Annotated in this window: 55 protein-coding genes (1 of these 55 running past the window's edge); 25 read left to right on the forward strand and 30 right to left on the reverse strand. The window is 71.8% G+C overall.

Annotation, left to right across the window (positions count from 1 at the left end; translation table 11 throughout):
• Positions 1-941: 941 nt before the first annotated feature.
• From ACBR40_RS42910 to ACBR40_RS42920, 3 genes are read right to left on the reverse strand one after another with little or no spacing between them, the layout of a single operon-like run.
• Positions 942-1,343 (reverse strand): ASCH domain-containing protein, encoded by a 402-nt coding sequence (locus ACBR40_RS42910; RefSeq protein ID WP_344205039.1) that lies wholly within the window; start codon positions 1,341-1,343, stop codon positions 942-944.
• 27 nt (positions 1,344-1,370) lie between these two features.
• Positions 1,371-2,393 (reverse strand): hypothetical protein, encoded by a 1,023-nt coding sequence (locus ACBR40_RS42915; RefSeq protein ID WP_344205040.1) that lies wholly within the window; start codon positions 2,391-2,393, stop codon positions 1,371-1,373.
• Between the two features lie 48 nt (positions 2,394-2,441).
• Positions 2,442-3,371, reverse strand: coding sequence for a DMT family transporter (locus tag ACBR40_RS42920; RefSeq protein ID WP_371252527.1), 930 nt, complete (start codon positions 3,369-3,371; stop codon positions 2,442-2,444).
• Between the two features lie 118 nt (positions 3,372-3,489).
• Here ACBR40_RS42920 and ACBR40_RS42925 point away from each other — a divergent pair, with 118 nt between their 5' ends.
• From ACBR40_RS42925 to ACBR40_RS42960, 8 genes are all read left to right on the forward strand, one after another.
• A complete protein-coding gene (locus tag ACBR40_RS42925) occupies positions 3,490-4,896 on the forward strand; it encodes a PLP-dependent aminotransferase family protein (protein ID WP_371252459.1) in 1,407 nt (468 codons plus the stop codon).
• A gap of 66 nt (positions 4,897-4,962) precedes the next feature.
• Positions 4,963-5,478: a CGNR zinc finger domain-containing protein gene (locus ACBR40_RS42930; RefSeq protein WP_091092310.1), complete on the forward strand. Its 516-nt coding sequence runs from the start codon at positions 4,963-4,965 to the stop codon at positions 5,476-5,478.
• A 164-nt stretch (positions 5,479-5,642) separates the two neighbouring features.
• Positions 5,643-6,131 (forward strand): GNAT family N-acetyltransferase, encoded by a 489-nt coding sequence (locus tag ACBR40_RS42935; RefSeq protein ID WP_020545748.1) that lies wholly within the window; start codon positions 5,643-5,645, stop codon positions 6,129-6,131.
• A gap of 36 nt (positions 6,132-6,167) precedes the next feature.
• On the forward strand, positions 6,168-7,043 hold the full coding sequence (locus ACBR40_RS42940) for a 1,4-dihydroxy-2-naphthoate polyprenyltransferase (RefSeq protein WP_344205046.1): 876 nt from the start codon (positions 6,168-6,170) through the stop codon (positions 7,041-7,043).
• A gap of 23 nt (positions 7,044-7,066) precedes the next feature.
• A complete protein-coding gene (locus tag ACBR40_RS42945; protein ID WP_364450607.1) occupies positions 7,067-8,077 on the forward strand; it encodes an adenosine deaminase in 1,011 nt (336 codons plus the stop codon).
• Between the two features lie 99 nt (positions 8,078-8,176).
• A complete protein-coding gene (locus ACBR40_RS42950) occupies positions 8,177-8,872 on the forward strand; it encodes a GAF and ANTAR domain-containing protein (protein WP_344205049.1) in 696 nt (231 codons plus the stop codon).
• 157 nt (positions 8,873-9,029) lie between these two features.
• Entirely contained in the window at positions 9,030-10,262 is a 1,233-nt protein-coding gene (locus ACBR40_RS42955; RefSeq protein ID WP_344205050.1) for an FxsB family cyclophane-forming radical SAM/SPASM peptide maturase, read from the forward strand.
• Positions 10,259-11,503, forward strand: a complete 1,245-nt coding sequence (locus ACBR40_RS42960; protein WP_371252460.1) for an HEXXH motif-containing putative peptide modification protein — start codon at positions 10,259-10,261, stop codon at positions 11,501-11,503. The genes ACBR40_RS42955 and ACBR40_RS42960 overlap by 4 nt, the downstream gene beginning before the upstream one ends.
• Before the next feature lie 6 nt (positions 11,504-11,509).
• On the opposite strand, the gene fxsT is transcribed toward ACBR40_RS42960, so the two are convergent.
• A complete protein-coding gene (fxsT, locus tag ACBR40_RS42965) occupies positions 11,510-14,023 on the reverse strand; it encodes an FxSxx-COOH system tetratricopeptide repeat protein (RefSeq protein ID WP_371252461.1) in 2,514 nt (837 codons plus the stop codon).
• A gap of 162 nt (positions 14,024-14,185) precedes the next feature.
• Here fxsT and fxsA point away from each other — a divergent pair, with 162 nt between their 5' ends.
• On the forward strand, positions 14,186-14,371 hold the full coding sequence (gene fxsA / locus ACBR40_RS42970) for an FxSxx-COOH cyclophane-containing RiPP peptide (protein ID WP_344205055.1): 186 nt from the start codon (positions 14,186-14,188) through the stop codon (positions 14,369-14,371).
• Between the two features lie 51 nt (positions 14,372-14,422).
• Here fxsA and ACBR40_RS42975 read toward each other — a convergent pair whose 3' ends face one another.
• Positions 14,423-15,706, reverse strand: coding sequence for an MFS transporter (locus ACBR40_RS42975; RefSeq protein WP_344205056.1), 1,284 nt, complete (start codon positions 15,704-15,706; stop codon positions 14,423-14,425).
• Between the two features lie 410 nt (positions 15,707-16,116).
• Here ACBR40_RS42975 and ACBR40_RS42980 point away from each other — a divergent pair, with 410 nt between their 5' ends.
• Complete coding sequence (locus tag ACBR40_RS42980; RefSeq protein WP_371252462.1) at positions 16,117-16,839, forward strand: aminoglycoside N(3)-acetyltransferase; 723 nt, start codon at positions 16,117-16,119, stop codon at positions 16,837-16,839.
• Positions 16,840-17,078: 239 nt separating this feature from the next.
• Here the strand turns inward: ACBR40_RS42980 and ACBR40_RS42985 are convergent, their stop codons facing one another.
• The 6 genes from ACBR40_RS42985 to ACBR40_RS43010 form a co-directional block, all read right to left on the reverse strand.
• Positions 17,079-17,561, reverse strand: a complete 483-nt coding sequence (locus tag ACBR40_RS42985; RefSeq protein WP_371252463.1) for a GNAT family N-acetyltransferase — start codon at positions 17,559-17,561, stop codon at positions 17,079-17,081.
• Positions 17,562-17,708: 147 nt separating this feature from the next.
• Complete coding sequence (dapB, locus tag ACBR40_RS42990; protein WP_371252464.1) at positions 17,709-18,446, reverse strand: 4-hydroxy-tetrahydrodipicolinate reductase; 738 nt, start codon at positions 18,444-18,446, stop codon at positions 17,709-17,711.
• Positions 18,447-18,534: 88 nt separating this feature from the next.
• Complete coding sequence (locus tag ACBR40_RS42995) at positions 18,535-19,845, reverse strand: pitrilysin family protein (protein WP_344205061.1); 1,311 nt, start codon at positions 19,843-19,845, stop codon at positions 18,535-18,537.
• On the reverse strand, positions 19,842-22,190 hold the full coding sequence (locus ACBR40_RS43000; protein ID WP_371252465.1) for a polyribonucleotide nucleotidyltransferase: 2,349 nt from the start codon (positions 22,188-22,190) through the stop codon (positions 19,842-19,844). The genes ACBR40_RS42995 and ACBR40_RS43000 overlap by 4 nt, the downstream gene beginning before the upstream one ends.
• A 292-nt stretch (positions 22,191-22,482) precedes the next feature.
• A complete protein-coding gene (rpsO, locus tag ACBR40_RS43005; protein ID WP_091092336.1) occupies positions 22,483-22,752 on the reverse strand; it encodes a 30S ribosomal protein S15 in 270 nt (89 codons plus the stop codon).
• 180 nt (positions 22,753-22,932) lie between these two features.
• The gene (locus ACBR40_RS43010; RefSeq protein WP_371252466.1) at positions 22,933-23,859 is read right to left on the reverse strand and encodes a bifunctional riboflavin kinase/FAD synthetase; all 927 of its coding nucleotides are present in this window, start codon (positions 23,857-23,859) and stop codon (positions 22,933-22,935) included.
• Positions 23,860-23,940: 81 nt separating this feature from the next.
• Between ACBR40_RS43010 and ACBR40_RS43015 the strand changes: the two genes are divergently transcribed.
• Positions 23,941-24,972 (forward strand): SAM-dependent methyltransferase, encoded by a 1,032-nt coding sequence (locus ACBR40_RS43015; RefSeq protein WP_344205066.1) that lies wholly within the window; start codon positions 23,941-23,943, stop codon positions 24,970-24,972.
• An 11-nt stretch (positions 24,973-24,983) separates the two neighbouring features.
• Here the strand turns inward: ACBR40_RS43015 and truB are convergent, their stop codons facing one another.
• The 8 genes from truB to rimP form a co-directional block, all read right to left on the reverse strand.
• On the reverse strand, positions 24,984-25,853 hold the full coding sequence (gene truB / locus ACBR40_RS43020; RefSeq protein WP_371252467.1) for a tRNA pseudouridine(55) synthase TruB: 870 nt from the start codon (positions 25,851-25,853) through the stop codon (positions 24,984-24,986).
• On the reverse strand, positions 25,854-26,885 hold the full coding sequence (locus ACBR40_RS43025) for a DHH family phosphoesterase (RefSeq protein WP_344205070.1): 1,032 nt from the start codon (positions 26,883-26,885) through the stop codon (positions 25,854-25,856).
• A complete protein-coding gene (gene rbfA, locus ACBR40_RS43030) occupies positions 26,882-27,367 on the reverse strand; it encodes a 30S ribosome-binding factor RbfA (RefSeq protein ID WP_344205071.1) in 486 nt (161 codons plus the stop codon). Before rbfA ends, ACBR40_RS43025 begins: the two co-directional genes overlap by 4 nt.
• Positions 27,368-27,407: 40 nt before the next feature.
• Entirely contained in the window at positions 27,408-27,704 is a 297-nt protein-coding gene (locus tag ACBR40_RS43035; protein WP_329583269.1) for a DUF503 domain-containing protein, read from the reverse strand.
• 120 nt (positions 27,705-27,824) lie between these two features.
• On the reverse strand, positions 27,825-30,956 hold the full coding sequence (gene infB, locus ACBR40_RS43040; RefSeq protein WP_344205073.1) for a translation initiation factor IF-2: 3,132 nt from the start codon (positions 30,954-30,956) through the stop codon (positions 27,825-27,827).
• A 112-nt stretch (positions 30,957-31,068) separates the two neighbouring features.
• Positions 31,069-31,377 (reverse strand): YlxR family protein, encoded by a 309-nt coding sequence (locus tag ACBR40_RS43045; protein ID WP_364450561.1) that lies wholly within the window; start codon positions 31,375-31,377, stop codon positions 31,069-31,071.
• A complete protein-coding gene (gene nusA / locus ACBR40_RS43050; RefSeq protein WP_091092351.1) occupies positions 31,361-32,365 on the reverse strand; it encodes a transcription termination factor NusA in 1,005 nt (334 codons plus the stop codon). Before nusA ends, ACBR40_RS43045 begins: the two co-directional genes overlap by 17 nt.
• Before the next feature lie 12 nt (positions 32,366-32,377).
• Positions 32,378-32,863 carry a ribosome maturation factor RimP gene (gene rimP / locus ACBR40_RS43055; protein WP_344205075.1) on the reverse strand — a complete coding sequence of 162 codons (486 nt, stop codon included), beginning with the start codon at positions 32,861-32,863 and terminating at the stop codon, positions 32,378-32,380.
• 222 nt (positions 32,864-33,085) lie between these two features.
• Between rimP and ACBR40_RS43060 the strand changes: the two genes are divergently transcribed.
• Both ACBR40_RS43060 and ACBR40_RS43065 read left to right on the forward strand, forming a co-directional pair.
• On the forward strand, positions 33,086-33,589 hold the full coding sequence (locus tag ACBR40_RS43060; protein ID WP_371252468.1) for a hypothetical protein: 504 nt from the start codon (positions 33,086-33,088) through the stop codon (positions 33,587-33,589).
• 41 nt (positions 33,590-33,630) lie between these two features.
• Positions 33,631-34,089: a ferritin-like domain-containing protein gene (locus ACBR40_RS43065; RefSeq protein WP_371252469.1), complete on the forward strand. Its 459-nt coding sequence runs from the start codon at positions 33,631-33,633 to the stop codon at positions 34,087-34,089.
• Between the two features lie 37 nt (positions 34,090-34,126).
• Here ACBR40_RS43065 and ACBR40_RS43070 read toward each other — a convergent pair whose 3' ends face one another.
• Together ACBR40_RS43070 and ACBR40_RS43075 are read right to left on the reverse strand one after the other, a co-directional pair.
• Complete coding sequence (locus ACBR40_RS43070; RefSeq protein ID WP_344205079.1) at positions 34,127-35,872, reverse strand: proline--tRNA ligase; 1,746 nt, start codon at positions 35,870-35,872, stop codon at positions 34,127-34,129.
• A gap of 86 nt (positions 35,873-35,958) precedes the next feature.
• On the reverse strand, positions 35,959-36,633 hold the full coding sequence (locus tag ACBR40_RS43075; RefSeq protein ID WP_371252470.1) for a hypothetical protein: 675 nt from the start codon (positions 36,631-36,633) through the stop codon (positions 35,959-35,961).
• Positions 36,634-36,768: 135 nt separating this feature from the next.
• Between ACBR40_RS43075 and ACBR40_RS43080 the strand changes: the two genes are divergently transcribed.
• Positions 36,769-37,707, forward strand: coding sequence for an acyl-CoA dehydrogenase family protein (locus ACBR40_RS43080; protein ID WP_371252471.1), 939 nt, complete (start codon positions 36,769-36,771; stop codon positions 37,705-37,707).
• Between the two features lie 8 nt (positions 37,708-37,715).
• On the opposite strand, the gene ACBR40_RS43085 is transcribed toward ACBR40_RS43080, so the two are convergent.
• Entirely contained in the window at positions 37,716-38,201 is a 486-nt protein-coding gene (locus tag ACBR40_RS43085) for a hypothetical protein (RefSeq protein WP_371252472.1), read from the reverse strand.
• Positions 38,202-38,295: 94 nt separating this feature from the next.
• On the opposite strand from ACBR40_RS43085, the gene ACBR40_RS43090 reads away from it, so the two are divergent.
• The 5 genes from ACBR40_RS43090 (at position 38,296) to ACBR40_RS43110 (ending at position 44,625) form a co-directional block, all read left to right on the forward strand.
• Positions 38,296-39,363: an LLM class flavin-dependent oxidoreductase gene (locus ACBR40_RS43090; protein WP_344205084.1), complete on the forward strand. Its 1,068-nt coding sequence runs from the start codon at positions 38,296-38,298 to the stop codon at positions 39,361-39,363.
• On the forward strand, positions 39,363-40,418 hold the full coding sequence (locus ACBR40_RS43095; protein WP_371252473.1) for a hypothetical protein: 1,056 nt from the start codon (positions 39,363-39,365) through the stop codon (positions 40,416-40,418). Before ACBR40_RS43090 ends, ACBR40_RS43095 begins: the two co-directional genes overlap by 1 nt.
• A gap of 74 nt (positions 40,419-40,492) precedes the next feature.
• Positions 40,493-41,995, forward strand: coding sequence for an AMP-binding protein (locus tag ACBR40_RS43100; protein ID WP_344205086.1), 1,503 nt, complete (start codon positions 40,493-40,495; stop codon positions 41,993-41,995).
• Positions 41,996-42,182: 187 nt separating this feature from the next.
• Positions 42,183-43,487 (forward strand): FAD-dependent oxidoreductase, encoded by a 1,305-nt coding sequence (locus ACBR40_RS43105; RefSeq protein ID WP_371252474.1) that lies wholly within the window; start codon positions 42,183-42,185, stop codon positions 43,485-43,487.
• Positions 43,471-44,625, forward strand: a complete 1,155-nt coding sequence (locus ACBR40_RS43110; protein WP_371252475.1) for an aldolase — start codon at positions 43,471-43,473, stop codon at positions 44,623-44,625. Before ACBR40_RS43105 ends, ACBR40_RS43110 begins: the two co-directional genes overlap by 17 nt.
• A 120-nt stretch (positions 44,626-44,745) precedes the next feature.
• Here the strand turns inward: ACBR40_RS43110 and ACBR40_RS43115 are convergent, their stop codons facing one another.
• The 5 genes from ACBR40_RS43115 to ACBR40_RS43135 all read right to left on the reverse strand — a co-directional run bounded on the left by ACBR40_RS43115 (position 44,746) and on the right by ACBR40_RS43135 (position 49,508).
• Positions 44,746-45,426 carry a copper homeostasis protein CutC gene (locus ACBR40_RS43115; protein WP_371252476.1) on the reverse strand — a complete coding sequence of 227 codons (681 nt, stop codon included), beginning with the start codon at positions 45,424-45,426 and terminating at the stop codon, positions 44,746-44,748.
• Between the two features lie 111 nt (positions 45,427-45,537).
• Entirely contained in the window at positions 45,538-46,143 is a 606-nt protein-coding gene (locus ACBR40_RS43120; RefSeq protein ID WP_344205091.1) for a GNAT family N-acetyltransferase, read from the reverse strand.
• Positions 46,144-46,351: 208 nt separating this feature from the next.
• On the reverse strand, positions 46,352-47,107 hold the full coding sequence (locus tag ACBR40_RS43125) for a GntR family transcriptional regulator (protein WP_344205093.1): 756 nt from the start codon (positions 47,105-47,107) through the stop codon (positions 46,352-46,354).
• Positions 47,108-47,949: 842 nt separating this feature from the next.
• Entirely contained in the window at positions 47,950-48,345 is a 396-nt protein-coding gene (locus ACBR40_RS43130) for a Zn-ribbon domain-containing OB-fold protein (RefSeq protein WP_371252477.1), read from the reverse strand.
• Positions 48,345-49,508 (reverse strand): acetyl-CoA acetyltransferase, encoded by a 1,164-nt coding sequence (locus ACBR40_RS43135; RefSeq protein WP_371252478.1) that lies wholly within the window; start codon positions 49,506-49,508, stop codon positions 48,345-48,347. The genes ACBR40_RS43130 and ACBR40_RS43135 overlap by 1 nt, the downstream gene beginning before the upstream one ends.
• A gap of 243 nt (positions 49,509-49,751) precedes the next feature.
• On the opposite strand from ACBR40_RS43135, the gene ACBR40_RS43140 reads away from it, so the two are divergent.
• From ACBR40_RS43140 to ACBR40_RS43160, 5 genes are read left to right on the forward strand one after another with little or no spacing between them, the layout of a single operon-like run.
• Positions 49,752-50,258: a flavin reductase family protein gene (locus ACBR40_RS43140; RefSeq protein WP_344205096.1), complete on the forward strand. Its 507-nt coding sequence runs from the start codon at positions 49,752-49,754 to the stop codon at positions 50,256-50,258.
• Complete coding sequence (locus ACBR40_RS43145; RefSeq protein ID WP_371252479.1) at positions 50,255-51,403, forward strand: acyl-CoA dehydrogenase family protein; 1,149 nt, start codon at positions 50,255-50,257, stop codon at positions 51,401-51,403. The genes ACBR40_RS43140 and ACBR40_RS43145 overlap by 4 nt, the downstream gene beginning before the upstream one ends.
• A gap of 11 nt (positions 51,404-51,414) precedes the next feature.
• Positions 51,415-52,188, forward strand: a complete 774-nt coding sequence (locus tag ACBR40_RS43150; protein ID WP_344205100.1) for an SDR family oxidoreductase — start codon at positions 51,415-51,417, stop codon at positions 52,186-52,188.
• Between the two features lie 45 nt (positions 52,189-52,233).
• Positions 52,234-53,541 carry a DUF2252 domain-containing protein gene (locus ACBR40_RS43155; protein ID WP_344205101.1) on the forward strand — a complete coding sequence of 436 codons (1,308 nt, stop codon included), beginning with the start codon at positions 52,234-52,236 and terminating at the stop codon, positions 53,539-53,541.
• Positions 53,542-53,572: 31 nt separating this feature from the next.
• Entirely contained in the window at positions 53,573-54,319 is a 747-nt protein-coding gene (locus ACBR40_RS43160) for an SDR family oxidoreductase (protein ID WP_344205102.1), read from the forward strand.
• Positions 54,320-54,358: 39 nt separating this feature from the next.
• On the opposite strand, the gene ACBR40_RS43165 is transcribed toward ACBR40_RS43160, so the two are convergent.
• The 3 genes from ACBR40_RS43165 to ACBR40_RS43175 form a co-directional block, all read right to left on the reverse strand.
• Complete coding sequence (locus ACBR40_RS43165; protein WP_371252480.1) at positions 54,359-55,159, reverse strand: RimK family alpha-L-glutamate ligase; 801 nt, start codon at positions 55,157-55,159, stop codon at positions 54,359-54,361.
• 70 nt (positions 55,160-55,229) lie between these two features.
• Positions 55,230-55,475, reverse strand: a complete 246-nt coding sequence (locus tag ACBR40_RS43170; protein ID WP_371252481.1) for a hypothetical protein — start codon at positions 55,473-55,475, stop codon at positions 55,230-55,232.
• A 34-nt stretch (positions 55,476-55,509) separates the two neighbouring features.
• Positions 55,510-55,797: a hypothetical protein gene (locus tag ACBR40_RS43175; RefSeq protein ID WP_371252482.1), complete on the reverse strand. Its 288-nt coding sequence runs from the start codon at positions 55,795-55,797 to the stop codon at positions 55,510-55,512.
• A gap of 151 nt (positions 55,798-55,948) precedes the next feature.
• Between ACBR40_RS43175 and ACBR40_RS43180 the strand changes: the two genes are divergently transcribed.
• A protein-coding gene (locus ACBR40_RS43180) for an NIPSNAP family protein (protein ID WP_371252483.1) crosses the window boundary here: on the forward strand, positions 55,949-56,210 show its 5' portion. 401 nt of this gene lie beyond the right edge of the window; only the first 262 of its 663 coding nucleotides appear in the window; it begins with the start codon at positions 55,949-55,951; its stop codon lies beyond the right edge, outside the window.

Raw genomic sequence — 56,210 nt, forward strand, 5'->3', positions numbered from 1 at the left:
GCCATCGCCTGGTTCTCCTTCGATCTTGATCTTGCTACTCGAAGGATCACGCGATGGCCGTCTTCATTTCACGACGCCACGCCTGTGACCAGGTCAAACTCGTACACCACTCCCGTGGACGCAACCCGGCTCGGTGGTGCCGCAGGGGTCGGCTTGACGACCGGGCATCAGGGCTGAGGCTCGCTCGGCGAACGTCGTCGAGCGCGGACTGCGGGAGTGCCTATCTGTCAGGTCTTGTTCAACGGCCGGTTCGCCGGCCGAGGAAGGCATGGTGCGGCGGGTTGGGGCGGGGCGGCAATCGGGCGCTCGGCTCTTCTCGTCCGGTTCTCGCTTGTCGGGGATCGGCTGCAACCTGCGGGCAGTGCACTCCTCCGGAGAGTGCGCTTCTTGCGGGAGTTGCTCCTTCGAAAGTCCGCCCTTCGGGAGACTGCGGGGCTGGCCTAGGAGTTTATGGGGCGAGTTTAGGTCGAGGGACGCAGGGCGGAGTGGCGGACGCAGGACGGGTCGGGAACACACGGCGAGTCGGAGACACACGGCAGGTCGGAGACACACAGCAGGTCGGAGACACACAGCAGGTCGGAGACACACAGCAGGTCGGAGACACACAGCAGGTCGGAGACACACAGCAGGTCGGAGACACACAGCAGGTCGGAGACAGGATGGATCGGTGGACGCCGTGACGGGTCGGTGGACGCAGGACGGGCGAGGGGACCGAGGAGAGGCGCGGGTTCTTTTAGGCCAGTGCCAGTGCCCGTGGCACTGGCGACTGCCGATGCATTTGGCACTGGCGGTGACCGTGACGGTGGTGGCGGTGCCGTTGGCGGCCTGTGGAGCGCGCTTGCTTCAACGGCGCGGTCGCTTCGATGATGCGCTCGCACACTCCGTACTCGCTGGCGCCCGTGCTCGTTCCGGCGGCGCGCCCGCTGCGGCGGGCTGCTCGTCTACGGGGCGTCGACGAGATGGAAGCGTAGGCAGACGATGATGGTGGTGTCATCGACGTCGAAGCCCTGTGACGCCCAGTAGGCGCGGTGGACCTCACGCCAGTTCTCGATCGAGGTGAAGCCCTCGCCTTCCGCGTGGGCGAAGTCCCAGGGGACCTCCGCGAACGGGACGAGGTCGACTCGGGTGACCTCCAGTTCGGCCGCCCGCTCCCCGGCGTCGGTCAGCAGGATCAGGCGTTCGCCGACGTGCTCGACCTCCTCGCCCTCGGCTTCGTAGTCCAGGGCGAGGAGGCCGGCCGTCGCGGTCTTGCGGCCGATGAGAGCCAGGTTGGTGAGCCGGGTGCGGAGTTCGCCCGGAGTGCCGAGTTCGAGCGTCCGGAGCCCGTCGAGTCGAGGCCACATGGGTAACACCGTACGGGAACGTACCGGTCAGAAGACCGGGATGATGTCCTCCGGGTCGAGGAAGTCGACCTCGACCCCCTCCAGGTCCAGTTCGGGGATGGCGGGAAAGGCGATGCCCCACCGCTCGACGATGGCGCGGACGTGGGCCATGGCGACGCGCCAGTTGTCCGCCTGCTCCTCGTACGACAGCACCCCCAGCCCCGCCTCCCTCGCGTAGTCCATGAGGACGCGGTGGTTGTGCAGGAAGTACGGCGGCAGCTCCCAGAAGCCCCCGGGCGGCTCCCAGAGGATCATGCTGAGGAAGACGAAGCCCGCCCGGAGCTGGCGCGTGATGAGGCTGCGGGTGTCGTCGGTGAGGCCGGGCCATTCGTTCTCCAGGATCGTCATGCAGATCTGGAGATGGCGGGACTCGTCGCGTCCGATGCGCTGGAACATCTCGCTGAAGACCGGGTGCTGCGTACCCGACGACATGCCCCTGAACAGGGTCGAGGCGGCCATCTCCCCCATCATGAAGCTGGTGAACAGGACCGGCAGCGAGTACTTGCCGACAGCGGAGTTGTAGCCGTTCCAGTAGCGGCCGCCGTTGTGGTAGAGCCAGCCGATGTTGTTGTGGGCGGCGTGTTCAAGGTCGTCGGACGGGGTCCAGTCGAGGGGGCCGCCGGGCCAGAGCTTGGCGATGGAGCGCTGGCAGCACTCCTCGTGGTTCATCTCGTCGCGGGTGATCGAGAAGAAGCACTTCCTGACGGGGTCTTCCTCGTGCTTCTCGAAGGCGCTGATGGTGGCGCGGGCGAAGACGGCGGGCCCCGAGGCGTCGAAGTTGGCCAGGACGGCGAACCAGTACATGATCCCGAGGCGCTGCTCACGGGTGAAGTCCTCGGGCTTGAGCTGGTCCCAGGGCAGGTCGGCCGGGTTCCAGACCATGCGCTTGGACTTCTCGTAGATCGCGGCGAGTTTCTCCGTCTCGACGCGCCACTCCATGGGATAGATGTTGGGCTGCGGGATCTCCGGCGCGGGCCAGAAGCCGCCTTCAGGGATCGTGAGGTCCGCCATAGTTTGTGACACCTCCTCCTCCAATCCTGCGCGGAGGCGTCACGGCTTTCAAGTACGGGCGCGCTGGGTGATGGCGACACAGACGAGTACGGCGAGCGCGGCGGCCACCGTCACCGGGCCGAATCGTTCGCCCATGAGGAACCACGCCCAGATCAGGGTGAGGAGCGGCTGGGTGAGCTGGGTCTGGCCGGCGCGGGCGATGCCACCCTTGGCGAGGCCCGCGTACCAGGGGAAGAAGCCCAGGAACATGGAGATGACCGCGACGTAGGCGAAACCGGCGAGCGCCCCGGGGGTGATGGTGATGGGCGTGAGCACGGTCAGCGCGGCCGTGACGGGGGCGGTGACGGGCAGGGACAGAACGAGGGCGTGGGAGATCACCTGCCAGCCGGGGGTGTCGCGGGCCAGCCGACCGCCCTCGGTGTAGCCGATCGCGGCGGAGCCCAGCGCGGCCAGGAGGAGCAGGTCGGGCCAGGCCGCGGCTGCCGTACCTTCCTGCTGGAGGAGGGTGAAGGCGGTCACGGCGGCCGCGCCCGACAGACAGGCCGCCCAGAACAGCCGGCGCGGGCGTTCACCGGCGCGCAGCACGGCGCAGGCGGCGGTGGCGGCCGGGAGGAGCGCGGTGATCACGGCGGCATGGGACGTGCTGGAGCCCAGGGCCAGGGCCAGGCCGCTGAAGACGGGGAAGCCGAAGACGACGCCGAGGGAGATCAGCGCGTACGGGCCCCAGAGGTGGCGCGGCGGAAGAAGGGGGCGGCGGGCGGCTCGCAGGCAGACGACGGCAAGCAGACCGGCTACGGCGGCCCGGCCGATGGCCACCAGCCACGGGTTGAAGCCCTCCATGGCGTAGACGGTGCCGGGGAACGAGCCGGAGAAGGCGAGCACGCCGAGGAAGGCGAGAAGCGTTCCCCTGGTGCGGGCCCGACGAGCGTCCGAGGCCCGAGTGCCGAGGTCCTGAGCCTCCAGATCGTGAGCGTCCAGGCCCCGAGTGGCGGGCCCAGAACCACCGACCACTGAAGCAGCCGATGCGCCTGGCAGAACGGGCACATCGGAGGAGACCGCTACTCCATCCGCAACAGTAGCGCTATCATCATTCTTCATGACCAACGATAGCAGTATCGCCCACATCGCCGCGATACTGCGCGAAGAGGCCGCCCGCCTCGGCCCCGGCGCCCGTCTCCCCTCCAGCCGGGAGATCATGCGCACCCACAACGTCTCCCCCGTCACCGTCTCCCGCGCGATCGGCCAGCTGGCCGCCGAGGGCCGGGTGGTCACCAGGCCGGGGAGCGGGGCCTTCGTCGCCCACCCCCAGAAGACGGCCGGCGGCCGGGAGGCGGCGGACCTCTCCTGGCAGACGGTCGCGCTCGGCGACCGCGTCGTGGACGAGGGTCCCGTCGCCGCGCTCCTGGCCGAGGCCCCCGACGGCGTGGTCCCGCTGACCGGCGGCTACCTGCCGCCCGGCCTGCGCCCCGACCGGCATCTCGCGGCGGCCGCGGCGCGTGCCGTACGCCGTCCGGACGCCTGGGCCAAGCCGCCGCTCGCCGGTCTCGCCGAGCTGCGGCGCTGGTTCGCCGACCAGACGGGCGGCGACGTGACCGCGGCCGATGCGCTGGTCGTCAGCGGCGGCCAGGCCGCGCTCACGCACGCCTTCCGCGCGCTGGCGGCTCCGGGGACGCCGGTGCTGGTGGAGACGCCGACGTACCCGGGGGCGTTGGCCGCGGCGAAGGCGGCGGGGCTGCGGGCGACGGCCGTGCCCGTGGACGCGTCCGGCGTCCGTCCGGAGCTGCTGGCGGAGGCGTTCGCGGTGACCGGGGCCCGCGTCTTCTTCTGCCAGCCCACGCTGCACAACCCGACCGGCGCCACCCTTCCTGCCGAACGCCGCCGGCAGGTGCTGGAGGTGGCGCGGGCGGCGGGCGCGTTCGTGATCGAGGACGACTACGCCCATTACCTCATCGAGCAGCCCCCGCCCACGCTGGCCTCCATGGACGAGCATGGCACGGTGGTGCATGTCCGGTCCCTGACGAAGATCCTCTCCCCCAGCATGCGGGTGGCCGCGGTGATCGCCCGGGGCCCGGCCGCGCACCGGCTGCGGGCCGGGCAGCTCGTGGAGTCGTTCTTCGTGGCCCGGCCGCTGCAGGAGACGGCGCTGGAGCTGGTGGGCTCGCCGGCCTGGCGGCGCCATCTGGCGGCCGTCCACGCCGAGCTGCGCCTGCGCAGGGACGCTCTGGCCGCCGCGCTCGCCGCCCGCCTGCCGGAGGAGGCCGAGCTGCACCTGATGCCCGCGGGCGGCATGCACCTGTGGCTGCGCCTGCCCGCCGGTCTGGACGAGGACGCCCTGGTGGAGGGCGCGCGGCGGCATGGCGTGCTGGTGAGCCCGGGGCGGATGTACTACCCGTCCGAGCCGCCGGGGCCGCGGCTCAGGCTGACGCATGCCGCCGCGGCGCACCTGGCGGAGCTGGACGAGGGCGTACGCCGCCTGAGTCTGGCGTTCCAGGACCTCGCATGACCCCAGGACCTCGTACGGGACGGAGGCGCGATCATGAGCTTCATGATCGACCGCTAGAGTGGAGACATGTCGTCCCCCGCGGAGCTCGTCCGAGACTTCGTGAACACCTACGACGTCGCAACCGACACCGACGAGCTGTCCTCCCCCGCCGAGCTGGCCGTCTGGCTGCGCGAGCGCGGCCTGACCGGCCCGCGCGAGCGGGCCACCGACGACGACCTGCACACCGCGCACGCCCTTCGTGAGGGCATGCGGGCGGCGCTGCGGCGCGAGCCGGCCACTCTGCCCGGCCTGCCGCTGCAGGTCAGGGTGGGGGCGAGTGGTGAGCCGGAGCTGGTGCCGGCCGGGGCGGGCGTCGCAGGCGGGCTGGCCGCGATCGCGGCCGCGACGCTCGGCGCCGCGTGGGACCGGCTGAAGGTGTGCGCGGAGGGAACGTGTCAGCGGGCGTTCATCGACTCGTCCAGAAACCGTTCCCGCTCGTGGTGTTCTATGCGTGTATGCGGCAACCGCACCAAGACACGGGCTTACCGGGCGAGGAAGCGGGGTTCGCGTCGTCTCCAAGCCTCAAACACCGATACGGTGTAACTCGTGCCTTGTGGCATGAACGGCAGGCGAAGGAGCGGGCCGAGATGGCAGACGTAGGCGTCCGGGCGGCCCGGCGCGAGGATGTGCTCCAGGTTGCGAATTGTCAGGTTCGCGCCTGGCGCTACGGCTACCGGGACTTTCTCCCGGAGGGGCCGCTTGAGCAGATGACGGGCCCCGCGGCCGAGAAGATGTGGCTGCGCCAGTGGGACGAGGCGATCGTCGCCCCGCCCAGCCCCATGCACCGGGTGCTGGTCGCGGTGGAGACCATCCTCGACACCGAGGGCTTCCCCGCCCTGGGCGCGGGCGGCAGTGCCGCGCTCGTCACGCCGCGCGGCGGCGAGCGCGTGGTCGGCCTGGCCTCGCACGCCCCCGCCGAGGACCCCGACCTCGATCCGAGCGTCGTGGCCGAGATGCTGACGCTGCTGGTCGACCCCGACTTCGTCCGTCGCGGGCACGGCAGCCGGCTGCTCAACGCCACCGTCGACTACCTGCGCGATGACGGCTTCCGGCAGATCGTCACCTGGGTGTTCGCCGACAACTACGCGGTGCTCGGCTTCCTGGAGTCGGCCGGCTGGGGCGAGGACATGGCGGAGCGCGTTCTCGACATGGGCCGTCCCATCCGCATGGTGAGGCTCACCACGGACATCAGTTAGGCAGAGGACGAGTAGGCAGAGGACTAGGCAGAGGACATGGCAACACCCGGCCAATGGATCGCCGGCGCGCGGCCCCGCACGCTCCCCAACGCCGTCGTCCCCGTCATGGTGGGCACCGGCGTGGCGATCGGTGAGGGCGGCTTCGTGTGGTGGCGGGCCGTGCTGGCGCTGTTCGTGGCGCTCGCGCTGCAGATCGGCGTCAACTACGCCAATGACTACAGCGACGGCATCCGCGGCACCGACGACCAGCGGGTCGGCCCGATGCGGCTCGTGGGCTCGCGCGCGGCCACCCCGCGCCAGGTGCTGACGGCCGCGCTGAGCTGCTTCGCCGTCGCCGCGGTGCTGGGGCTGGCGCTGGTCGTGGTGACCCGGGCCTGGTGGATCCTGCTGGTGGGCGCGGCCTGCATCGCCGCCGCCTGGTTCTACACCGGCGGCAAACGCCCGTACGGCTATCGCGGGCTGGGCGAGCTGGCCGTGTTCGTGTTCTTCGGCGTGGTGCCGGTGGTGGGCACGACGTACGTGCAGACCGAGTCGCTGAGCTGGGCGGCGCTGCTCGCGTCGATCCCGGTGGGTCTGCTGTCGTGCTCGATGCTCGTCGTCAACAACCTGCGCGACGTGGGCACCGACGGGCAGTCGGGCAAGCGGACGCTGGCGGTCGTGCTGGGCGCGCAGCGCACGCGGGCCCTGTACGTGGCCTGCCAGGTGCTGCCGTTCGTGGTGGCGCTGGCCATGACGGTGGTCACTCCGTGGGCGGCGCTGACGCTGCTGGCGGCGCCGCTGGCGGTGACGCCGATCCGTACCGTGCTGGGCAGGGCCGTCGGGCCCGCGCTGATCGCGGTGCTGCAGCAGACGGGCAAGCTGCAGATGGCGTACGGGTTGCTGTTCGCGGTGGGTCTCGCTCTGGTCTTCTGAGGCCGGCGTTCTAGTCTGGGCAGATGAAGGACTTCATCGCCGGGCTGCCCAAGTGCGAGCTCCACCTGCACATCGAAGGAACGCTGGAGCCGGAGCTCAAGTTCGAGCTGGCCGCCCGCAACGGGCTCGCGCTGCCCTACGCGTCGGCCGAGGAGATGCGCGCGGCCTACTCCTTCGACAGCCTGCCGTCCTTCCTCACCGTCTACTACGAGGGCATGCGGGTGCTGCGCACCGAGCCCGACTTCTACGACCTGGCCATGGCCTACCTCCGCAAGGCCGCCGCGCAGAACGTCCGCTACGCGGAGATCTTCTTCGATCCGCAGGCGCACACCGGGCGCGGGGTGCCGTTCGACGTGGTGATCCGGGGGCTGCGGCGGGCGCTGATGGACGCCGAGGCGCGGCTCGGGGTGCGGGCGCAGCTCATCATGTGCTTCCTGCGCGACTTCCAGGCCGAGTACGCGATGGCGACGCTGCTGGAGTCGCTGCCGTACAAGGAGTGGATCGCCGGCGTCGGCCTGGACTCCGACGAGAAGGGCAACCCGCCGGCGAAGTTCGCCGAGGTCTACGCCCGCGCCCGCGCGGAGGGCTATCTGCTGACCATGCACTGTGACGTCGACCAGGACGACGCGGTCGAGCACATCCGCCAGGCGATCGAGGACATCGGCGTCGACCGGATCGACCACGGCGTCAACATCCTGGAGGACCAGCGGCTGGTGGAGCTGGTGCTGGCGCGGGGCATGGGGCTCACCTGCTGCCCGATCTCCAACGGCTTCGTCACCGACTCGATGAAGGCCGAGGGCATCCGCAAACTGATGGACCTGGGCGTGCGGGTGACGGTCAACTCCGACGACCCGGCGTACTTCGACGGCTACGTACAGGAGAACCTGATCGCGCTGCAGGAGGCGCTGCAGCTCAGCGAGGAGGAGCTGGCGGGGCTGGAGCGCAACGCGTTCGAGGTGACCTGGCTCCCCCGGCCGGTCAAGGACGCCTACCTCGCGGAAGTGGACGCCTATCTCGCCTCCCGGGCCCGCTGAAGGGTGGCGTAACGCCCCTGCCGCAGGGCAGTCTTATCGTTGCGGACGGTCCGGACAACCGAGGGCGAGGGATCTTCGTTGAACCGGCCTAGTGTCCTCATGGACATCGAGGAGTTCGAACGGGCGCTCGGCGACTGCCTGTCCATCGCCACCCGCGCCATGCCCGATTCCCCCATGATGAGCATCGCGCTGCGCGCCGAGGGCGGGCTGCGTACGGTCGCCTGCACCGACGCGCGCGCCGAGCTGCTCGACGAGCTGCAGTCGGTCACCGGTCAGGGGCCCTGCGTGGACGCGCTCGACACGGGCGAGCCGGTCACCTCGGCCGACCTGGCGGCCGACCCCCGCTGGTCGCGGTTCAGCGCCGAGGCCGGGCTGCGCAGCCTGCACGCCGAGCCGCTGAAGTCCGAGGGCCTGCTGCTGGGCGTCCTGACGCTCTATTCGGGCGAGCGCGGCGGCTTCGCGGAGGCGACGCGCGTGACGGCCCGGGTGACGGCCGAGCACATCGGGGTGCTGTTCCGCACCGCTCTCGGCGCGGCCCGGTTGAAGGAGGTGGCCGCGCAGCTCAAGGAGGCGCTGAACACGCGGGCGGTGATCGACCAGGCGCTCGGCATCGTGATGGCGCAGCGGCGCTGCACCTCGCAGCAGGCGTTCGAGATGCTGCGGCACGTCTCCCAGGACCGCAACGTCAAGGTCTACCAGGTGGCGGCGGGCATCGTACGGAAGGTGACCGGGGAGGCGCCGCAACGACCGCGTTTCGAGGATCCGCCGCCGCGGGCGCGTCCCCGGACGCGGTGACCACCGCCCCGCCCCGAAAATCCACGATATTTATCGGCTTTTCCGGAAATTGCGCCATAACCCGGTCCACATTCTTTTCTTGACGTCGTGAATCTTGACTGGGCCGCAAAGTGGGTAAAGATGGAGCGGGGTGCATCACGACGCTAAGAGGTAGCCGTTGTCACTCAGCCCTGAGCCGGAACTCTCGCACGCCACAGGGTTCCCGGACCTCCTCGACGTCGACGCGTTATTGGCCGGAGGCTGGCGCCCGCTCGCCTTCCAGCAGTTCATCCTGAAGGTCCACAGCCGCTGCGACCTGGCCTGCCGACACTGCTACGTGTACGAGATGGCCGACCAGAGCTGGCGCGAGCAGCCGCGCAGGATGTCCGACGCGATCGCCGACCGCGCGATCGAGCGCATCGCCGAGCACGCCGCCGCCCACGACCTCGGCGAGATCGACGTCATCCTGCACGGCGGCGAGCCGCTGCTGGCCGGCCCCGAGCTCATCTCCCGCATCGTCCGTGGGGTGCGCGGCGCGGTGGCCACGGGCACCCGGGTCAACGCCCACATCCAGACGAACGGCGTACGGTTGCACGACGACTACCTCCGCCTGTTCGAGTCGCTGGAGATCCGGATCGGGGTCAGCCTGGACGGCGACGCGGAGGGCCAGGACCGCCACCGCCGCTTCGCCGACGGACGCGGCAGCCACGCCCTGGTCAGCGAGTCGCTGCGGCGGCTGAGCGAGGGCCCCTACCACCATCTGTTCAGCGGCCTCCTCTGCACCGTGGACGTGCGCAACGACCCGATCCGCACCTACGAGGCGCTGCTGGAGTTCGACCCGCCGGCGGTCGACTTCCTGCTGCCGCACGGCAACTGGGCCGAGCCTCCGCCGTTCCGCGAGCCGGGCTCCCCCGCCACCCCCTACGCCGACTGGCTGATCCAGATCTTCGACCGCTGGTACGACAGCCCGGTGCTGCAAACCGACGTACGCCTGTTCAGGGAGATCATGCGGCTGCTCATGGGCGGCCACTCGCGCGCGGAGAACGTGGGCCTGTCCCCGGTGCGCATGGTCGTCATCGAGACCGACGGCGGCATCGAGCAGTCCGACAGCCTGAAGAGCGCCTTCCAGGGCGCCGCCAGGACCCCGCTGCACGTGCTGCGCGATCCCCTGGACCACGCCCTGCTGCAGCCCGCCATCGCCGCCCGCCAGATCGGCGAGCTGGCGCTGTCGTCCACCTGCCGCCGCTGCGACCTCGTCTCGGTCTGCGGCGGCGGCCAGTACGCCCACCGCTACAGCCCGCTCACCGGCTTCGCCGAGCCGTCGGTCTACTGCCCCGACCTCTACCGGCTGATCAGCCACATCGGGGCGCGCTGCGGGCGCGACGTGGCCCGGCTGAGAGCAGGGCGATGAGACCCGTCACTCACCGGCTGTCCGCCGCCGCGTTCGCCGAGCTGGCCACGGGCGGTGGCGGCGCGGCCGCCCTGGCCGAGCTGCGCGCCGCCCAGACGAGCAAACACCGCCTCCTCGTACGCCTGGCCGCCGAGGAGTCCGGCACCGCCGCCCGCGCCTACGAGACGCTGGCCGAGCTGGAGGCGGGCGCGCCCGGCGAGGTGAGCGACTGCCTGCGCCATCCCGCGGTGGGCGCGTGGGCGCTGCGGGCCTGCCGCGGCCAGGCCGACCCCGGCCGGTTGGCGGCGGTCGCGCTGGCCGCGGCGGTGCGGGCCGGCGCGGCGTGCCGACTGGAGGTCCCGGTGCCCGGCGGCCGGCTCGTGCTGCCCTCCCTCGGCCTGCTGACCCTGCCGCCCGACGGCCGGGAACGGGTCATGGCCACCGTCGAGCCGGCGGACGGCGGCGCGCGCGTCCACGCCGGGGGGCGGGCCTTCCTGGTGCGTCCCGGCCGCGACGGGCAGGGCTGGCAGGCCCTGCACCGGATGTCGTTCGGCCCGGACACCACCATGACCGTGGACGACCTCGACCCCCATCGGTGGCTGGGCGACGACGTGGCCGGTCGCCTGCCCCCGGCGCGGCGGCGGCGCTGGAGCACCTGCCTCGGCCAGGCGTGGGAGATCCTGCGGACACGCCACGCGACCGTGGCCGAGGAAGTCCGCGCGGCCGTCTCGGTGCTCACGCCGATCCTCGGCACCGCCGTGGAGCAGCGCAGCGCCTCCGCGCGCGACCTCTTCGGCACGATCGCCCTGTCCGACCCCGTGGACGGGATCGGCATGGCCCTCACCCTGGCGCACGAGCTCCAGCACATCAAGCTGTACGCGCTGACCGACCTCGTCACGCTCACCCTGCCGGACGACGGCCGCCGCTTCTACGCCCCCTGGCGGCCCGATCCGCGCCCGCTGCACGGGCTGCTGCACGGCGCGTACGCGCATGCCGCCGTCGCGGCCTTCTGGCAGCGGCACCTCACCGACCCGGAGCACGGGGCGAAGGCCGAGGTGGAGTTCGCGCGCTGGCGCGAGGCCTCCACGCAGGTCACGGCGACGCTGCTGGACAGCGGCGGCCTCACCGAGGAGGGGACGCGCTTCGTCGGCACGCTGCGCGACACGCTCGCGAGCCTGGACGGCCAGCCGGTGAGCGCGGGCGCGGCCGAGCGGGCCCGCCTGATGGCCGAGGCACACCGGCGGTCCCACAGCCCCGGATGAGGCGGGTCAGATGGGCGGCGGGTCGAAGTCGCAGTTGAGCCGCTCGCCCGCGAGCAGCCCCAGCGCGTCGGGGTGCTCGCGCCCCATGGCCAGCTCGAAGCGCTGCGTCGTCTCGGCGAGCAGCCGTTTGGACTCCTCGCTCGCGCCGACCGCCTCCAGGTCGAGGCAGAGGTTGGCGGCGCAGATGAGGCTGAGGTAGTGGTCGGCGGAGAAGCCGGCCTGGATGACCCGCAGGTTCTCCTCGCCGACGGCGCGTGCGTCCTCGTGCCTGCCGAGCGCGGCGAGGTCGTTCTGCAGGTTGATCGCGCAGCTCACGGTGTAGTCGTGGTCGCGGCCGACCCGGGCGGTGAGCCCGGCCAGCGCCCGCTCGTCCAGCGCGAGCGCCGCCTCGGGGTCGCCCGTGAGGCGCAGGAGGAGGGCTTGGTTGATCCGCGCCGCCTGGGTGAAGGGGTGCTCGTCGCCGAACACCGCCGGGTAGAGCCGCAGGGCCCGCTCGGTGATCTCCAGCGCCTCGTCCAGCTCCCCGACGGCGCGCAGCACGTTGGCCAGGCCGAAGGCGGCGGCCAGGGTGTAGGCGTGCTCCTCGCCGAACAGGCGGCGCGAGCGGATGTAGGTGTCGCGCATGAGCTGCAGGGCCTCGGGCAGCCGGCCCACGCGGCGCAGGCAGACCGCGAAGTCCTTGGCCGCGAGCAGCGTGCTCGGGTGGTCCTCTCCCAGGCTCGCCACGCCGTAGGAGTAGGCCTCCTCGGCCAGGTCGGTGGCCACTTCGAACTGGCCGTTCAGCCGGACGGCCCGGCTGAGGTTGGTCCACGTGAGCAGCAGCACCCGGCGGCCGATGCCCTCCATGCTGCTCTGCTTGAGATAGACGTCCTGGAGCAGCTCGCTGGCCCGGCCGTAGTCGCTGGTCAGGGTGTAGTCGAGGGCGAGGCTGTGGCGGGCGCGCAGGGTCAGCGGGTCGCTGTCGCCGTAGAGGCGCTCGTAGGTTTCGGACGCCTCCGCGTCCAGTTTCTGAGCCTGGGAGAACTCGCCCCGGCCACGCAGGGCTCCGGCGTAACCGATCTTGGCCCACAACGTCTCTGAGTGGTCGGGGCCGAGCGTGTCGGTCATCAGGCCGAAGGTCTCGGAGACGAGCTGGACGGCCTTGGTGTACTGGGCGAGCTGCAAATAGACGTTGGACAGGTGGACGCGGGCGACCAGCACGTCCTTATGGTCGACGCCGTCGACCTGCGTCCACTTGGTGACGTACTCGTTGATCAGCGCCTGCGCCTGGCGGTAGCTGCCGCGTACGTACAGGTAGCGCACCAGGTCGAGGGCGAACCTGCGGACGGCCGGCACCGTGCAGTCGATCAGCCCGGACGGCTCCAGGTGCGCGGCCAGCTCCTCGTAGCGGGGCCAGTTGACCGTGTCGTCGGGATCGGCGGGAGCGGTGCCCGACAGCAGCAGGTGGACCTCGTGGCGCAGCTCGGCGCGGTCCTTCTCCGGGGTCTCGTCACGCAGCAGGGCCTGGTTGAGCCGGTGGACCTGGAGGGTGCGTACGGACGGCTCCACCTTGACCAGGGCCAGCCGCTCCAGCTGGCTCAGCGCGTTGGTGAGCGTGATCGGGTCGGAGAGGATGGGCCCGAGACGCGGGCCGACCGCGCGGTTGCCCCGGCGGAAGACGTCGCGCGGGATGGGCTCGGGGCCGAAGAACGCGCAGCAGCGCAGCACCTCGACGGCCGCGGGAAGGGTCTTCTGCAGCTGGTCGACCGACAGGCGCCAGGCCGCCGTCATGGAGGTCGGGTAGGTGGGCGACTTCTCCAGCTCCAGCAGCCTGCTGGTCTGCTCCTGCAGCAGCTCCAGGTAGTCCTCGACCGGCATCAGGGTGCGGACCAGCAGTGCCGCGGCCTGTTCGAGCGCGATCGGCAGGTCTCCGAGCTGCTCGGCGATGCGGTCGGCCTCGTCGAGGCTGACCGTCTCGCTCAGCCGCCTGCGGAGGAAGGCCACGCTCTCCTCGCGCCTGAACACGTCCACCTGGATGGTGGGCTCGTGGTCGCTCCAGCGCGAGTTGCGCGAGGTGATGATGACGTGGCCGGGGCCTCGCGGGATGAACTCCTTGACGTATTCGGGCTCCTCCGCGTTGTCGAAGATCACCAGCCAGCCGCGGTACGGCGACCCGCTCTCCAGCGCGCGGATGACCTCCTGGGCGGTCTTCTCCACGCCGGTGCTGCTCGCGGGGGGCAGGCCGAGCTTCGGCGCCATGTCCGCCAGCGTCGAGGGCACCAGCAGGGGCTGGTCGGCGGAGACCCAGAGGACCAGGTCGTAGTGGGCGCGGTATTGCCAGGCGTACTCGATGGCCAGCTGCGTCTTGCCGACGCCGCCGAGTCCCTGCAGCGCCCGCGGCTGCGCGACGACCGCCGTGACGGTGTTGATGCTTTTTCTCAGTGCCGTGAGGAGGTCCTTGCGGCCGGTGAAGTTCGGATTGCGATTGGGCACGCGTTCCCAGACCTGCGAGCTCTGCGGCGGCAGGAAATTCTCCGTCACGTCGGTCCTCCGCTTCATATCCGAAGAGGTGAGGCAACCGTAGAACTCCATACTAGAGGTTGATTAGCGCACCGCGCTGTCACAGAATGCTAAATAGCCACAATGAAGAACGCGCTCGCGCATCGGTTCATATGCGGGCGACCGAAACGGATGGAGTGCGCCATGCGTGACGGGCATCAGAAGCAGGGCACGTTGATCGATGTCAGCGCTCTTTCCTTGGCGGACATGCTGTCGGTGGAAAGCGCGGCGCTCCGGGCGGCGATGACGTCCTGTCTCGACGAGGGAGGAGACGTCGCGGCCTTCGGCAACTCCCTGGCGGGGCTGTCCACCGACCGCCACGGACGATGACTGCACGCGAAATTGTCGCAACCGGCCTTTCCTGATGAATGGCCGCGAAACTCACCTTTCAACGCCGGGTGAGGGCACGAGGTCCCGGGACAGGCGGTGCGCCCCGAGCATCCTCGGCAGTCTCGGCAGTTCGGGCCTCGGCAGGTCGGGCGGCAGCAGCGGGGTCAGCCGCGTGCCTATCGGCGGCCAGAAGCTCAGCCCCGCCGCGGCCAGCATGAGCAGGCACAGCACCGCCGAGCCGCCCTGCACGTCGCCCCAGGCCACCATGAAGCCGCCCAGGGGCGCGGCGAAGCAGAACGCGCCGTACGAGGACAGGCGCGACACGCCGACGACCCTGGCCAGGGTCGCCGGATCGACCTTGTGGACCTCCACCGACCTGATCGCGACGTTGCTCAGCGCGCCGCCGATGCCCGTGGCCACCAGGGCCAGGGCGAAGAAATAGGACGGCAGGCTCACGTACGTGCCGAACGCCGCCAGCACGAGCGCGAACGCCCAGATCCACAGGTGCAGCCGCAGCACGCCGCGCACGGGCGGCAGGACGAACGACAGGGCCGAGCCCAGCACGCCTCCCACCCCTCCCGCCGCGAGCACGATCCCGACCTTGAGCGAGGACATGTCTCCCGACCCGGCGACGTAGATCATGATCAGGGTGTTGACCATGAGGTTGGTGAAGGTCGTCACCACGATCGAGCCGCCCAGGAACGGCAGCTTGGTGAGCTCGCGGAAGCCCTCGGCCAGGTCGCGCAGCCGTGACGGCCGGTTGGGGTGCCGGCCCGTGTCACGCCCCCAGCCGAAGAACAGGGCGTAGGAGATCGCGAAGAGGACCGAGTTGACCACGAAGGGAACGAACCGGCCGACCCCGAAGAGATAGCCGCCAAGCGGCCGGCCGGCCAGCGAGGCGAAGTGGCTCGCGGCCTCGCTCTTGGCGAGCGCGCTGTGCATCCTGGCCGGTTGCACCATCGCGGGCAGCAGGGCCGACTCCGCCAGGGTGTAGAGCACCCAGAGGCTGCCCTCGACCGCGGCGGCCAGCAGGAGATGCGTGAGCGACGGCCCGCCGAACATCATGGCGACGAGCACGGAGGCCACGCTGAGCAGGCGACCGGCCTCCACCCACAGGATCACCCGGCGAGGCGAGATCCGGTCGACCAGAAAGCCGCCGGGCACGTAGAAGAGCAGGATGGGGAGGGTGAGCGCGAACCCGGCCCAGCCTGCGGCGGCGGGTGAGGACGTCTGCACCAGGGCGAGAAGCGGATAGGCGACGCCGAGCGTGCGCGTGCCGACTGTCGAAATGGCCGAACCAGCCCAGATCGGACCAAACCCGGCCTTTATCGGCATTTTTGCCGCTTTAAGCCGCGTGTGGTCAGCCGTCTCGTCCACGCCCCCTGCCTTTTCGAACCCGACCTTTCGGTCATAAGCGGTCGAGCATGACACAAGCCGCCTCTTACGTGGGGGATGGGACTACTTACCAGGTATTTACCAGCCGCGACCCGTTGCAGTATAGGGGACAACACCCTGGCATACGCATCCGGCACTCTTTCTGGTCCGTCACTATACCGTCGTCGGCGTGGCATTTATGCCGCCATGATCAACAGAACGGCGAAGAATGACTGAAGAGCCTCGACAGTACCCCCTGCGCCTGATCGGATGATCTTGTGACGACTAAGAGCCTTAAGTGCCCGATATACACCTTTAATGCCTTGAGTCGTGATTTTTCAGCTCTTGGTGTGGCTTGCGGCCAGGTGGTGATGCTGCACTCCTCGCTGCGCCAGGTCGGCCCCACCGAAGGCGGCGCCGCCACCGTGGTCGCGGCCCTGCGCGAGGTGCTCGGCGACGACGGCACGCTCGCCGTCCCCGCCGGCACCGCCGGGAACTCCGACACCTCCCCCCTCTACCGCGCGGCCGTGGCCGGGATGACGCCCGAGGAGGTCACCGCCTACCGCGAGCGCATGCCGGCCTTCGATCCCGCCACCACCCCGTCGCAGGGGATGGGGGTGATCGCCGAGCACGTACGCATGCTGCCGGGGGCGCGGCGCAGCGCCCACCCGCACACCTCGATCGCCGCCGTCGGGTCCAGGGCGGCAGAGATCACCGACGGGCACGCACGGGACTGCCTGCTCGGCGAGCGCTCCCCTCTGGCCCGCCTGTACGACGCCGACGCCCAGGTCCTGCTGCTCGGCGTCGGCTACGACCGGTGCACCGCCTTCCACCTGGCCGAGTACCGCTGCGCCGAGCGTCCGCCGCGGCGCACCTACCGGGCGGTGGTGGACGACGGGGACGGGCGACGGTGGACCGAGTTCGAGGACGTGCAATTGGACGCGAGCGACTTCCCCGCGCTGGGGACCGCGTTCGAGCAGACGGGCGCCGTGCGACGGGGACGGGTGGGGGCGGCCGAGGCGCGCCTGTTCTCCCTACGAGCCGCCGTGGACCACGCCACCGACTGGCTCGCCACCCACCGCCCCCGTCCTTAGCCCGCCCACGGGCCTCGCCGCTCCCACCCTTAGACGCCCACGGACGCCACCGTCAGGGCCCACGAATGTCAGCGTCAGGGCCCACGCCACGGGGTCACCGTTAGAGCCCCACCGGCCTGCCGTCAGAATCCACCGGCCTCGCCGCCAGGCCCCACCGGCCCGCCTTCAGATCCACCGGCCTCGCCACCAGACACCCTCGACCCAGCCATAGAACGCCCGCCATGGCGCGCCCGCGACACTCAGCCAGTGGCGGCGCTCATCACCACGCGCGGCGCGACCTCCAGTCCCAGCGCGCGCTCGTGCTCCACCAGCGCGCGCAGCTCCGGCCCCCACTCCTCCGGCGGGAGGACGGCGAAGCCGTGACGGGCGTACCAGGGGGCGTTCCACGGGACGTCGCGATAGGTGGTCAGCGTCACGCGCGGAACCCCGACGGCGCGGGCGTGGTCGAGGACGGCCGTCACGAGCCGGCCGCCGATGCCGCGGCGCATGCTCTCGGAATGCACGGCGAGCTGGTCGAGATGGAGGTGCCCGTCCACCTGGCCCATCAGCGCGAACCCGGCCGGCGGCTCGCCCTCGACCAGGACCAGCCCGGGGTCGCCGGCCTCCTCGATCATCGTCGTGCCCGGCGGGAACGTGATGCCGACCTGCTCGAAGAGCCGGTCGGCCGCCAGCTCGACCGCCACGAGACCGGGGAGTTCTTCAGGATCAGCCCATCGCACCACGCCGACACGATCTCATCCTTCGGGCCGATCGCGCACGCCGTTATTAGTGTGGGTGATCGTAGGCCCGGCTGTGCGGAGCCGGGACCCTCTCCTCACGGCGTGCCCACCGGCCCACCGCCTGGTGGGCACGTCGTGCGGCCGTGCCGATCACAGGTCGAGCAGGGGCTCCAGGCCGATCGTGAGGCCGGGAAGCTCGCGCACCCGGCGCACCCCCAGCAGAACACCCGGCGTGAACGCCGACCGGCTCATCGTGTCGTGCCGGATCGTGAGGATCTCGCCGTCACCGCCCAGCAGGACCTCCTGGTGGGCGATCAGGCCGGCCAGGCGCACCGCGTGGACGTGCACGCCGCCGACGTCGGCCCCACGGGCGCCGTCAAGAGAGGTGCTGGTCGCGTCGGGCATCGCGCCCGCCCCGGCCTTGGCCCGGGCCTCGGCCACCAGCTCCGCCGTACGGCGGGCGGTGCCGGACGGGGCGTCGGCCTTGTTGGGATGGTGCAGCTCGACGATCTCGACCGACTCGAAGTAGCGGGCCGCCTGCTGCGCGAAGTGCATCATGAGCACCGCGGCGATGCCGAAGTTGGGGGCGATCAGGCAGTTGGTGCCGGGGTTCTCGCCCAGCCAAGCGCGTACGGTCGCCAGCCGCCCCTCGTCGAACCCCGTCGTGCCCACCACGGGATGGATGCCGTGCGAGATCGCCCATTCGAGGTTGTCCATGACGACGTCGGGATGGGTGAAGTCGACCACCACCTCCGCGCCCGTGAGCCCTTCGAGGGGATCGCCCTTGTCCAGCGCGGCCACCAGCTCCATGTCGGGAGCCGCCTCGACCGCCTTGCACACCTCGACGCCCACGCGCCCGAGCGCGCCCAGCACACCTACCCTGATCACAGGGCAACCCTATCCCAAGGCACGCGAACGGCCCCCGCGCCGGGCGCGAGGGCCGTCCACCGCCGTCAAGCCGCCGTCAGGCCGCCGTTCAGCGGATCGCTTCGGTGAAGTCCTTGTCACCGTAGGGGCCGATCACGGCGAGCGTGAGCGGCCGGTTGAGCACGTCGCGGGCGATCTCGTCGATTTCCTCGGAGGTGACCGCCTCGATGCGCGCCAGCACCTCGTCCACCGACATGAGCTCCTCGTAGACGAGCTCGTTCTTGCCGATCCTGGACATGCGCGAGCCGGTGTCCTCCAGCCCGAGCACGAGGCCGCCGCGCATCTGGCCCTTGCCGCGCCCGATCTCCTCCTCGCTCAGCCCTTCGGCGACCACCCGGGCCACCTCGTCCCGGCAGATCTTGAGCACGTCGTCGATCTTCGTCGGCAGGCAGCCGACGTAGATGCCGAACTGCCCGGTGTCGGCGTAGGCGGAGGTGTAGCTGTAGGCGGAGTACGCCAGCCCGCGCTTCTCCCTGATCTCCTGGAACAGCCGCGACGACATGCCGCCGCCGAGCGCCGCGTTGAGCACGCCCAGCGCGAAGCGGCGGTCGTCGGTGCGGGACAGGCCGGTGGTGCCGAGCACCAGGTTGGCCTGCTCGGTGGGCCGGTCGAGCACCCGGACGCCGGGACGCGGCCCGGCGCCGGGGCCGCTGGTGCGCGGCGGTTCGTACTCGGCGGGGCCGCTCAGCGCGCCGGCCCGCTCGTACGCCCGCGCGACCAGCTCGACGACCTCCTCGTGCCGGACGTTGCCGGCGACGGAGACGACGGTCCGGCGCGGCCGGTAGTAGCGGTGGTAGTACTCGGCGATGCGCTCGCGCCCGAGCGCGTTGATCGACTCGACCGTGCCGAGGATAGGCCGGCCGATCGGCGAGTCGCCGTAGAGCGCCGCCGCGAACTGCTCGTGCACGACGTCCGACGGGTCGTCGTCGTGCATGGCGATCTCCTCCAGGATCACGCCGCGCTCGGACTCCACGTCGTCCTCGGTCACCAGCGAGCTGGTCACCACGTCGGCGAGGACGTCGACCGCGATCGACAGGTCCTCGTCGAGCACCCGCGCGTAGTAGCAGGTGTACTCCTTCGCGGTGAAGGCGTTGATCTCGCCGCCGATGCCCTCGACGGAGGCCGAGATCTCCATCGCGTCCCGCGTGGGGGTGCCCTTGAACAGCAGGTGTTCGAGGAAGTGGGTGGCGCCCATGTGCTCGGGGGCCTCGTCCCGCGAGCCGATGCCGACCCACATGCCGACCGCGACGCTACGCACGGTCGGCATGGTCTCGGTCACCACACGCAGCCCACCGGGGAGGACGGTGCGCTTGACTTCCCCGGCTCCGTCCTTACCGGGGTGCAGCGTGGTGGTGTTCACGAGTTGCGGTCGTCCCCCTCGCCGTTGGCCGAGCCGCGGGTGCGCACGCGGGTGCGGGTGCGGCGCGGGCGCTCCGAACGCTCCTCGGCGGGCGCGGCGTCGGCGTCGGCCTGCGGGGCCTCGCCCTCGTCGCCCTCGCCGGCCGTGGCGGCCTTGGCCTCGCGCTCGGCGGCCTCCTTCTCGATGACCTCGACCGGCACCAGGGACAGCTTGCCCCGGCCGTCGATCTCGGCGATCTCGACCTGGATCTTCTCGCCGACGCCCATGACGTCCTCGACGTTCTCGATCCGCTTGCCGCCGTGCAGCTTGCGGATCTGCGAGACGTGCAGCAGGCCGTCCTTGCCGGGCATGAGCGAGACGAACGCGCCGAAGGCGGCGATCTTGACGACCGTGCCCAGGTAGCGCTCGCCGACCTCCGGCATGTGCGGGTTGGCGATGGCGTTGATCGCCGACCGGGCGGCCTCGGCGGACGGGCCGTCGGTGGCGCCGATGTAGATCGTGCCGTCGTCCTCGATGGTGATCTCGGCGCCCGTGTCGTCCTGGATCTGGTTGATCATCTTGCCCTTCGGGCCGATGACCTCGCCGATCTTGTCGACCGGGACCTTGATCGTGATGATGCGCGGCGCGGTCGGGTTCATCTCGGCCGGCCGGTCGATGGCCTCCTGCATGACGTCGAGGATCGCCAGGCGGGCGCCCTTGGCCTGCTTGAGCGCGGCGGCCAGCACGGAGGCGGGGATGCCGTCGAGCTTGGTGTCGAGCTGCAGGGCGGTGATGACGTCACGGGTGCCGGCGACCTTGAAGTCCATGTCGCCCATGGCGTCCTCGGCGCCGAGGATGTCGGTCAGGGTGACGTAGTCGTCGCCCTCGCCGATCAGGCCCATCGCGATGCCCGCGACCATCTCCTTGAGCGGCACGCCGGCGTCCAGCAGCGACATCGTCGAGGCGCAGACCGAGCCCATCGAGGTCGAGCCGTTGGAGCCGAGCGCCTCGGAGACCTGGCGGATGGCGTAGGGGAACTCCTCGCGCGTGGGCAGCACGGGGATCAGCGCCCGCTCGGCCAGCGCGCCGTGGCCGATCTCGCGCCGCTTGGGCGAGCCCACGCGGCCGGTCTCGCCGGTGGAGTAGGGCGGGAAGTTGTAGTTGTGCATGTAGCGCTTGGTGCGGTCGGGGTTGAGCGTGTCGATGACCTGCTCCATGCGCAGCATGTTGAGGGTGGTGATGCCCATGATCTGGGTCTCGCCACGCTCGAACAGCGCCGAGCCGTGCACCCGCGGCACCACGTGGACCTCGGCCGACAGCTCGCGGATGTCCTTGGTGCCGCGGCCGTCGATGCGTACGCCCTCGCTGATGACGCGGGCGCGCATGAGCTTCTTCATCACGGCGCGGAAGGCGGCGCTGATTTCCTTCTCGCGGCCCTCGAACTCGGGCAGCAGCTTCTCCGCGGCCAGCGCCTTGACCTTGTCGAGCTCGTTCTCGCGCTCCTGCTTGCCGGCGATGGTGAGCGCGGCGGCCAGCTCGGTCTTGATCGCGGCCTCGACGGCGGCGTAGGTGTCGTCCTGGTAGTCCAGGAAGACCGGGTATTCGGCCGTCTCCTTGGCCGCGACCTGCGCGATGCGCGACTGCGCCTCGCACAGCACCTTGATGAACGGCTTCGCGGCCTCCAGGCCCTGCGCCACGGCCTCCTCGGTGGGCGCGACCGCGCCCTCGGAGACCAGCTTGAGCGTGTCCTTGGTGGACTCGGCCTCGACCATCATGATGGCGACGTCGCCGTCGGCCAGCACCCGGCCGGCCACGACCATGTCGAACGTGGCCCGCTCCAGCTCGGGGTGCGTCGGGAAGGCCACCCACTGGCCGTCGATCAGCGCGACGCGCACGCCGCCGATCGGGCCGGAGAACGGCAGCCCGGCGAGCTGCGTGGACAGCGACGCGGCGTTGATGGCGACCACGTCGTAGAGGTGGTCGGGGTGCAGCGCCATGACGGTGGCGACGACCTGCACCTCGTTGCGCAGGCCCTTGACGAACGACGGGCGCAGCGGCCGGTCGATGAGGCGGCAGGTGAGGATGGCGTCCTCGGACGGCCGGCCCTCACGGCGGAAGAACGAGCCGGGGATGCGGCCCGCCGCGTACATGCGCTCCTCGACGTCCACCGTCAGCGGGAAGAAGTCGAACTGCTCCTTGGGGGTCTTGGAAGCCGTGGTGGCCGACAGGACCATGGTCTCGTTGTCGAGATAGGCGACCGCGGAACCGGCCGCCTGCCGCGCCAGACGACCGGTCTCGAACCGGATCGTGCGCGTGCCGAAAGAGCCGTTGTCGATGACGGCTTCAGCGGTGTGGACACCCTCCACGGGGGACCTCCTTGTGGTCGGTCTCCCGCGCCCTTTTCACCGGCACCCTCGTTAGGTGCAGCGCCGGTCTTCGATCGAAGCGCCCGGTCACGTGCGTTCTTACCGGAAGCCACTACCGAGGACCGGCCCGCAGGCGTCGCGGGTCGCATGGTGCTGAGCGGACGCGGGGGCTGTGTGTCTCGGATCTTCAGTTGTACGTCAGGCGCGGGGCTGATTTCATCTCGCCACGCGCCTCACGCCGTTGCTCTACCCATATGAAGAAGGGAGCGGCCTGCGCCGCTCCCTTTCCATGTTATCGGCGCAGACCGAGGCGCTCGATGAGCGTCCGGTAGCGCTGGATGTCGACCTTCTGCAGGTACTTCAGCAGACGACGGCGGCGGCCGACGAGCAGCAGCAGGCCGCGGCGGCTGTGGTGGTCGTGCTTGTGGGTCTTGAGGTGCTCGGTCAGCTCGCTGATGCGCTTGCTGAGCAGCGCGATCTGCACCTCGGGCGAGCCGGTGTCGCCTTCGGCGGTGGCGTACTCGCTGATGATGTTCTTCTTGGCAGCGGTGTCGAGGGACACGGCTCTCCTTCTGACTACGGACACGCGTGGATGTGACAAAAGCGCGAACGACCGTGCGTGCCTACAGTCGCCGCGAGAATGGCCGACGTGGGCGAAGGCGCGAAAGCGCTGCCGTCACAGAGCCGACATGCAAGGTTACCATCCCACGCGCGGTGCTCGGGCGAGCGCCGCGCCGGGGCCTCACGCGGTCAGCCGGCGGGCGGCCTCGACGTCGGCCTGGATCTGCTCGATCAGCGCCTCGATCGACTCGAAGCGGGTGTTGCCGCGCAGCCGGGCGGCGAAGTCGACCGCCACGTGCGCGCCGTAGAGCTCCAGGTCGTCGCGGTCCAGCGCGTACGCCTCCACCGTGCGCGGCACCCCCTCGAACGTCGGGTTGGTGCCGACCGAGATGGCCGCGGGCCACCGCTCGCCGGGGTAAAGGGCGGGCAGGTTGGCCACGGGCACGCACTCCAGCCAGCCGGCGTAGACGCCGTCGGCCGGGATCGCGGTGTGCGGGGGCGTCTCGACGTTGGCGGTGGGGAAGCCGAGCTGACGGCCGCGCTGGTAGCCGCGCACGACCACGCCCTCCACCCGGTGCGGCCGGCCGAGCAGCGCCGCCGCGCCCTCGACGTCCCCTGCCACGATGTGCTCGCGGACGGCGGTCGAGGACACCCCGGCCACCGGGGGCAGGACCTCCACCGTGAAGTCGTACTTGTCGCCCAGCGCCCGCAATGTCTCGACATCGCCGCCGGCGTCCCGCCCGAAGGTGAACCCCTCCCCCACGATCACGGCCGCCGCCCGCAGCCGCTCGGCCAGCACCGTCCGCGCGAACTCGGCCGCGTCGGCGCGCGACAGCTCCAGCGTGAACGGCAGGACCTCGACCTCGTCCACGCCGAGCGCGCGCAGCAGCTCGGCGCGCCGCCGGGGACCGGTCAGCCGGGCCGGGTGCGTGCCGGGGCGCACGACCTCGTCGGGATGCGGCTCGAAGGTGACGGCCACGGCGGGCAGCCCCCGCTCGCGCGCGACGGCGACGGCCCGCCCGAGGACACGCTGGTGGCCCCGGTGCACTCCGTCGTACACGCCGACGGTGACGACAGACCTACCCGAACCCTGCACGCCGGACCCCATTCGCTCGTCGCGGATCGAACCACACAAGCCTGCCACGCGCCTGGCCGTGACCTCCAATCGAGGGGGCTACACTCGGCCATCATGCCTCGATACGCGCTTCTGATCCTGCCTGCGTTCAACCGGGTCTACGCCGACAGCTCCGTCCGGCTGACGAGGAGCGAGCTGGCCGTCTTCGGCGCGCGCGGACTGCGGGCGGAGCTCTCCGGGAGCGAGGAGCACGTGTTCGGCGGCGTCCCCTACGTGACGTTCGAGACGGCCGCGCCGCTGGCGGAGCGGGACGTGGCGCTGCTGTCCAACCTGTCGTCGGTCTACGCGCTCTTCGGCGTCGAAGGTGAGGGCGAGGAGCCGCTGCTGCGCCCGCTGCCCGTACGGCCGCTCGACCGGCTGAGCAGCGACCTCATCACCATCCAGAAATACGCCGGCAAGACCAACGAGCACTTCACCAAGCTGCTGCTCAACGTCACCGCGCTGGCCTCGGGCAAGGGCCTCGGCGAGCGGCTGTCGGTGTTCGACCCGCTCTGCGGCCGGGGGACCACGCTCAACCAGGCCCTCATGTACGGCTACGACGCCTACGGCCTCGACGTCGACGCCAAGGACTTCGAGGCCTACACGGGATTCATCAAGACCTGGCTGCGCAACAAGCGGCTCAAGCACACCGCCGAGACCGTGCCGGTGCGCCGGGAGCGGGCGCTCGCCGGGCGGCGGCTCAACGTCACGTTCGGGACGTCGAAGGAGGCGGTCAAGGCCGGCGACGTGCAGCACCTCGCCGTGGTCAACGGCGACACGCTGCGCAGCAGGGAGTTCTTCAAGCCGCACTCGTTCGACCTGGTGGTGACCGACGCGCCCTACGGCGTCCAGCACGGCAGCAAGGGCGGCTCGGGGCTGTCGCGCAGCCCGCTGGAGCTGCTGCGCCGGGCGGTGCCGATCTGGGCGGAGCTGCTGCGGCCCGGCGGGGCCATGGGCATCGCCTGGAACACCTACGGCGGCAAGCGCGAGGAGCTCGCCGCCGTCCTGACCGCCGCCGGCCTGGAGGTCGTGGACTACCCCGACTTCGAGCACTGGGTGGACCAGGCGATCGTGCGCGACGTCATCGTCGCGAGCAAGCCCGCCTAGACGCAGCCGACCTAGACGAAGACCGCGAGCGGCCTGGCCGTGCGGCCCTGCTCCTCGACCAGCGCCAGCAGCGTGCCGTCCGGGCCGAACACGCCGATCGGCCCCTCCCCCAGCCCGGCCGCGGGCAGCCGGCCGCCGTGGCCGATGATCCTCGCCTCCTCGGCGGTGACGTCCCGGCGCGGGAACGCCGCGGCGACCGCCTCCCCGATGGGCAGGATCACACACCGCTCGGCGAGCTCGTCGAGCGTCCTGGCCAGCGACAGGTCGTACGGGCCGACGCGGGTGCGGCGCAGCCGCGTCAGGTGGCCGCCTACGCCGAGCCCGGCCCCGAGGTCGCGGGCCAGCGAGCGGATGTAGGTGCCGCTGGAGCAGGTGACGACGGCGTCCACGTCCACCACGTCGTCGTGGGCGTGCACGCCGAGCACGTCGAAGGCCCGCACCGTGACGGGCCGGGCGGCCAGCTCGACCTCCTCGCCCGCGCGGGCCTTCTTGTAGGCCCGCTGCCCGTTGACCTTGATGGCGCTGACCTGCGGCGGCACCTGCATGATGGCGCCCGTCAGCGCCTCGACGCCCTTGCGGATCTCCTCGGCGGTGACGCCGGCCGCCGAGGCGGTCGCGGTGACCTCGCCCTCGGCGTCGTCGGTGTTGGTGGTGACGCCGAGCCTGATGGTGGCCTCGTACACCTTCTCGGTCAGCGTCAGGTGGCCGAGCAGCCGGGTGGCCTTCTCCACGCCGACCACCAGCACGCCCGTCGCCATGGGGTCGAGCGTGCCGGCGTGGCCCACGCGGCGGGTGCCCGCGAGGCGCCGCATCCTGGCCACCACGTCGTGCGAGGTCCACTCGCCCGGCTTGTCGACGATGATCAGACCGCTCTCGGCCATCTACGCCTTTCCCAGCTCTCTCCTGAGTGCGGCCATGGTGTCCTCGACGCCGTCGTGCGAGGTGTAGCCGGCCGCGTTGTGATGGCCGCCGCCGCCCAGGGCCGCGCACGCGGCGCCCACGTCGACGGCGCCCTTGGATCTGGTGGACACCTGCCAGGCGCCCTCGTCGTCCTCCTTGAGCACGACCGCCACCTCGGCCTCGTCGGTGCGGCGCACGACGTCGATGATGCCCTCGATCTCGGCGTACGGGAGGCCGTGCGCGGCCCGGTCGACCCGCGTGACGTACGTCCAGACCAGGCCGTCCTCCAGCCGCACCCGGTCGAGCGCCGCCGCCAGCACCTTGAGGTAGCCGAACGGCGAGCGGTCCCACAGCTCGCGGGCGATCTCGTCGGTGCGCAGCCCGGTCGCCACCAGCCGGGCCGCCATCTCGTGCACGGCGGGCGTCGTGGAGGAGTAGCGGAACGAGCCGGTGTCGGTGACCAGGCCGGCGTAGAGGCACGTGGCGATGTCGCGGTCGAGCCGCCCGCCGAGCCGGTAGATGAGCTGCTCGGCCAGCATCGCCGTGGCGGCCGCGTGGGCGTCGATGAGCCCCAGCGTGCCGAACCCGGCGCCGGCCGGATGGTGGTCGACCACGATGACCTCGGCCGCCCGCGCGGTGTTGCCGCTGAGCAGCCCCAGCCGCTCGAACGTCGAGGAGTCGAAGGTGATCACCAGCTCGGGCGCGGCAGGGAACTCGGCCGGCGGCACCAGCATCTCCTGCCCCGGCAGGAACCGCAGCAGGCGCGGCACCGCGAAGTGCCGGTCGCCGAACGACGCCCGCACCCGCTTGCCCATCGCGCGCAGCGTGAACGCCACGGCCAGCATGGAGCCGAGCGCGTCGCCGTCGGGCGTGACGTGGCAGGCCAGCCCGATCTCGTCGGCCGAGTCGATCAGCCGCAGCGCGCGCTTCCACGCGCTCTCGGGGATGCCGTGGCCCGCGCCCGCCCGGGCCCGCGGCGGCCGCTCGGCCCGGTCGCGTACGTCCGGCGTCACGCCTGGTCGTCCCCGGCCGCGCGCTCGCTCCCCTGGAGGTCGGCGAGTTCGTCGTCGTCCTCCTCCTCGGGCTTGCGGTAGGGGTCGGGCTCGCCGGCGTAGGAGGCGCCCTGCGCCTGCCTGGCCACCTCGGCGTCGCGCGCCCGCGCCGCGTTGATGAGGTCGTCCAAGTGGCGGGCGCTGTCGGGCAGCGGGTCGTGCTTGAACGTCAGCGTCGGGGCGAAGCGCACACCGGTCTGGCGGCCCACCTCGGAACGGATGATCCCCTTGGCGCTCTCCAGGGCGGCCGCGCTGTCGGCCCGCTCGGCCTCGGAGCCGAAGACCGTGTAGAAGACCGTCGCCTCGCGCAGGTCAGCGGTGACGCGCGTGTCGGTCACGGTGACGAAGCCGAGACGCGGGTCCTTGATCCGTCGCTCCAGCATCTCGGCGACGATCTGCTGGATGCGGTCGGCGAGCTTGCGCGCTCGTGCGGCATCCACCATGTTGGCTCCCCCTCACGCACGATCTGGCCGTGCTAGTCGTTCAATCCTCGTCGTGGTACAGACGCTGCCTGGCCGACAGCAGCTCGATCTCCGGACGGAAGGCCACCATCCGCTCGCAGGCGTCCATCACCTCTTTGCAGTTACCCGCGGAGGCGGAAAGCACCGCTATGCCGACCTCGGCTCTGCGATGAAGATCGTGGCACCCGGTCTCGGCGACCGCGATGGCGGGGTAACGGCGTCGCAGCTCGGCGATCAGCGGCCGTACGACGGAGCGCTTCTGCTTCAGCGAGCGTACGTCGCCGAGCAGGATGTCCAGGGTCAGAGCACCCACATACATCGTTGGTCACCACCGCTTGGCCTGGTGTGCTGAGCGCGCGCCCGACCTGCTGCGGTGGGGAGCAGGCCGGGGCGCGCGAGAGGCGCCCGGCGGAGGTCCCGCCGGGCGCCCGGCCGCGTGTCACACGCGCGGCTTCTCCCGCATCTCGAACGTCTCGATCACGTCGTCGATCCTGATGTCGTTGTAGCCGACACCGATGCCGCACTCGAAGCCCTCGCGGACCTCGGTCGCGTCATCCTTGAAGCGACGCAGGGACGAGACGGTCAGGTTGTCGGCGATGACGACGCCATCGCGGATCACCCTGGCCTTGCTGTTGCGGACGATCAGACCGGAGCGGACCAGAGCACCGGCGATGTTGCCGATCTTCGGCACCTTGAAGACCTCGCGGACTTCGGCGGTGCCCATCTGGACCTCTTCGAACTCCGGCTTGAGCATGCCCTTGAGGGCCGCCTCGATCTCCTCGATCGCCTGGTAGATGACCGAGTAGTAGCGGATGTCGACGCCCTCGCGCTCGGCCAGGTCGCGTGCCCGCGGCTCGGGCCGCACGTTGAAGCCGATGATGACCGCGTTGTCGTCGGCGACCGCCAGGTTGACGTCGTACTCGGTGATGGCGCCGACCGCGCGGTGCAGGACACGGAGCCTGACCTCGTCGCCGACGTCGATCTTGAGCAGGGCGTCTTCCAGGGCCTCCACCGAACCGGACACGTCACCCTTGATGATGAGCTTGAGCTCGTCGACGCGGCCCTTCTCGAGGTCGCTGAACAGCTCCTCGAGGGTGCGGCGACGGCTCGACTTCGCCATCTCGGCGCTGCGCTTGCGCGCCGCGCGCTGCTGGGCGATCTGCCGGGCCATCCGGTCGTCGGTGACGACGATGAAGTTGTCACCGGCGCTCGGCACGGCCGTCAGACCCATCACCAGGACCGGACGCGACGGCGTGGCCTCGTCGACCGGCTCGCCGGTGTCGTCGAGCATCGCCCGGACGCGGCCGAAGGCCTCGCCACAGACGATCGAGTCGCCGACGCGCAGCGTGCCGCGCTGGACCAGGACGGTCGCGACCGGGCCGCGGCCCTTGTCGAGGTGCGCCTCGATGGCGATGCCCTGGGCGTCCATCGTCGGGTTGGCCCGCAGGTCGAGCTCGGCGTCGGCGGTCAGCAGGATCGCCTCGAGGAGGTTCTCGATGCCGGTGCCGTTCTTCGCCGAGATGTCGACGAACAGCGTGCTGCCGCCGTATTCCTCGGCGACCAGGCCGTATTCGGTGAGCTGGGCCCGCACCTTGTTGGGGTCGGCCCCCTCCTTGTCGACCTTGTTGACCGCGACCACGACCGGCACGTCGGCCGCCTGGGCGTGGTTGAGCGCCTCGATCGTCTGCGGCTTGACGCCGTCGTCGGCCGCGACCACCAGCACCGCGATGTCGGTCGACTTCGCGCCTCGGGCACGCATGGCGGTGAACGCCTCGTGACCCGGGGTGTCGATGAAGGTGATCTTGCGCTCTTCGCCCTCGTGCTCGGCGGCGACCTGGTAAGCACCGATGTGCTGGGTGATGCCACCCGCCTCGCGCGCCACCACGTTCGTGTTGCGGATGGCGTCGAGCAGCTTGGTCTTACCGTGGTCGACGTGACCCATGACGGTCACGACCGGCGGACGCGCGGCGAGGTCGTCCTCGTCGCCCTCGTTCTCGCCGAACTCGATGTCGAAGGCCTCGAGAAGCTCGCGGTCCTCCTCCTCCGGGCTCACGACCTGGATGTCGTAGTCGAGCTCGGCGCCGAGCAGCTGCAGCGTCTCCTCGTTGACCGACTGCGTGGCGGTCACCATCTCGCCGAGGTGCAGCATGATCTGCACGAGCGAGGCGGGGTTGGCGCCGATGCGGTCGGCGAAGTCGGACAGCGACGCGCCACGCGGGAGGCGGATCGTCGCGCCGTTGCCGCGCGCGACCTGCACGCCGCCGATCGACGGCGCCGACATGTTGTCGAACTCCTGGCGCCTCTGCCGCTTCGACTTGCGCCCGCGGGCCGGACGGCCACCGGGACGGCCGAAGGCACCAGCGGTGCCGCCGCCACGACCACGGCCACCGCCGCCGGGACGGCCGCCGAAGCCACCGCCGCCGCCACCGGGACCACCGGTGCCGGTGCGCGGACCCGCGCCACCGCCGCCGGGACGGCCGGCGAACCCGCCGCCGCCGGGACGACCGCCGCCACCACCTGGACGGCCACCGCCGCCACCGGGACGACCGCCGCCGCCACCAGGGCCACCGCCGGGACGGCCCGCGCCGGGACCGGCAGGACGGCCTTGCGGCATCATCATCGGGTTGGGACGCGGACCACCGGGACGCGGACCACCGGCGCCACCGGCGCCGGGACCCGGACGCGGACCGCCGGGGGGCGGACCGGGACGCGGGCCGGGAGTGGGCCGGTCGCCGCCGCGGCCCTGCGGGGGACGCGGCATCGCGCCGTCGCGCGGCGGGCCGTCACGGCGGTCGCCACGCGGGCCGGGGCCCCCGTCACGCTGGCCGCCGCCCGGACGCGGCGGCCGGGGCGCCTGGCCCATGCCGCTGGCGTTGGACGAGAACGGGTTGTTGCCGGGACGCGGGCCGCGCGGGCCCGGCTTGGGGCCGGGACGCGGGCCGCCGCCTGCGGGCGCGCCGGGACGCGGCGCCTGCGCACCGCCACCGCCCTGCTGGGCGGGACGCGGACCCGGCTTGGGGCCGGGAGCCGGGCGCGGAGCCGGGCCGGGACGCGGACCCGGGGTCGGCCGAGCCGGAGCGCCGCTCTCGAAGCGCGCCTGCGGAGCCTGGGACGCCTCACCGCGCGCGGCCTGCGGCTGCTGCTGGTGAGGCATGGGAACCGGCGGGCGGGGCTGTCCGCCCTGAGGGCCTTGCGGGCCCTGCGGACCCTGGGGCCCCTGCGGAGCCTGAGGAACCTGCGGGCCGCTCTGCGGACCCGGACGCGGACCGGGCCGCGGGCCCGGACGCGGAGGAGCAGGCACCGGAGCCTGCCCCGTGCCGTTGCCGGCCTGGCCTTCGGCCGGCCGGTGCGCAGCCCTTGGCGGCTGCGGCCTGTTGGACGGCTGTCCGCCGCCCCTGGAGGGCCCACCCTTCGATGCGCCCAGAGCTTCGGTGAGCCTGCGGACCACCGGCGCCTCGATGGTGGAGGACGCCGAACGGACGAACTCCCCCATCTCCTGGAGCTTGGCCATGACGACCTTGCTCTCGACGCCGAACTCCTTAGCGAGCTCGTATACCCGGACCTTCGCCACTGCACTCCCTTACTCGGCCCGGGAGGCTGGCTGTGCCGTCCGGACCGTCGCTACCTTGACGTCTTCATCGCCGCGTGCTCATCAGGCGCTCATAGCAATCTGACTCCGCCCATCAACTCGGCGTCCTACATGACATGGGGTTCTCCTCCAGGTGTGCCCGCACGGGCGAGACGTCGAGCGGACCCGGCACGCGAAACGCGCGCAGGAACGCCCGCCGCCGCTCGGCGAGCTCCAGACAGCTCAAGGCCGGATGCAGCGACGCACCTCGGCCTGGAAGCCGTCCTCGCAGGTCGGGGACCACGTGGTCTCCGACCAGCACCAGGCGGAGCAGCTCGGACTTGGCCGTGCGAACCCTGCAGCCCACACACGTGCGCTGAGGACCCCTACGGCCACCATATTCCAGCTTACCGCTTTGACGCATCTACGGAACCGGCGGCATCCTCCGCCTGGGTGTCAGGCCGGATGTCGATCCGCCAGCCCGTGAGCCTCGCCGCGAGCCGGGCGTTCTGCCCCTCTTTGCCGATGGCCAGGGAAAGCTGGTAGTCGGGCACGGTCACCCGCGCGACCCGGCCGTCGAGATCGAGAACCTCGACATGGGAAACACGCGCGGGAGACAGGGCATTCCCCACGAACTCGGCGGGATCTTCGGACCAGTCGATGATGTCGATCTTCTCGCCGTGGAGCTCGGTCATCACGTTGCGCACCCGCGAGCCCATCGGGCCGATGCAGGCGCCCTTGGCGTTGACGCCGGGCTTGCGCGACCGTACCGCGATCTTGGTGCGGTGGCCGGCCTCGCGGGCCACGGCGGCGATCTCCACGGTGCCGTCGGCGATCTCCGGCACCTCCAGCGCGAACAGCTTCTTCACCAGGCCGGGGTGCGTGCGCGAGAGGGTGACGGAGGGGCCCTTGTGGCCCTTCTTCACCTGCACGACGTAGGCGCGGATGCGCTCGCCGTGCACGTAGTCCTCGCCGGGCACCTGCTCGGCGTGCGGCAGGACGGCCTCGATCTTGCCGAGGTCGACCAGCACCACGCGAGGGTCCTTGCCCTGCTGGATGACGCCCGAGACCAGCTCGCCCTCACGGCTGGCGAACTCGCCGAAGTTGATCTCGTCCTCGGCGTCGCGGAGCTGCTGCAGGATGACCTGCTTGGCGGTGGTGGCGGCGATCCTGCTGAAGTTGCCAGGGGTGTCGTCGAACTCCCTGACCACCTCGCCCTCGTCGCCGAGCTCCGCGGCCCAGATCGTGACGTGACCGCTGGCGCGGTCGAGCTCGGCCCGCGCCTTCGAGGCCGCGCCCTCGGTCCGGAAGTACGCGATCAGCAACGCGTCCTCGATCGCCTTGACCACCAGGTCGAAGGAGATGTCCTTCTCCCGTTCGAGGCTGCGCAGGACGCTCATGTCGATGTCCACGGCGGCTCCCCCTTAGCCTTCGTCGCCGTCGACGTCGTCGATGCGGCGGAACTCCACCTGCACCCGTCCGCGGGCCAGGTCCTCGTACTCAAGCCGGCGCGGCGCGCCCTCGACGTCGAGATCGACGCCGGCGTCGTCCGCGGCCGTGATCCGGCCCTCCACCACGCTGCCGTCGCGCAGCTCCGCCTTCACCAGACGCCTGGCCGCGCGACGCCAGTGGCGCGGCTCGGTGAGGGGGCGGTCGACGCCCGGCGAGGAGACCTCCAGCGTGTACGCCGCCTGCCCCATCGCGTCGTCGTCGTCCAGCGCCTCGGAGACGGCCTGGCTCACGTCGGCGATGTCGTCGAGGCTCACGCCGCCGTCGCGGTCGACGATCACGCGCAGCACGCGTCTCCTGCCCGCCTGGGTGACCGTGATGTCCTCCAGATCGAGGCCCTCCGCGCTGACCACGGGCTCCAGGAGCTTCATCAGGTGGTCGCGGGGTGATGCGCTGCCCATATCGACCTCCCCTATTGTCAAGTCTCAGCCGGGCGGACCTCGCCACTGGCTCCCCGTCGCCCGGCCGCTCGGGCCAGCGACGACAGTTGACACCCTATCCGTACGAGGGCACAGAAAGAGCGCCACTCGTCACGGCCGAATGGCGGAGCGTCGCCTGGCGGCGTTCGCGGGCTCAGACCGTACGATGCTATCTGCGTCAGTGACAACAGGAGGTTCCCGCTCGTGCGCCCGCGTCACCTCTCCCGTCGTGGCCTGCTGGCGGGCGGAGTGGCCGCGCTCGCCGGCTGCAGCGCCTCCGGGCCGGCCCGGCAGCCGGCCACGCCCGCCCCCGACTCGCCCGAGACGGTTCTCGTGAAGCAGTTGATCGCGGAGAAGGAGCGGACGATCGCGCTCTACTCGGCGGCGATCGCGGACGGCGGGGAGCGGCTCGCGCCCTTCCGCGATCGTCACCAGGCGCACCTGGACGAGCTGCGCAAGCACGTCACCGGCCTCGGCTCCTCCGCCCCTGGCCCGTCCGGCTCCCCCGCCCCCTCGGGCTCGCCCGCTCCCTCCGGCTCGGCCGAACCGGACAAGCCGTCGCTGTCGCGGCTGCGCGAGCTGGAGCGTAAGGCGGCGGCGCTGCGGCCCAAGCAGCTCGCGGGCATCTCCCCCGGGATGGCGCAGCTCATCGCCAGCATCGGCGCCTGCGAGGCCGCGCACGTCGTCGCCCTGCCGAAGTCGCTGTGAACGGGGTCGCTGTGAACGGGGTCGCGGTGAAGGGGGTGGCGGTGCACGGGGACGATCTGGAGAAGCTGCGCAAGGCGCTGGCGGCCGAGCACGCCGCGCTGTTCGCGTACGGGCTGCTGGGGGCGCGGACGTCGGGGGAGCTCAGGGAGCGGATGAGCGCGGCCTACGACGCCCATCGGGCGCGGCGCGACCAGGTCCGCTCGCTCATCACGGCGCGCGGCGGCAAGCCGGTGGAGGCGGAGGCGTCGTACGCGCTGCCGTTCTTCCCCTCGGACGCGAAGCTGGCGGCCAGGCTGGCGGAACACCTCGAAGGCGGGGTGACGGCCGCCTATCTCGAACTGGTGGCGGCCGAGGACGCCGCGCTGCGCAGGTTCGCCGCCCTGGCCATGCAGCAGGCCGTCACCCGTTCGTACGCCTTCCGCCCGGCCCAGCCGGCCGCGTTCCCCGGCATGCCGACGGCTCCCGCGCCCGCCACGCCCACCGCCCAGGGCGGCAGCTGAGAGGTGCCCTGACCGGCAGGGCACCTCACGGCGACGGTCAGGCGGTGGCGGTCGCGACGATGCGGTCGGCGGCCTCGGCGAGGGGGATCTCCGCCTTCTCGCCGCTCACGCGGTCGCGCAGCTCGATGACGCCCTGGGCGAGGCCGCGGCCGATGACCACGATGGTCGGGACGCCCAGCAACTCGGCGTCCTTGAACTTGACGCCGGGCGAGACCTGCGGCCGGTCGTCCACGAGCACGCGCAGGCCGCGCGACTCCAGCTCGCCGGCCAGCTCCAGGGCGGCCTCCACCTGGTTGTCCTTGCCGGTGCCGACGATGTGCACGTCGGCGGGCGCCACCTCGCGCGGCCACACCAGGCCGAGCTGGTCGTGGGCCTGCTCGGCGATGACGGCGACGGCGCGCGAGACGCCGATGCCGTAGGAGCCCATGGTGATGCGGATGGGCTTGCCGTCGGGACCGAGGGCGTCGAGGCCGGCGGCGTCGGCGTATTTGCGGCCGAGCTGGAAGATGTGGCCGATCTCGATGCCGCGGTCGATGGACAGCTCGGCGCCGCAGCGGGGGCAGGGGTCGCCGGCGCGGATCTCGGCGGCCTCGATGGTGCCGTCGGGGGTGAAGTCGCGGCCCGCGACGACGTTGGCGGCGTGCTTGCCGGGCTCGTTGGCGCCGGTCACCCAGGAGGTGCCGGTGGCCACGCGCGGGTCGACGAGGTAGCGGATGCCGAGCTCGCGCAGGATCTGCGGGCCGATGTAGCCGCGGACGAGGCCGGGGTGCTTGGCGAAGTCGCCGGCCTCGAAGATGGCGGGCTCGCCGGGGGCGAGCGCGGCCTCCAGGCGCTTGAAGTCGACCTCGCGGTCGCCGGGGACGCCGATGACGAGCGTCTCGGTCTTGTCGGAGCCGGGGGTGGTGACCTTGACGACGACGTTCTTCAGGGTGTCGGCGGCGGTGACGGAGAGGCCGTGGTGCTCGTTGACGTACGACACCAGCGACTCGATGGTCGGGGTGTCGGGCGTGTCCATGACGGCGAGCGGGGGCAGGTCGTCGTAGGCGCGGGCGGCGGGCGCGGTCGTGGTGACGGCCTCGGCGTTGGCGGCGTAGCCGCAGGAGTGGCAGGCCACGAAGGTGTCCTCGCCGGTGGGCGTGGGGGCCAGGAACTCCTCGGAGGCCGAGCCGCCCATGGCGCCCGACTGGGCGAAGACGATCTTGTAGTTGATGCCGAGCCGGTCGAAGGTGCGGATGTAGGCCTCGCGGTGCTGCTCGTAGGAGTGCTTGAGGCCGTCGTCGTCGAGGTCGAAGGAGTAGGAGTCCTTCATCAGGAACTCCCGGCCGCGCAGGATGCCGGCCCGGGGACGGGCCTCATCGCGGTATTTCGTCTGGATCTGGTAGAGCGTGACCGGATAGTCCTTGTAAGAGGAGTACTCGCCCTTGACCATGTCGGTGAAGAGCTCCTCGTGCGTGGGGCCGAGGAGGTAGTCGGCGCCCTTGCGGTCCTGGAGGCGGAAGAGCGTGTCGCCGTATTCGGTCCAGCGGCCGGTGGCCTCGTAGTATTCGCGGGGCAGCAGGGCGGGGAAGAGCACCTCCTGGGCGCCCATCCGGTTCATCTCCTCGCGGACGATCCTGGTGACGTTCTCCAGCACCAGTTTGCCGAGCGGCAGCCAGGAGTAGATGCCGGGGGCCACGCGGCGGACATAACCGGCGCGGACCAGCAGCTTGTGGCTCGGCACTTCCGCGTCTGCCGGGTCGTCCCGCAGGGTGCGAAGAAACAACGACGACATGCGCAGCAACACGGCTACTCCTTGCTCGAACCCGGATGTGAAGGCTTACAGGCTATCGACTCGACGCGGCCGTCCGCTCGGGCTTAAGTCCCCGGCACTCAGGCGAGGGCCGGGAGCCAGCCCGTCACGAACACCGCGAGCCACACCGTGAACAGCCCGGAGAAGAGCGTGGAGAGGGCGAGGGCGCGCAGGCGGGAGCGGGCGTTCCTGCGCAGCGCGAGCACCAGGACGACCGACAGCACGCCGACCAGCAGGGCCGGGCCCGGCCAGAAGGAGCCCTCGACGCCGATGAAGCCCGGCGTGGCGCGGTCCACGACGTCGGCGATGAGCGCCGCGCCGACGCCGCCCGCGGCCAGGTCGCCCCACCTGTCGTCCCTGCGGGTGACGTAGGCCAGCAGGCCGAGCCCCACGAGCAGGGCGAGGACCCAGTTGAGCCCGGCCGCGCCGCCGCCGCCGAGGTCGGCGAGGGCCAGGTCGCCACGGAAGGCGCTCGCGCCCATGGCCGCGACCAGGGTCGAGACCGCCGCCAGGAACGTGGTCACCAGCGCCCATCCGAACCCCGTGGCCGTCGCGCCGACGGCCAGCGACAGGGCGAGGTAGGCGTAGGGCTCGTAGAGCTGGCCGATCCAGAGGGGGCCACGACCGGAGATGAGCACGCCGACGAGGCCGACGACCAGTCCTCCGAGGAAGGCCGCGACCAGATGGCGCTCGATGCCGCGTTGACGCCGGTCGTATTCGGCGAAGTCGGCGTAGTCGATCGTGGTGTTGTTCATGTCCCTTTCCCCAGGTCAACCCCTCCCCCAGAACCTTCCGGAATTGACCTGTTTCAGATTATGTGAACCTACACAAAAGGCAAAAATCGGTCATTCCTCTACCAACTCAAGCAAGTGCTTGGTTAGCATGGCGGCGTGTCGCTTCCCGAAGAGCTCGGCGCCCTCGTCCGCGAACACCTCGCCGCCCGCCCCGGCGCGTCCTGGGCGGAGCTCGCGCGGGACGTGGGGGTGGCCGGGCTGCTCGTGCCCGAGGAGCACGGGGGCGCGGGCTGCGGCCCCGCCGAGCTGGCCGCCGTGGCCGAGGAGATGGGAGGCGCGCTCTCGCCGCACCCCTTCCTGCAGACCGCGGTCATGGCGGTGACCGCCGCGACCGCCTGCGGGGCCGGCGACCTGCTGAAGGCCGTCGCCGACGGCGGCACGACCGCGACCGTGGTGCTGCCGGGGGACGCGGAGCTGCGGCTGGCGGGCGGGCGGCTCAGCGGGGTGGCGCCGTACGTCCTCGCGGGCGAGCTGGTGCTGCTCTACGCGGGCGGGCAGCTCGTGGAGGCCGTGCCGACGCGGCGGGAGGCGTACCTGACGATGGACGAGAGCCGGCCGCTGGAGCGGCTGACCTTCGAGGACGTGCCCGTACGGCGGCTCGGCGACGGGACGTCGGCGGGGCGGGTGCGCGACCTCGGGATCGCGGCCCTCGCCGCCGAGCAGGTGGGCGGGGCGCAGCGGTGCCTGGACATGGCGGTCGCGTACGCGCGGACGCGGGTGCAGTTCGGCCGGCCGATCGGGGCCTTCCAGGCGGTCAAGCACAAGCTGGCGGACGTGCTGCTGCTGGTGGAGTCGGCCCGGTCGGCGGCCCGCGCGGCGGCCGAGGATGAGGTGGCGGCGGCGGTCGCGGGGTCGTACTGCACGGAGGCGTACCTGGCGGCGGCGGGCGAGAACATCCAGGTCCACGGAGGGATCGGGATCACCTGGGAGCATCCCGCGCATCGCTACTTCAAGCGGGCCACCTCCGACGCCCAGCTCTTCGGCCCGCCCCAGGCGCACCGCGCCCGCCTCGCCCCGGTGGTCTTCGGCCAGTGAGCCCGGGCTCAGCCGCCGAGCAGCTCTTCCCAGGGGTGGCGGGTGTTGGTGCGGCGGGTGGTGTCGAGCGCCTCGGCGAGCCGCCATAGGCCGGGTCGGGCGTGGGTGCGGGCGCGTCCCATGGGGTCGATGGCGCGCAGCTCGACGCGGACGCCCATCACGTCGAGGACCGCCGTGGCGGCCCCGCCGGGACCGGCCTCGGTGACGAGCGGCCCTTCGTGGTCCGGGTCGACGACCCGCTCGGCCAGCAGGCCGGCCACCTCGGAGGCGTAGGGCCCGTCGCGCCACTCGATGTGCCAGGTGTGGTCGCCCCCGCGCCACCAGGTCAGGTCGCGGCACGACTCCATGAAGTCGGCCTCGGACGCCAGCGCCGCCATGACCCGTCCGAACGCCTCGTAGCGGCGGGCGCTCGTGAGCGAGAGGTCGCCACCGTCGAGGCCGGGATCTTCGGCGTCCTTCGGCCGTCTCAGCGCGTGCTTTCGCTTCACGAGCATCCACTCTGATCGCGCCCGCGCCCTTCCCGCAAGTCCCCGCCGCTGATACGCTCTACCAAGCGAGCGCTTGGTTTCCTACTGTGCCGGAGGCGCGATGACGTCCCTACGGATCAGCCTGGGGTACGAGCTGGAGGTCCGCGGCCGCACCCGCGACGTCGAGCAGCAGGCGTTCCACAACGTGGTCGAGCAGGTCGTGCTGGGCGACCGGCTGGGGTTCGACACCGCCTGGTTCGTGGAGCACCACTTCACCAGGGGCTTCTCCCACTCCTCGGCCCCCGACCTGGTCCTCGCGGCCATCTCCCAGCGGACCGAGCGCATCCACCTGGGGCTCGGCGTGGTGCTGCTGCCGTTCCAGTCGCCGATCCGCACGGCCGAGCGCGTCGCCACCCTGGACGTGCTCAGCGGCGGCCGGGTCGAGTTCGGCACCGGCCGCGGCGCCTCGCCCCTGGAGTACCAGGCGTTCCAGCGGCCGTTCGAGCAGTCCCGGCGGATCTGGGAGGACTCGCTGGAGGCCGTGCTCGCGATCTGGAACGCCGACGGCGAGCCGGTCAGCCGCTCGACCGAGTTCTTCGAGATCCCCGACGTCGCCGTCTACCCGCGCCCGGCCCAGCACCCGCACCCGCCGGTGTGGGTGGCCTCCACCTCGCTGGACGGCTACCTCGCCGCCGCCAGGCACGGCTACAACCTGCTCGGCATGACCATGCTCAAGGGCATCGACGACGTGGCCGCCGACATCGCGCGCTACCGCGAGTGCCTGGCCGAGCACGGCTTCGACCCCGACACCCGCCGGGTCGCCCTCATGATCCCCTGGTACGTCGCCCCCACCCGCGAGGCCGCGACGGCCACGGCCGCCGACCCCGTCCTGTGGTACATCCGCCGCCAGGTCAACCTGGTCACCCCGCCCGACTACTACGACGCCCGCCACGCCACCCACCGCGTGCTCGGCCAGCTCGCCGCCGGGCTGCCGCCCGAGGAGGCGATGGCCACGCTGCGCGAGCACCTCATGGTCGTGGTGGACGACGTGGCGGGCTCGCGCAAGGCCCTGGCCAGGATCGCCGAGGCCGGGGCGACCGACCTCATCATCCAGGCCCAGGTCGGCGGGCTCGCGCACGAGCGGGTGTGCGAGTCGATGACGCTGTTCATGACCGAGGTGGTGCGCTGATGGGCCGGTGGCTGACGCGGGACGACCTCGGCGCCGCCGCGGGCTCGGCCGCCGGGCTCCTGCTGGTCTCCCCCGACGCGTCCTGCGCCTTCCCGCTCGGCCCCGAGGACCGGCGGGCCGCCGCCGGGCTGACCGCGGCGGCCCTGCGCGCGGCCGGCGTGGGCGAGCGGGACCGGGTCGCGGTGGCCCTCGCCGAGCCGGCCGGCTCCCTGTGGGCCGCGGCCGCGGCCGAGGTCGCCCAGGCCGCCGCCGGGCTCGGGCCGCGCGGGCGCATGCGGCTGCACCACGCCCTGTCGGCGCTGCGGGCCACGACGCTGGTCACCACGCCGACCGGCGCGATGGACCTCCTGGCCCGCCTGCACCTGGAGTTCCTGCTGGACCCGCTGGACCTCGGGCTCGCCCACATCGTCCTGACCGGCGAGATCGCCTCCAGGAGCACGCTGAGGCACCTCGCCGGCGAGTTCGGCGCGCGGGTCACCGAGGTGTACGCGAGCCCGTTCGGCGGCACCGCGCTGGCCTGGCGGGCCGCCGAGGAGGACCCGCTCACGCCGCTCGCGGACGACCTGCTGGGCCTGGCCGCCCTGGCCAAGGACGCCCCCGCCGACCCCGGCGCCCCCGTGGCCGAGCTGGTCGTCACCCCGCGCGGGCACGCCACGCTCGGCGACGCGACGCTGAGGACCGGCCACGTCGTACGCGGCGGAGGACTCTCCGCCCCCGCCCACACGGTGGGCGAGCACGTGCTGGTCAGAGGCGTGTGGCTGGCGCTGCCCCGCCTGGAGAAGGCGCTCGCGAAGATCGACGGCGTGGCCGGCTGGGACCTGACGATCAGCCGTCCCGGCACGCTGGACTCCGCCGTGCTCACCGTGACGTTCGGCCGCGAGAGCCTCGTCGGCAACCCCATGTGGCGCTCGCGGATCCAGGAGGCCGTGCGGGCGCTGACGCCGGTCTCGATCAGTGTGGAGATCGCCCCGGAGGCGGCCGAGGGGCCGCGGCCGGGCAGGGTGACCGACCTGCGCGGCCACCATCTGGGCAGGGACCGGGCGCTCGTCACCTAGGGGTGGGCATGGCACCGATGAGCGGGGCACCGATGGGCGGAGCACCGATGCCGAACTGGGGGACACTCCCCCGCATGCTGCGCGACCAGGCCGAACGGCACCCCGGCGACACGGTCGTGGCCGGGCGCGGCGGGCACGGCACGCTCGCCGGGCTGCGCGAGGCCGCCTCGGCGGTCGCCCGCGGCCTCGTCGCGCTCGGCGTCGAGCCCGGCGACCGGGTGGCGCTGTGGGGGGTGAACTCGGCGTACTGGGTGGAGCACGTGCTCGGCGTCTGGGACGCGGGCGCGGTCGTCGTGCCGCTGTCGCCGCGCTTCAAGGGCATCGAGGCCGCCGAGGTCGTCACGAGGACCGGCGCGAAGGTGCTGATCACGGGTGACGGCCCTGCGGGCGCCGGGCTCGCCGGGCTGCTCCCGCCGCTGCCCGGCCTGCGGCACACGATCGTCCCGCCGGCCGCGGAGCTGCGCGCGCTCGGGGAGCGGGTGCCCGTACGCGAGGCCGAGGAGCGGGCGCTCGCCGTCCGGCCCGGCGACCTGTGCGAGATCATGTCCACCTCCGGCACCACGGGCACGCCCAAGGGCGTCATGCTGGACCACTCCCAGGTCCTGCGCGGCTACTGGGACTGGTCGGAGATCGTCACCCTTGACGAGCACGACCGTTATCCGGTGATCGCCCCGTTCAGTCACGGGTTCGGGCTGAACGCCGGGCTCGTGGCCTGCGTGCTGCGCCGGGCCACGATGCTGCCGATCCCGGCCTTCAGCCCGGACGCGCTCATGTCGCTGATCTCCCGCGAGCGGGTCACCGTGCTCGCCGGGCCGCCCACGCTCTTCCACCGCATCCTGGACGAGCTGGAACGCGGCTCCTGGGACGTCTCCTCGCTGCGCGTGGCCATCTGCGGCGCCGCCGCCGTGCCCGCGTCGCTGATCACCCGGCTGGTCGAGCGGGTCGGGCTGGAACGGATGATCAACGCGTACGGGCTGATGGAGGGCACGGTCGTCTCCATGACCCGGGCCGGCGACCCGATCGAGGTCGTCGCGGAGACCACCGGCAGGCCCGTGCCCGGCATCGAGGTCAGGATCGTGGACGGCGACGGCAAGGAGGTCGCGCCCGGCGAGCGCGGCGAGATCCTGCAGCGCGGCTACGGTGTCATGCGCGGCTACTGGGACGACCCCGAGCGGACCGCCGAGGCCGTGGACGCCGACGGCTGGCTGCACACCGGCGACATCGGCGTGCTGGATGAGCGGGGCAACCTCGCCGTCGTGGACCGCTTGAAGGAGCTCTACATCGTCAACGGCTTCAACGTCTCGCCCGCCGAGGTCGAGTCGCTGCTGCTGCGCGAGGGGTCGCCGGCCCAGGTCGCCGTGGTCGGGGTGCCGGACGCGTCGGCGGGCGAGGCCGGAGTGGCGTTCGTGGTGCCGAGGCCGGGCGCGCGGGTGGTCCCCGAGGAGCTGATCGCCTGGGCGCGGGCCAACATGTCCGACTACAAGGTCCCGAAGCGGGTGGTGGTCGTGGACGCCCTGCCGGCGAACGTCAACGGCAAGATCGACAAGCGGGCGCTGCGGGAGCGGGCGTCCGGGTAGCCGCGCGGGGTGTTTCTCCGCCCGGCGGCGGGCGTGAGCGGTTACGTTGGCAGGAGCACGGATCAAGCTGTTCTCGCCGAAATGGGGTTCGCCCGCGCCGGCGATCGGGGATACATCGATCACACCGGCCGGTTACGTCTAATGGGGCCTGGTGAGGGCCCCGGGCGGCCGGCTCTGAGGAGGCAGCGTGGCGTTGCGTGTGGCGGTCATCGGATCGGGACCCGCCGGCATCTACACGGCCGAGGCGCTGGTCAAGCAGTCGGCCGGAGCGGCGCGGGTGGACGTGCTCGAACGCCTGCCCACCCCGTACGGGCTGGTGAGATACGGGGTCGCCCCCGACCACACCTCGATCAAGTCGATCGCGAACTACCTGAAACGAGTGCTGGAGCTGCCCGAGGTGCGCTTCCTCGGCGGCGTCACGCTGGGCGAGCACCTGTCGGTCGCCGACCTGCTGCGGCACTACGACGCCGTGGTCTACTGCACGGGCGCGATGGTGGACCGGCGGCTCGGCATCCCCGGCGAGGACCTGCCGGGCAGCGTGGCCGCCACCGACTTCGTCAACTGGTACTGCGGCCATCCCGACGTGGACCCCTCGCGCTTCACGCTCGACAGCCCCGAGGTCGCGGTGATCGGCGTCGGGAACGTGGCCGTCGACGTCGTACGCATCCTCGCCAAGACCGCCGACGAGCTGAGCCGCACCGACGTGCCCCACGACGTGCTCCAGCGGCTGTCCGAGAGCCAGGTCAAGGCCATCCACATGATCGGCAGGCGCGGGCCCGAGCACGCCAAGTTCACCCTCAAGGAGCTGCGCGAGCTGGGCGAGCTGGACAACGCCGACGTCGTGGTGCGGCCCGACGAGGCCCAGGTGCTCGGCTCGGGCTTCTCCCGTCAGGTGCAGGGCAACGTGGACGTCATCAGGTCGTGGGCGGCCCGCGAGCCGGTCGGCCGGGCCCGCCGCCTCGACGTGCGCTTCTGGCTGCGGCCGGTGGAGATCCTCGGCGCCGAGCGGGTCGAGGGGCTGCGCCTGGAGCGCACCCGGCTGTCGCCGGAGGGGCGCGTGGTCGGCACGGGCGAGTTCGAGACGCTGCCGGTCGGCATGGTGCTGCGGTCGGTGGGCTATCAGAGCGTGCCGCTGCCGGGGGTGCCGTTCTCCGAGGACACCATGACCGTGCCCAACCAGGCGGGGCGGGTGCGTGAGCGCGAATACGTCGCGGGCTGGCTCAAACGCGGCCCCACCGGCGTCATCGGCACGAACAAGTCCGACGCCGCCGAGACCGTGCGCACCCTGCTGGCCGACCTGGAGGGCCGCGAACGGGCGCCCGCGACGGCCACGATCGACGCGCTGCTGGCTGAGCGGGGCGTGCGGCCGATCACGTACGACGAGTGGCAGGCGATCGAGGCGGCCGAGACCGAGCTGGCCAAGTCGCTCGGCCGCGGCGACCGGGTCAAGCTCGTCGGGCTGGAGGCCATGCTCCGTGCCTGCCGTCCCTGACCCGCCGGTCCCGGCGGGGTTCGCCGCGACCTACCGCGCCCAGCGGGCGCGCTTCCCCGGCCTCTCCGGCCGGCAGCCGGTCCACACCGTGTACGTGCCCGCCGACCGGTTCTCGGCCGCGACCGTGGACGCGTGGCGGGACGAGGCCCTGGGGCTGGTCCACGCCCATCTGGCCGGGCCGGGCGAGCTGGCCGAGGTGTTCGACGTCCCGCACGCCCTGGCCGCGGCCGTGCACGCCAAGCTGCTGGTCAAGCTCGGCCGCGAGCCCGTCGAGGACCTGCGGATCGACTTCGAGGACGGCTACGGCGTCCGGCCGGACGCGGTCGAGGACGGGCACGTCGAGCAGGCGGCCGAGGCCGTGGCCGCGCTGCACGCCGCGGGCGCGCTGCCGCGTCGCTGGGGGCCGCGGGTGAAGTCGTTCGCCGACGGCGACCCCGAGCGCTCGATCAGGACGCTCGCCGGGCTCGTGCGCGGGGTGACGAAGCGGACCGGCGAGCTGCCGGGCGGGTTCACGGTGACGTTCCCCAAGGTGCTCATGGAGGACTACCTGCGGCAGTTCGCGGAGGTGCTGGCCTGTCTGGAGGCCGGGCTGGGGACGCGGCTGCGGTTCGAGATGCAGGTGGAGGCGCCGCAGACGCTGCCGTTCCTGCGGGCCGAGCTGGCCGAGGCGCTGGACGGGCGGCTCGCGGCGGCGCACTTCGGGGTGTTCGACTACACGGCCGCGCTCGGGCTGCCGCCGCACGAGCAGCGGCTCGACCATCCGGCCTGCGACCACGCCCGGCACGTCATGCAGACGGCGTTCGCGGGCACGGGCGTGGAGCTCTCCGACGGCTCGCTCGCCGCCTCGCCCGCCTCCGGGCGGGCCGGGGACGTGCACGCGCTGTGGCGGCGGCACGCCGAGCTCGTACGGCACTCGCTGCGGCACGGCTTCCACCAGGGCTGGGACATGCACCCGTCGCATCTGGTCAGCCGCTTCGCCACCGTGTACGCCTTCCACCTCGCCGACTACGACGCCTATCGGGAGCGGGTGCGGGCGTGGGAGGAGCGGCGGGAGGCCGGGGGCGGGGTCATGGACGAGCCCGCCACGATCCGCACCCTCGCCGCGGCACTGCGCAGGGCCGACGCCGCACTGCCCTGACGACGGCACGCCGGGCGCTCCGGCCTCCCCTCACCCCGAGGCAGCCGAAGGGGCCGATCGGGCCGCAGGCGGCGGACCAGGGCCGTACAGGGGCATCCGGCGGGTCCCCGTGAAGCGGCGTCAGTCGCGTTCGATCAAAGAGCGCCAGCGGCGGACCAGGCGCCACTCCACGGGGTCGGACCAGCTCGCCCGGGCCGCCGAGCCGATGTGGAAGGCGCGGATGCCCTGGTCGAGGAGCATCGGCACGTGGGGCGGGCGCAGGCCGCCGCCGGCCAGGATGATCGAGCCGTCGCCCGCCTCCGCGCGCGAGCGCAGCACTCCCAGGCCGTCGCCGACCCCGGTGGGGGCGCCCGAGGTGAGCACGGTCGCCAGGTTGGGCAGCAGCCGCACCGCGCGCCAGGCCGCGTGGACGTCGGCCGCGTGGTCCACGGCGCGGTGGAACGTCCACGGCAGGGGGGACACGGCGTGGATCAGGGCCTCGGTGGCGGCCAGGTCGACCGCTCCCGCGCCGTCGAGGAAGCCGAACACGAACCCGGCGGCCCCGGCCTGGGCCAGCGCCTTGGCGTCGCGGGCCAGCCGGTCGAGCGTCTCCGGGCCGGCGGTGAAGGTGGCGTCGCGGCGGAGCATCACCATCTGCGGGAGCGGGCACTCGGCCGCGATCGCGGCGACCGTCTCCGGTGAGGGGGTCAGCCCGTCGGCCGCCATGTCGGCGACGACCTCCAGCCGGTCGGCTCCGCCCTGTTCGGCGGCCACGGCGTCGCGTACGTCGAGCGCGATCACCTCGAGCAGGGATCCGGTCATGCTGCAGAGGTTATATGGCGCTCTGTACCGTTGCGCCCCAAACTGGCCTCCCACCTGCGCAGAACCCCGGGTGGCCCGGCCTCCACGAGGGGAGGCCGGGCGGCCGGGCGGTCAGGCGGCGGTGATCAGCTCGGCGAGGGTCAGGTCGCGGAAGGCCATCGTGACGAGATCCTCCGACCGGCGCTGGAAGAGGGCGCCGCTGGCGCGGTGCGGCAGGTCCACCGTGCGGACGTGCTGGAAGCCGCGGCTGCGGTAGTAGTGCTGCAGGCGCGGGTTGGCCTTGGCGCAGTCGAGCCGCACGTACGGCAGCCCCGCCGCGAAGGCGGCGGCCCCGGCCCAGTCCAGGAGGGCGTCGCCGAGGCCGCTGCCGGACCACGGCCGGGCCACGGCCAGCTTGTGGACGTACAGCGCCGCCCCGGGTTCGTCGGCGGGTGTCCAGAACTCCGGGTCGGCGTGCCCGTCGAGGGCTATGGTGGCCACAGGAGGCGCCGCGAGGTCCGGGTCGAGATAGCGCAGTTCGTCGTCGAGCAGGTAGAGCACGCGCTCCTCGATCAGCGGCATGATCCGCTCAGGCCCGAAGCCCTGGCGGGGCCACTGCCGCACCCCCTGCCGGTGCAGCCATTCAGAGGTGTCGGCGAACAGCCGCAGAACGCCGGGAAGGTCGCCGGGCTCGGCACGGCGGAGGGCGAGCGGGTGAAGCAGCGTGTTGGTGTGCATAGTAAAACTCCCGTTGCATTGGGCGTTCACGCGCACGCGCACAGTGATGACGCGTTGTCGCGTAAGGGTGATTTGGTGCCTTAAGCCGATATATCCGATATATGGGACTTAAGGCGATTTGAGGGAGTATGCACGACTCCCCCAGGCCAGCGAGGCGGCTAATTCTCGCTGCACCCGGCCGGCGGGATCACCCCTTCTTACGAGCTCTCTAGCGGCTATCGAGCTCGTATCTGATCAAATGTTTGTCGGCTGGCAACACCGACACGGCGACACGCACAGGCATGTCGGCCCCGTCGTACCCCACTCGGACGTAGACCATTACTGGTGTGCCGAGTTCTAGCTGGAGGCGTTCGGCCTCCTCCTGGTTGGGCATGCGCGCCCAGATGTCGTCGACGACGCGCACCTGGGCGTGACCCAGCTCCTCCAGCACCCGGTTCGCCCCTCGGGCGATGTCGCCGGGCCTGGCGATCTCGGAGTCGGCCACGAGATCACGCGGGAAGTAGGAGTCGTTGGTGTTGTACGGCTGTCCGTCCACGAACCTCAGACGGCGTCTCACCACGGCCAACTCCCCGTCGGCCAACTCCAGCCTGCTGGCGATCTCCTCGACGGGAGACACCGTCAGCACCTCGATGTACTGGCTCGGCTCGCGGCCCTCCTGCGCCACGGCGTAGGCGAATGCCTCGCGCAGTTCACCGCGCGAGCGCGGCTCAAGCTCGCGCTGGGGATAGATGAGCAGCGGCCGCCGGTCCCTGACCACGGTTCCGCGTCGCGGCGTGCGCGTGACGAGCCCCTCGTTGACGAGCTCTCCGAGGGCCAGTCTGACGGTGTTCCTGCTCACCCCATGGTCTTCCATGAGTTGTGCCTCGGTCGGAAGCTGCGCCCCGGGGCCGAGGACACCCGAGTAGATGGCTCGACGCAACTCCGCAGCCACCTGCTGATACAGCACCGACCTTGCCACTTTCACCCCTTTTGTTCCAACAATTTAGACGATCTGGTTCTAGCAGGCCACAACCCCTTGACCGAACCCCCTCGATCGGCCCATCATCCATTCGTTGGTACAAATCCATCTAAAGGCCGGTGAGGGGGTGAAGGCCAATGCCGCCGGTCAGCACGGGTGAGTCGTACCTGCCCTGGAAAGACCTTGGCGAAGCAACACGTTTACTGCGTTACGCGTTGCCGCGCCAGGGTTTCACCCACACCTACCAGAGCAACCGGCATGGCGCGTCCGTGCACTCGGCGTCCACTGAGCTGACCGCGGAGCGCGAAGACGGATCCTTAGTCGCAGTTGAGGAGGGTGGCGCCCCCGTCACGCGCTCCATCGATGACCCGGTCGGTGCAGCTCGACGCATCGCCGCACGTTGCCGGCAGCAGGAGCCTTCACACTCCCCCATCGACTCCGCGAGCGATCTCGCGGCCTAGGACTCCATCCCTCGCCGGAGTCCTGGCGCCGCCGCTCACGGGGCAGGAAGCGCGTCCTGGCGGGTCCCCCACGCCCGCCAGGGCGCGCTTTCCTCTTGAGGGGGGACCGTCATGTGGAACGCAACAACCTCTCGACCCACCGCCGCCCAAGGCGGCGGCCGTGCCCGGGGGCACAGCCGGACGGCCGGTCGGGCGGCAGGCGCGAGCGCGGCCTGTGGCCGCCCCGCCGCCGCCGAGCCGGTTCCGCTCACGTGCGCCGTCCCGTCCGTATCGTCCGCGCTGACGTCTACAGACTCATCATCGACCTTCTCGCGCGGGCCGTGGGGCGGCTTCTGCCTTGTGGGACTCGTGGGGTCGGTGGGGACGGATCCACACCGAACGGGTTCCTTATCCGGCCGGCTCCCAGTCCACGAGCGTCAGGTCCGCGTCCACGCGCCTGAACACCCCGCGCACCCGCTCCCCGCCCCGGGGCTCCCGCCCTCCCCGCCAGTTCCCGTGCACCAGGCAGCCAGGCACCGCCGCGAGGCCCACCATGACGACCACGTACGGCGTCGCGAGCCCCGGCACGAACGGCTGACGGCTGACGATCCAGCTCTCCACCCGGCCCTCGGGCGGCACCGCCCGCCACCGCCACTCCTCGCTCCGGCACACCGGGCAGAACGCCCGCGCGGGGAAGCGGTCCGTGCCGCAGCCCGCGCACCGCTGGACCGCGAACTCGCCCCGGGCCAATCGCTCCCACCACTCGCGCGAGTCCCGGTCCGGCTCGGGCCGGTGGACGGTCATCACGCCCTCCTGAGGATCAGCGCCGACGTGGCCGGGAGGATGTATCCCGGTTGCGCCGTGGACAGCGCCACCTCCGCGCCCGGCACCTGCCGGTCCCCCGCCTCCCCCCGGAGCTGGGACACCGCCTCGGCGATGTGGTTGACGCCATGCACGTAGCCCTCGGACAGGAAGCCGCCGTGCGTGTTGACCGGCAGGGGGCCGTCGAGCGCGGTGGCCCCGGAGGCGACGTACGGGCCGCCCTCCCCCTTGGGGCAGAACCCGTAGTCCTCCAGTTGGACGATCACCGAGTACGTGAAGCAGTCGTAGATCTCGGCCACGTCCACGTCCTCGGGCCCGAGGCCGGCCTGGGCGTACAGGCGCGGGGCCAGCCCGGCGGCGGCCGTGACCGTCGGGTCGCCTCCCGACAGGTGGGACTGGCCGCCGCCCCAGGCCGCCGCGGAGATCAGCACCGGCGGGCGGCGCAGCTCGCGGGCGCGTTCGGCGGTGGTGACCACCACGGCGCAGGCGCCGTCGGTCTCCAGGCAGCAGTCCAGCAGCCGGAACGGCTCGGCGATCCACCGGCTGGTGAGGTAGTCGTCCAGGGTGATGGGCGTGCGCATGAGGGCGCGGGGGTTCTTGGCGGCGTTGGCGCGCTGGGTGACCGCGAGCGTCCCGAAGTGCTCGGCGGTGGTGCCGTACCTGAGCATGTGGGCTCGGGCGTACATGGCGTACTGCTGGGGCGGGGCGACGTAGCCGTACGGGGCCTGGTACTGCACTTCGGGGCTGACCGGCAGGGCGCGCCCGGTGCCGCCCATGCGGAACTCGGAGCGGGCGTTGATGGCCCGGTAGCAGACGACGGTCTCGGCCATCCCTGTCGCGACCGCCAGCGCGGCCTGGCCGACGACGGCGTGCGAGACGCTGCCCCCGCCGAACTGGTCGAGGTGCCAGGACAGGTCGGCGAGGCCGAGCGCGGGGCCGACCAGGGTCGGCGGGGCCGAGTCGCCGACGCGGTGGGTGGCGAGGCCGTCCACGTCGTCCGCGGTGAGCCCGGCGTCGGCGAGGGCGGCCAGCACCGCGCGGCAGGCCAGGGTCAGCGTGCTGACCCCGGAGTTCTTGGTGAAGGGGGTGTATCCGACGCCGGCGATCGCCGTCGCGTTCCGGAATTCAAGCAAGCGCTTGGCCACAACCAGCACGGTAGGCCGGACGTTTCGCGCATGTCAACGCGGGCTCCCGCGCGTCCGGCCGGGCAACTTGACACCTTTTCCGGCTTCCCCCTACCGTCCAAGCAAGCGCTTGGTATAGTAGGGCGCAGCCGGTGGACTAGGAGGCGGACCCCCATGAGCACACACGCTGCCCGGCTCGTCGCGCCGGAGAGCTGTCGCGGCCTTCCGACGCCACCTCAGCGCAGGATTCGCAACGGAGCCACCATGCCGACGGGACCGACCCCCGCGAACGGCCACCTCGACAGCCGCCGCTTCCGGCAGGTCCTCGGCCGCTTCGCCACCGGCGTGGTGGCGATCACCGCGCTCGACCCCCGCGACGGGCAACCCTGCGGCCTGGCCGCCAACTCCTTCACCTCGGTCTCGCTCGACCCGCCGCTCGTCGCCTTCTGCGTGGCCCACACCAGCACGAGCTGGCCACGGGTGCGCGGCGCCCGCGTCGTCACCGTGAACGTCCTCGCCGAGCACCAGCGGGAGGTGTGCGCGCAGCTGGCGTCGCGTGGCGGCGACAAGTTCGCCGGGCTGGAGTGGACCGGCTCACCCGGCGGCAACCCGGTGCTGGAGGGCGCACTCGCCTGGCTCGACTGCGTGGTCGAGGCCGAGCACCCGGCCGGCGACCACACCATCGTGGTGGCCAGGGTGCTGCAGCTCGACACGCACGCCGACGGCGGCCCGCTGGTGTTCTTCCAGGGCGGCTACGGCGGCTTCCGTTGATCCCTGGGGAGACCCCCGGCTTCCGCGAGCAGGCGCGGGCCTGGCTGGAGGAGGCGCTCCGCGGCGAGTTCGCCGCGGCCCGCGGCCTCGGCGGCCCCGGCCGCGAGCACGAGGGCCACGACCTGCGCCTGGCATGGGAGCGGCACCTCGGCGCGCACGGCTGGACCTGCCTCGGCTGGCCCGGACGGTACGGCGGCCGCGCCGCCTCCCTCGCCGACCAGATGGCCTTCCACGAGGAGTACGCGCGGGCCGACGCCCCCGCCAGGGTCGGCCACATCGGCGAGACCCTGGTCGGCCCCACCGTCCTGGAGTTCGGCAGCGAGGAGCAGAAGGAGCGCTTCCTGCCCCCGATCCGCCGGGGCGAGGAGCTGTGGTGCCAGGGCTACTCCGAGCCGGACGCCGGCTCCGACCTCGCCGCCGTCCGGACCAGCGCCCGGCTGGAGGGCGGCGACTGGGTGGTCACCGGGCAGAAGGTGTGGACGTCCCTCGCGCACGTCGCCGACTGGTGCTTCGTCCTGTGCCGCACCGAGCCGGGGTCGCGGCGGCATCACGGGCTGTCGTACCTGCTGGTCCCGATGCGCGGGCGGGGCGTCACGGTCCGGCCGATCACCCAGCTCACCGGGACGTCGGAGTTCAACGAGGTGTTCTTCGACGGCGCGCGCACCGCGGCGGGGAACGTGCTGGGCGCGCCCGGCGACGGCTGGCGGGTCGCGATGGCCACCCTGCGGCACGAGCGCGGCGCGTCCACGCTCGGCCAGCAGCTCGGCTTCCGCCGCGAGCTGGCCGCGGTCGTCGAGACCGCCCGCCGGACCGGCGCCGCCGGCGACCCGGTCCTGCGCGACCGGCTGGTACGGGCCTGGCTGGAGCTGGAGGTCATGCGGCTCAACGCGCTGCGCATGCTGGGCCCTGACCCGGGGCCCGAGGCGTCGATCGCCAAGCTGTACTGGTCGGAGTGGCACCGGCGGCTCGGCGAGCTGGCCCAGGCCGTCCAGGGGAAGGCCGGACTGGTGAAGGCCGGGCCGGTGGGCGAGCTGAACGAGCTCCAGCGGCTCTACCTGTTCAGCCGGGCCGACACGATCTACGCCGGCTCCAGCGAGATCCAGCGCAACATCATCGCCGAGCGCACCCTGGGGCTCCCCCGCTGATTGGAGAACCGATGCTCCCGCCGCCCCCCAAGGCACACGGACTGCTCGACGGCAAGGTGACGCTGGTGACGGCCGCCGCGGGCGCGGGCATCGGCTACGCGACCGCGCGCCGCTGCGCCGAGGAGGGCGCCACGATCGTCCTGTCCGACCGGCACGAGCGCCGCCTCGCCGCCGCCGCCGACGCGCTGACCGACCTCACCGGCGTCAGGCCGCTCGCCGTGCCGTGCGACGTGACGTCCGAGCCGCAGGTGCTGGCGCTGTTCGACGCGGTGGCCGAGGCGCACGGCCGGCTCGACGTGGTGGTCAACAACGCCGGGCTCGGCGGCACGGCGCAGCTGGCCGGGATGACCGACGAGCAGTGGCACGCGGTCCTCGACGTCACGCTCAACGGCACCATGCGCTGCACCAGGGCCGCCCTGCGGCAGATGTACGCCCAGGGCTCGGGCGTCATCGTCAACAACGCCTCCGTGGTCGGCTGGCGGGCGCAGCGCGGCCAGGCGCACTACGCCGCGGCCAAGGCCGGGGTGATGGCGCTCACCCGGTGCGTGGCGCTGGAGGCGGCCGAGCACGGGGTGCGGGTCAACGCCGTGGCGCCGTCGCTGGCGGTGCACCCGTTCCTGGCCAAGGTCACCGGCGAGGAGCTGCTGGCGGAGCTGGCGGCACGGGAGGCGTTCGGGCGGTCGGCGGAGCCGTGGGAGGTGGCCAACGTGATCGTCTTCCTGGCCAGCGACTACTCCTCGTACATGACGGGCGAGGTCGTGTCGGTGTCGTCGCAGCATCCCTGAGCCCGGGGTAGGCGGCGAGGGGCTCGCGGGGTTACCGTCCGTGGCATGGGCTCACGCACCACCTTCCTGCTCGACGTCCTCATGACCGAGTTCGGCGACTCGATCGCCCGCGATCCGGCCGCCTTCCGCCGCAAGTTCCGCAAGATGGCGGCCTCGCCGTTCGCCTTCTACCGGGGCAGCGCGTGCCTGTTCTACGCGGACATGACCGGCCCGTACGCCGACGACGCCTATCTCGACGAGCCGACCGGGCGCGTCTGGATCCACGGCGACCTGCACGCCGAGAACTTCGGCACGTACATGAACGCCTCCGGCGAGCTGGTGTTCAACGTCAACGACTTCGACGAGGCGTACGTGGGGCCGTACGTCTGGGACCTCAAGCGCTTCGCGGCCAGCGTGGCGCTGCTCGGCTACGCCAAGGCGCTGTCGGACGAGGCGATCGGCGGGCTGGTGGCCGACTTCGCGGGCGCGTACGTGGAGGAGCTGACCGCGATCGCGGCGGGCGGCGACGACGCGATCGGCTCGCTCACCCTGGGCACCACCACGGGCGTGCTGCACCGGGTGCTCCAGACCGCCCGGCTCAGCACGCGGGTGGCGCTGCTGGACGTGGAGACCGTGATCGACGACTACGACCGCCGCTTCGCGCTCATGGACGGGCGAGAGCCGGTGGACGGGGACACGCGGGAGGCGGTGCTGGCCGCGTTCGCCGGTTACCTGACGACGCTGCCCGGCCACGACGCGTCGGCCGAGCGGGCGGTCGAGCACGTGGTCAAGGACGTGGCGCTGCGCAAGGGCGTGGGCATCGGGTCGGCGGGGCTGCCGTCGTACAACCTGCTGCTGGAGGGGCGCTCGCAGGCGCTGGAGAACGACGTGATCCTCTACATGAAGCAGGCGGCGGCGCCGGCGGTGGCCCGGCACGTCGCCGACGAGAAGGTGGCGTCGTACTTCCTGCACCAGGGGCACCGCACGGCCGAGTCGCAGCGGGCGCTGCAGGCGTACGCCGATCCGTGGCTCGGTTACACCACGCTGTACGGGATCGGGCAGCTCGTCGCCGAGGTGTCGCCGTACTCGGCGGACCTGGACTGGGACGACGTCAACGAGCCGGGCGAGCTGCGCTCGATCATGCGCGACCTCGGGCGCGCGGTGGCGCGCATGCACTCGGTGGCCGACGACGAGTCCAGCCACGACCTGGTCGACTTCTCGACGGAGGAGGCGATCGTGGCGGTGATCGGCGAGGACAGGGCGGGGTTCACGGCGATGCTCGTGGAGTTCGCCCACCGGTACGGCGCCCAGGCCCGCGGCGACCACCAGCGGTTCGTGGACGTGTTCCGCAACGGCCTCCTGCCCGGGGTGTGAACCGACCGGCCGGTATGGCATGCTCCGGAACATGACTCTGTTCTCGGTGGAAGGCAAGACGGTCGTGGTGACCGGCGGCTCGCGGGGCATCGGCCGGATGATCGCGGCGGGTTTCGTGGCGGCGGGCGCGAACGTCTACATCTCGGCGCGCAAGACGGCCGAGGTCGAGAAGACGGCCGCCGAACTGGGCTGCCGGGCCGTGCCCGCCGACCTGTCCACGGCCGAGGGGCGCGAGAGCCTCGCCGCGGCCGTGGACGGGCCGCTGCACGTGCTGATCAACAACGCTGGCGCGACCTGGGGCGCGCCGCTGGAGGAATATCCCGAGTCCGCCTTCGACAAGCTCTGGAACATCAACGTCAAGGGCGTGTTCGCGCTGACCCAGCGGTTCCTGCCGCAGCTCAGGCAGGCCGCAGGGCCTGACGACCCGGCCCGGGTGATCAACGTGGGCTCGGTGGACGGCATCCGGGTGCCGGTGCTGCCGACGTACGCCTACTCCTCCACCAAGTCGGCGGTGCACATGCTCACCCGGCATCTGGCCCGGCACCTGGCGAAGGAGCACATCACGGTCAACGCCATCGCGCCGGGGCCGTTCGAGTCGAAGATGATGGCCTTCGCCCTCGACGACCCCGGCACCCGGGAGTCCATCGAGACCAGTGTGCCGCTCGGGCGCATCGGCCGGCCCGACGACATGGCGGGCACGGCGATCTTCCTGGCTTCGCGGGCGGGGGCGTACCTGACGGGGACGGTCATCCCGGTGGACGGCGGGATCACCGCCTGACTGCACCGCCTGACCACACCGCCTGACCACACCGCCTGACTACAGCAGCTCGACCAGGGCCTTGGCGAACGCCTGCGGAGCGCCGGGGTCGTGGCGCAGGAACAGGTAGGGCTCGGTCAGCTCCAGCTCGATGACCGCGGGCTCGCCGCCGGGCAGCCGGACCAGGTCCACGCGGGCGTACAGCAGCGGGCCCTGCACCGTGGCGAGCACCCGCTCGGCCAGCTCGACCTGGTCGGCGGCGGGCGTGCGGGCCTCGGCCAGCGAGGCGTCGGCGGCGCCGCCCGCCAGCATCGGGTTGCGGCGCACGGCGTGGCTGAGGCGGCGGTTGAAGTAGAGCAGCGAGGTCTCGCCCTCGGTCTCCACCATGTCGAGGTAGGGCTGCACCATCGGCGTGCGCCCGTCGGCCTCCAGCGCGGCGGCCAAGGCGACGGCCTCGCCGCGGTCGCGGGTGCGTACGGTGTCGCGGGCGCCCGCCGAGATCGCGGGCTTGACGACGTATTCGGGCCAGTGCGGCAGGTCCTCGGACGACCAGTGCGTGGGCACCGACGGCAGGTCGCGCAGGTAGGTCTTGTCGGTGTTGGCGGCGATCACGGCGGCCGGGTTGAGCAGCCGGCTGACCGACTCCACGTGGCGGGCCCAGGCCAGGAACCCCGCGCGCCGGGGCACGTAGTCCCACACCGAGCGGACGACGACCGCGTCGTAGGCGCTCCAGTCGGCGGCGGGGTCGTCCCAGCGCTCGGCGCGGCCCTCGACGCCGGCCGCGCGCCAGGCCGCGAGGACCAGGTCGAGCTCGTCGTCGCTGTCCAGGCCGTCAAAAGTGGCATACGCACAGATAGTCACCCAGAGATGCTAATACGGCACGAGCCAGGCCGTTTCCGGCCTGGCTCGTGCGTGACGGGGTGAGCGCCGACTACCAGTCGACGACGTCGTCGACGTAGGCGCCGCTGCGGTGGGCCGTCGTCACGGCGTTGCCGTTGACGGCGTTGACGCTGGTGGCGCTCGCGCCGGCGACGTTGCGGTTGCCCACGTTGCCGAAGTTGTTGCCGGACTGGGAGGCGTTGGTGTTCCTGCTGGCGTTGCCGGCGTTGGTGTCGGCGTGGGCGGGGGCCGACAGGAAGGCGGCACCCGCCGCGGCCGCCACGAGGACACCGGTCACGCAGAGCTTCTTCATCGGGTGGAGGTCCTTTCGATCAGTCGAAGACGTAGGTGACGACGATGCCGCCGTGCGCGGCCGTCGAGGCGATGCCGTTGACGTTGTTGACGTTCGTCGAGGCGCCCTGGCCGCGGTTGGCCGTGGCGACGTCGCCGAAGGTGTTGCCGGACTGGGAGGAGTCGCTGTTGGCGCTGCTGTTCCTGACCCAGGACCAGCCGCCGGGCCAGACGTCGGCGTGCGCGGGGACAGCCGCGGTGAGAGCAAGGAAAGCGCCGCCGGCGACCGCTGTCACCACTGCCGCGGCGGCGCACCATCTTCGGATCAACTCGGCTCCTTCGCCGTTGGGGGAAGCGTTCTCCTGGCGACCCTATAACTCACAGTTGCCGAAGAGTAGCTGAAAGTAGTCAGAATTTTGTTCGGGGCGGAGGGGACACTGACATGGGGCTGTCAGTGACCCGGCCCTACCGTCGCCTGCCATGACGATCTACGAACTGCGGCGCTACACCCTGCGCCCCGGGCGGCGCGACGCCCTCATCGAGCTGTTCGAGCGGGAGTTCGTCGAGCCGCAGGAGGCCGCCGGCATGCGCGTGTCCGGCACCTTCCGCGATCCGGACGCGCCCGACACCTTCACCTGGCTGCGCGGCTTTCCCGACATGGCGGCGAGGAAGGCGGCACTGGAGACCTTCTACTCGGGGCCGGTGTGGCTCGCCCACCGGGAGGAGGCCAACGCCACGATGC

The sequence above is a fragment of the Nonomuraea sp. AD125B genome (assembly GCF_041402765.1).
Taxonomy (GTDB): Bacteria; Actinomycetota; Actinomycetes; order Streptosporangiales; family Streptosporangiaceae; genus Nonomuraea; species Nonomuraea bangladeshensis.

What these genes read in the sequence shown, in the direction of transcription:
- ACBR40_RS42910 (WP_344205039.1), bottom strand. Translation starts at nt 1,343, where the DNA reads ATGTGGCCTCGACTCGACGGGCTCCGGACGCTCGAACTCGGCACTCCG.
- ACBR40_RS42915 (WP_344205040.1), bottom strand. Translation starts at nt 2,393, where the DNA reads ATGGCGGACCTCACGATCCCTGAAGGCGGCTTCTGGCCCGCGCCGGAG.
- ACBR40_RS42925 (WP_371252459.1), top strand. Translation starts at nt 3,490, where the DNA reads ATGACCAACGATAGCAGTATCGCCCACATCGCCGCGATACTGCGCGAA.
- ACBR40_RS42930 (WP_091092310.1), top strand. Translation starts at nt 4,963, where the DNA reads ATGTCGTCCCCCGCGGAGCTCGTCCGAGACTTCGTGAACACCTACGAC.
- ACBR40_RS42935 (WP_020545748.1), top strand. Translation starts at nt 5,643, where the DNA reads ATGACGGGCCCCGCGGCCGAGAAGATGTGGCTGCGCCAGTGGGACGAG.
- ACBR40_RS42940 (WP_344205046.1), top strand. Translation starts at nt 6,168, where the DNA reads ATGGCAACACCCGGCCAATGGATCGCCGGCGCGCGGCCCCGCACGCTC.
- ACBR40_RS42945 (WP_364450607.1), top strand. Translation starts at nt 7,067, where the DNA reads ATGAAGGACTTCATCGCCGGGCTGCCCAAGTGCGAGCTCCACCTGCAC.
- ACBR40_RS42950 (WP_344205049.1), top strand. Translation starts at nt 8,177, where the DNA reads ATGGACATCGAGGAGTTCGAACGGGCGCTCGGCGACTGCCTGTCCATC.
- ACBR40_RS42960 (WP_371252460.1), top strand. Translation starts at nt 10,259, where the DNA reads ATGAGACCCGTCACTCACCGGCTGTCCGCCGCCGCGTTCGCCGAGCTG.
- fxsA (WP_344205055.1), top strand. Translation starts at nt 14,186, where the DNA reads ATGCGTGACGGGCATCAGAAGCAGGGCACGTTGATCGATGTCAGCGCT.
- ACBR40_RS42975 (WP_344205056.1), bottom strand. Translation starts at nt 15,706, where the DNA reads ATGCCGATAAAGGCCGGGTTTGGTCCGATCTGGGCTGGTTCGGCCATT.
- ACBR40_RS42980 (WP_371252462.1), top strand. Translation starts at nt 16,117, where the DNA reads ATGCTGCACTCCTCGCTGCGCCAGGTCGGCCCCACCGAAGGCGGCGCC.
- ACBR40_RS43010 (WP_371252466.1), bottom strand. Translation starts at nt 23,859, where the DNA reads ATGGGGTCCGGCGTGCAGGGTTCGGGTAGGTCTGTCGTCACCGTCGGC.
- ACBR40_RS43015 (WP_344205066.1), top strand. Translation starts at nt 23,941, where the DNA reads ATGCCTCGATACGCGCTTCTGATCCTGCCTGCGTTCAACCGGGTCTAC.
- truB (WP_371252467.1), bottom strand. Translation starts at nt 25,853, where the DNA reads ATGGCCGAGAGCGGTCTGATCATCGTCGACAAGCCGGGCGAGTGGACC.
- rbfA (WP_344205071.1), bottom strand. Translation starts at nt 27,367, where the DNA reads ATGGTGGATGCCGCACGAGCGCGCAAGCTCGCCGACCGCATCCAGCAG.
- ACBR40_RS43035 (WP_329583269.1), bottom strand. Translation starts at nt 27,704, where the DNA reads ATGTATGTGGGTGCTCTGACCCTGGACATCCTGCTCGGCGACGTACGC.
- ACBR40_RS43045 (WP_364450561.1), bottom strand. Translation starts at nt 31,377, where the DNA reads ATGCGTCAAAGCGGTAAGCTGGAATATGGTGGCCGTAGGGGTCCTCAG.
- rimP (WP_344205075.1), bottom strand. Translation starts at nt 32,863, where the DNA reads ATGGGCAGCGCATCACCCCGCGACCACCTGATGAAGCTCCTGGAGCCC.
- ACBR40_RS43075 (WP_371252470.1), bottom strand. Translation starts at nt 36,633, where the DNA reads ATGAACAACACCACGATCGACTACGCCGACTTCGCCGAATACGACCGG.
- ACBR40_RS43085 (WP_371252472.1), bottom strand. Translation starts at nt 38,201, where the DNA reads ATGCTCGTGAAGCGAAAGCACGCGCTGAGACGGCCGAAGGACGCCGAA.
- ACBR40_RS43090 (WP_344205084.1), top strand. Translation starts at nt 38,296, where the DNA reads ATGACGTCCCTACGGATCAGCCTGGGGTACGAGCTGGAGGTCCGCGGC.
- ACBR40_RS43095 (WP_371252473.1), top strand. Translation starts at nt 39,363, where the DNA reads ATGGGCCGGTGGCTGACGCGGGACGACCTCGGCGCCGCCGCGGGCTCG.
- ACBR40_RS43100 (WP_344205086.1), top strand. Translation starts at nt 40,493, where the DNA reads ATGCTGCGCGACCAGGCCGAACGGCACCCCGGCGACACGGTCGTGGCC.
- ACBR40_RS43115 (WP_371252476.1), bottom strand. Translation starts at nt 45,426, where the DNA reads ATGACCGGATCCCTGCTCGAGGTGATCGCGCTCGACGTACGCGACGCC.
- ACBR40_RS43120 (WP_344205091.1), bottom strand. Translation starts at nt 46,143, where the DNA reads ATGCACACCAACACGCTGCTTCACCCGCTCGCCCTCCGCCGTGCCGAG.
- ACBR40_RS43130 (WP_371252477.1), bottom strand. Translation starts at nt 48,345, where the DNA reads ATGACCGTCCACCGGCCCGAGCCGGACCGGGACTCGCGCGAGTGGTGG.
- ACBR40_RS43140 (WP_344205096.1), top strand. Translation starts at nt 49,752, where the DNA reads ATGCCGACGGGACCGACCCCCGCGAACGGCCACCTCGACAGCCGCCGC.
- ACBR40_RS43150 (WP_344205100.1), top strand. Translation starts at nt 51,415, where the DNA reads ATGCTCCCGCCGCCCCCCAAGGCACACGGACTGCTCGACGGCAAGGTG.
- ACBR40_RS43155 (WP_344205101.1), top strand. Translation starts at nt 52,234, where the DNA reads ATGGGCTCACGCACCACCTTCCTGCTCGACGTCCTCATGACCGAGTTC.
- ACBR40_RS43160 (WP_344205102.1), top strand. Translation starts at nt 53,573, where the DNA reads ATGACTCTGTTCTCGGTGGAAGGCAAGACGGTCGTGGTGACCGGCGGC.